This is a genomic window from Streptomyces sp. NPDC059355, assembly GCF_042752335.1.
Classification (GTDB): Bacteria; Actinomycetota; Actinomycetes; order Streptomycetales; family Streptomycetaceae; genus Streptomyces.
This window is the reverse complement of record NZ_JBHYXN010000060.1, coordinates 1-41,833: the sequence shown is the minus strand read 5'-3', so window position 1 is coordinate 41,833 and position 41,833 is coordinate 1. Positions and strand designations below refer to the sequence as shown.

26 protein-coding genes, 1 tRNA gene and 6 pseudogenes are annotated in these 41,833 nt (G+C 69.6%); 18 read left to right on the top strand and 15 right to left on the bottom strand.

The annotated features are described in order from the left end of the window. Positions 1–179 precede the first annotated feature (179 nt). Positions 180–455 carry a hypothetical protein gene (locus ACFXGI_RS35420; RefSeq protein WP_384716068.1) on the bottom strand — a complete coding sequence of 92 codons (276 nt, stop codon included), beginning with the start codon at positions 453–455 and terminating at the stop codon, positions 180–182. 1,183 nt (positions 456–1,638) lie between these two features. Here ACFXGI_RS35420 and ACFXGI_RS35415 point away from each other — a divergent pair. Genes ACFXGI_RS35415 through ACFXGI_RS35380 form a run of 8 tightly spaced genes read left to right on the top strand, consistent with a single transcriptional unit; the run spans position 1,639 to position 9,738 of the window. Next, positions 1,639–2,133, top strand: a complete 495-nt coding sequence (locus ACFXGI_RS35415; protein ID WP_384716065.1) for a hypothetical protein — start codon at positions 1,639–1,641, stop codon at positions 2,131–2,133. A gap of 56 nt (positions 2,134–2,189) precedes the next feature. Further along, complete coding sequence (locus tag ACFXGI_RS35410) at positions 2,190–2,612, top strand: phage tail protein (RefSeq protein ID WP_384716062.1); 423 nt, start codon at positions 2,190–2,192, stop codon at positions 2,610–2,612. A gap of 31 nt (positions 2,613–2,643) precedes the next feature. Further along, positions 2,644–3,366: a LysM peptidoglycan-binding domain-containing protein gene (locus ACFXGI_RS35405; RefSeq protein WP_384716059.1), complete on the top strand. Its 723-nt coding sequence runs from the start codon at positions 2,644–2,646 to the stop codon at positions 3,364–3,366. Continuing rightward, on the top strand, positions 3,366–5,282 hold the full coding sequence (locus ACFXGI_RS35400) for a VgrG-related protein (RefSeq protein ID WP_384716056.1): 1,917 nt from the start codon (positions 3,366–3,368) through the stop codon (positions 5,280–5,282). The genes ACFXGI_RS35405 and ACFXGI_RS35400 overlap by 1 nt, the downstream gene beginning before the upstream one ends. Before the next feature lie 22 nt (positions 5,283–5,304). Continuing rightward, positions 5,305–5,736 carry a GPW/gp25 family protein gene (locus ACFXGI_RS35395; protein WP_384716053.1) on the top strand — a complete coding sequence of 144 codons (432 nt, stop codon included), beginning with the start codon at positions 5,305–5,307 and terminating at the stop codon, positions 5,734–5,736. Further along, positions 5,736–7,694, top strand: a complete 1,959-nt coding sequence (locus ACFXGI_RS35390) for a putative baseplate assembly protein (RefSeq protein WP_384716051.1) — start codon at positions 5,736–5,738, stop codon at positions 7,692–7,694. Before ACFXGI_RS35395 ends, ACFXGI_RS35390 begins: the two co-directional genes overlap by 1 nt. Further along, positions 7,691–8,263 (top strand): phage tail protein, encoded by a 573-nt coding sequence (locus ACFXGI_RS35385; protein WP_384716048.1) that lies wholly within the window; start codon positions 7,691–7,693, stop codon positions 8,261–8,263. The genes ACFXGI_RS35390 and ACFXGI_RS35385 overlap by 4 nt, the downstream gene beginning before the upstream one ends. Continuing rightward, a complete protein-coding gene (locus ACFXGI_RS35380) occupies positions 8,260–9,738 on the top strand; it encodes an NADase-type glycan-binding domain-containing protein (protein ID WP_384716045.1) in 1,479 nt (492 codons plus the stop codon). The genes ACFXGI_RS35385 and ACFXGI_RS35380 overlap by 4 nt, the downstream gene beginning before the upstream one ends. Positions 9,739–10,223: 485 nt before the next feature. Here the strand turns inward: ACFXGI_RS35380 and ACFXGI_RS35375 are convergent, their stop codons facing one another. After that, positions 10,224–10,397: a hypothetical protein gene (locus ACFXGI_RS35375; RefSeq protein WP_384716042.1), complete on the bottom strand. Its 174-nt coding sequence runs from the start codon at positions 10,395–10,397 to the stop codon at positions 10,224–10,226. A 203-nt stretch (positions 10,398–10,600) separates the two neighbouring features. On the opposite strand from ACFXGI_RS35375, the gene ACFXGI_RS35370 reads away from it, so the two are divergent. Further along, on the top strand, positions 10,601–11,353 hold the full coding sequence (locus ACFXGI_RS35370; RefSeq protein WP_384716039.1) for a hypothetical protein: 753 nt from the start codon (positions 10,601–10,603) through the stop codon (positions 11,351–11,353). Here the strand turns inward: ACFXGI_RS35370 and ACFXGI_RS35365 are convergent. Continuing rightward, a complete protein-coding gene (locus tag ACFXGI_RS35365) occupies positions 11,292–13,784 on the bottom strand; it encodes an RHS repeat domain-containing protein (RefSeq protein ID WP_384716036.1) in 2,493 nt (830 codons plus the stop codon). The genes ACFXGI_RS35370 and ACFXGI_RS35365 overlap by 62 nt on opposite strands. 4,163 nt (positions 13,785–17,947) lie before the next feature. Here ACFXGI_RS35365 and ACFXGI_RS35360 point away from each other — a divergent pair. The 3 genes and pseudogenes from ACFXGI_RS35360 to ACFXGI_RS35350 all read left to right on the top strand — a co-directional run bounded on the left by ACFXGI_RS35360 (position 17,948) and on the right by ACFXGI_RS35350 (position 22,971). Then, the gene (locus ACFXGI_RS35360; protein ID WP_384716033.1) at positions 17,948–22,324 is read left to right on the top strand and encodes an FG-GAP-like repeat-containing protein; all 4,377 of its coding nucleotides are present in this window, start codon (positions 17,948–17,950) and stop codon (positions 22,322–22,324) included. 70 nt (positions 22,325–22,394) lie between these two features. Continuing rightward, positions 22,395–22,694, top strand: a pseudogene (locus tag ACFXGI_RS35355) (transposase); the annotation flags it as partial. Between the two features lie 142 nt (positions 22,695–22,836). Beyond that, positions 22,837–22,971, top strand: a complete 135-nt coding sequence (locus ACFXGI_RS35350; protein WP_384716030.1) for a hypothetical protein — start codon at positions 22,837–22,839, stop codon at positions 22,969–22,971. 13 nt (positions 22,972–22,984) lie between these two features. On the opposite strand, the gene ACFXGI_RS35345 is transcribed toward ACFXGI_RS35350, so the two are convergent. After that, positions 22,985–23,308, bottom strand: coding sequence for a hypothetical protein (locus ACFXGI_RS35345; RefSeq protein WP_384716027.1), 324 nt, complete (start codon positions 23,306–23,308; stop codon positions 22,985–22,987). A gap of 410 nt (positions 23,309–23,718) precedes the next feature. Here ACFXGI_RS35345 and ACFXGI_RS35340 point away from each other — a divergent pair. Then, positions 23,719–23,795 (top strand) — tRNA-Met (locus ACFXGI_RS35340). Between the two features lie 702 nt (positions 23,796–24,497). On the opposite strand, the gene ACFXGI_RS35335 is transcribed toward ACFXGI_RS35340, so the two are convergent. Further along, the gene (locus ACFXGI_RS35335; protein ID WP_384716025.1) at positions 24,498–25,442 is read right to left on the bottom strand and encodes an alpha/beta fold hydrolase; all 945 of its coding nucleotides are present in this window, start codon (positions 25,440–25,442) and stop codon (positions 24,498–24,500) included. Between the two features lie 90 nt (positions 25,443–25,532). Between ACFXGI_RS35335 and ACFXGI_RS35330 the strand changes: the two genes are divergently transcribed. Further along, positions 25,533–26,123 (top strand): TetR/AcrR family transcriptional regulator, encoded by a 591-nt coding sequence (locus ACFXGI_RS35330; protein WP_384716022.1) that lies wholly within the window; start codon positions 25,533–25,535, stop codon positions 26,121–26,123. A gap of 132 nt (positions 26,124–26,255) precedes the next feature. Next, positions 26,256–27,023, top strand: a pseudogene (locus ACFXGI_RS35325) (transposase); the annotation flags it as partial. A gap of 483 nt (positions 27,024–27,506) precedes the next feature. On the opposite strand, the gene ACFXGI_RS35320 reads toward ACFXGI_RS35325, so the two are convergent. The 3 genes from ACFXGI_RS35320 to ACFXGI_RS35310 form a co-directional block, all read right to left on the bottom strand. After that, positions 27,507–28,235, bottom strand: coding sequence for a DUF2625 domain-containing protein (locus tag ACFXGI_RS35320; protein ID WP_384716019.1), 729 nt, complete (start codon positions 28,233–28,235; stop codon positions 27,507–27,509). Between the two features lie 375 nt (positions 28,236–28,610). Continuing rightward, the gene (locus ACFXGI_RS35315; protein ID WP_384716016.1) at positions 28,611–29,054 is read right to left on the bottom strand and encodes a MarR family transcriptional regulator; all 444 of its coding nucleotides are present in this window, start codon (positions 29,052–29,054) and stop codon (positions 28,611–28,613) included. A gap of 265 nt (positions 29,055–29,319) precedes the next feature. After that, positions 29,320–30,498 carry an FAD-dependent monooxygenase gene (locus tag ACFXGI_RS35310; RefSeq protein ID WP_384716013.1) on the bottom strand — a complete coding sequence of 393 codons (1,179 nt, stop codon included), beginning with the start codon at positions 30,496–30,498 and terminating at the stop codon, positions 29,320–29,322. Positions 30,499–30,624: 126 nt separating this feature from the next. Between ACFXGI_RS35310 and ACFXGI_RS35305 the strand changes: the two genes are divergently transcribed. Together ACFXGI_RS35305 and ACFXGI_RS35300 are read left to right on the top strand one after the other, a co-directional pair. Next, a complete protein-coding gene (locus ACFXGI_RS35305) occupies positions 30,625–31,545 on the top strand; it encodes a GntR family transcriptional regulator (protein WP_384716010.1) in 921 nt (306 codons plus the stop codon). Positions 31,546–31,774: 229 nt separating this feature from the next. Beyond that, positions 31,775–32,306, top strand: a pseudogene (locus ACFXGI_RS35300) (hypothetical protein). Here ACFXGI_RS35300 and ACFXGI_RS35295 read toward each other — a convergent pair. The 7 genes and pseudogenes from ACFXGI_RS35295 to ACFXGI_RS35265 all read right to left on the bottom strand — a co-directional run bounded on the left by ACFXGI_RS35295 (position 32,278) and on the right by ACFXGI_RS35265 (position 39,782). After that, positions 32,278–33,069, bottom strand: coding sequence for an IS5 family transposase (locus ACFXGI_RS35295; RefSeq protein WP_384716007.1), 792 nt, complete (start codon positions 33,067–33,069; stop codon positions 32,278–32,280). The pseudogene ACFXGI_RS35300 and the gene ACFXGI_RS35295 overlap by 29 nt on opposite strands. Positions 33,070–33,502: 433 nt before the next feature. Further along, a complete protein-coding gene (locus ACFXGI_RS35290) occupies positions 33,503–34,303 on the bottom strand; it encodes a maleylpyruvate isomerase family mycothiol-dependent enzyme (protein WP_384716004.1) in 801 nt (266 codons plus the stop codon). Between the two features lie 276 nt (positions 34,304–34,579). Then, positions 34,580–35,689, bottom strand: a complete 1,110-nt coding sequence (locus tag ACFXGI_RS35285) for an NAD(P)-dependent alcohol dehydrogenase (RefSeq protein ID WP_384716001.1) — start codon at positions 35,687–35,689, stop codon at positions 34,580–34,582. Between the two features lie 689 nt (positions 35,690–36,378). Beyond that, positions 36,379–37,701, bottom strand: coding sequence for an aldehyde dehydrogenase family protein (locus ACFXGI_RS35280; protein ID WP_384716071.1), 1,323 nt, complete (start codon positions 37,699–37,701; stop codon positions 36,379–36,381). Between the two features lie 724 nt (positions 37,702–38,425). Further along, positions 38,426–38,981: pseudogene (locus ACFXGI_RS35275) on the bottom strand (IS5/IS1182 family transposase); the annotation flags it as partial. 90 nt (positions 38,982–39,071) lie between these two features. Further along, a pseudogene (locus ACFXGI_RS35270) lies at positions 39,072–39,374 on the bottom strand (DciA family protein); the annotation flags it as partial. Between the two features lie 222 nt (positions 39,375–39,596). Next, positions 39,597–39,782 carry a hypothetical protein gene (locus tag ACFXGI_RS35265; protein ID WP_384715998.1) on the bottom strand — a complete coding sequence of 62 codons (186 nt, stop codon included), beginning with the start codon at positions 39,780–39,782 and terminating at the stop codon, positions 39,597–39,599. Positions 39,783–40,126: 344 nt separating this feature from the next. Here ACFXGI_RS35265 and ACFXGI_RS35260 point away from each other — a divergent pair. Further along, positions 40,127–41,743: pseudogene (locus ACFXGI_RS35260) on the top strand (MFS transporter); the annotation flags it as partial. Positions 41,744–41,833 lie beyond the last annotated feature (90 nt).

The following is a 41,833-nucleotide window of genomic DNA, read 5'->3' as shown; positions in this document are numbered from 1 at the left end:
CGAGCGGTACCCACCGCGAGCGCGCCGCGCACGGACACACCCGGCAGCCCCCCGCAGCGCGACCTGGCGAAGCCCAAGGGGACGGACACGCACCCCTCCCGGTCGGGGTCACCCACGGCCAACACCCCGATCCCCACACGGGCGGTGACAGCAGCCACGTCCGGAATCGGTACGCCCGTTCAGCGAGCGGCACCCACCGCGAGCGCGCCGCGCACGGACACACCCGGCAGCCCCCCGCAGCGCGACCTGGCGAAGCCCAAGGGGACGGACACGCACCCGTCCCGGTCGGGGTCACCCTCGACCGACACCTCCATCCCCACACCGGCGGCGGCCGCTCCACCACCCGCGACCGGCGCACCCGTCCAGCGAGCGGTACCCGCCGCGAAGACGCCGCCCGCGCGGGCGCCCGGCAGCGTCCCGCAGCGCGACCAGGCGAAGTCCGCGGGGGCTGGCACGAACCCGTCCGACGCCGGGTCACCCACGACCAACACCCCGGTCCCCGCCCGGGCGGTGACAGCAGCCGCTCCCGGATTCGGTACGCCCGTTCAGCGAGCGGTGACCGCGCCCGGAGTGGCATCGTCCGCCCCTGGCGACGGCCGCCGCTCCTCTGCCGTACCCGACGGCACGGCTGCCAGGACTGCCGTCCAGCCCCACACGCACACCCAGCGCAGTGCCCCGGCGGCCGGCCACAGCGCGTCGGGCGACGCGCCGAGGCCGGGCGCCTCGGCGACACCCCGACCGACTCCGCACACCCCGCCGCGGTCGGACGCACCGGCTCCGATGCCCGTTCCGGAGATTGCGACCACCCAGCCCGTTCCCCCGTCTCCAGACTCTTCCGTTCGAACCCCCACGGCCGCAGCGTCGCCGGTCGCCGGTCTCCCTGTTGCCCGGCGCAGTACGGCGACGCCCCCGGTGCAACGCTCCACGACCCCGCCCGTGTCCGTCGTCGACCGCGGCCCCGGGGCCGTACCTCCGTCGACCCCGGGCCCCGCGGAGTCACAGCACGGACCGCTCGCCACCAGCTCCGGACCGCTCCGCCCGCCCGCGCCCGTCGTCCGCCGGGAATCCGCAGCCATGCCCCCGTCGGCCCCCGGCCGTACGGAGTCACAGAGCGGACCCCCCGCCACCAGCCCCGGAGCGCCCCGCCCGCCCGCGGCCGTACCCCCGTCGGCCCCCGGCCGCACGGAGTCACGGCGCGGATCTGTTGCCAAGGGCCCCGGACCGGCACCCCGACCCCGTGCCTCCACCGGCTCAACGCCCGCGGTCCCGGTGCAGCGCAGTGTCACGGCTCCCCGTGCGGGGCTCGGTGCGCCCCTGGCGGCCCCGGCCACTCCCGCCCCCGGAGCCGCGTCATCGCCGTCCCCGTCGCGCCCCACACCCGGTTCCATGTCGTCCCCGGTGCCCTCTGCCCCACCACGCTCCCCGCTGGGGGCGCCGCTCGGCGGCGCGCCCGCCCGGACGGCACCGGGCGCCGGGCGGGAGCACCGCAGTCCCCGTACCGGCGCTTCCGCGCCCGCGCCGGCACCTGCGCGTACGGCCGATGTTCTTCCCGTCCAACGGGCCTTCCCCGTAAGGGGTGTTCCACCGCGCCGGCGCCCCGCGGGCAACGCCGGCGCCACGGCGCGCGTTCCGCTGCCCGTGGCTCCGCTGAGGCCGCCGCCCGCGGCCGCGGCTCCGGCGTTGCCCGCGGGCGCGGCGGCCAGGGCACCGTCCGGGGGGTCTACGCCCGCCGGGCCCACGGTCCAGCGCTTCCCCTCCTTCGGCTCCGGCTCCGGCTCCGGCTCCGGTCGGGCCATCGGCGCGCTCGCCGCCGCCGCGTCGGCCGGCGTGGCCCAGACGCTGGGGCACCTCCGGCCGTCGTCGCAGTCCTCCCCGCCGGCTCCGTCGGCCGAACCGCCGCCACCGTACGAGCCGCCCGGCGGCAGCCCGGCCTCCGGGACGGCGGTCTCCGCCGAGGACCCGCCGCCCGAATACACCGCGATTCCCCCCGGCGCGTTCGATCCGCGCGATCTGACCGACTTCCAGCTGGACGAGCTGGTGCACCGGATCATCGGCCGGGTCACCCGCCTCGTCCGTACCGAACTGCGCATGGACCGCGAACGGATCGGCAGACTCCGCGATCCGCGCGCCTGACGGAACCCCCGTCACCGCGCGCCACCACCGCAGAACGACAGAAAGGCCCACCTCGGATGCCTCGCCAGGACCCCGGGTCCACCATCTGGTTCACCCTCACCATCGACGGCGAGAGCCTCGGCTTCTTCAACGGATGCGAAGGCCTGTCGTCCCAGGTGGAGGTCGAGCACCGCCAGGAAGGCGGTAACAACGGCTTCGTGTGGCACCTGCCCACCCGGGTCACCTTCCCCACCATCCGGCTCACCCGGCCGCTCACCCCGGACACCTCGAAGGTCGCCAAGTGGATCTCGTCGGTCCAGACGGGGATCAAGCGGCCCACCGCCCAGATCGCGGCGCTGCGGGCCGACGGGTCGCTGGTGGCCCGCTGGGGGCTCATCGACGTCCTGCCCGTGAGCTGGCAGGGCCCCATCCTCGATCCCGCGAGCCCCGCCGTGGCCACCGAGGTCCTGGAGATCGCCCACCACGGGTTCACGGACTGACGGCGCGACGGAGCGGAAGGGAGGCACACCCATGGCCACGAGCAGCAGGGGCGCCGGCAAGAGCCTGGTGCGCGCGACGCTGGCGATCCACGAACCGCCGGTCGGGACGAGCACGACGCCCGGGGCGCTGATGCGGACGTTCGGCTTCGAGTTCAATCCGGCGCAGTTGTCCCTGAGCCAGCGCGCTCAGTGGAAGGCAACGCCGACGATGGCCGTGCGCGACGGCTCCAAGCCGGAGTTCATGGGCGCCGAGCCGCGCGAGATGACCTTGGAGATCTTCCTGGACTCGTCGACCGCGCCGACCGCCAACACGGTGCTGAAGAAGGTCGAATCGCTGCTGGACTGCTGCGAGGTGACGGCGAAGAGCATCGCCGCCGACCAGCCGTCGCCGCCGTGGGTGGTGTTCGAGTGGGGGTCGTTCTCCACGGCCCGCTTCGTCGCGTACGTGAGCTCGGTCGAGGCGTCGTACAGCCTCTTCGGCACCACGGGCGTGCCGATCCGTGCCACCTGTCAGGTGCACCTGGTGGAGATCCCGGGGAAGACCAAGGGCCAGAACCCGACGTCCGGCGCGCTCACCGCGCAGCGCGTGCACCGCGTCGTGGCCGGCGACTCGCTCCAGTCGCTGGCGTGGCGAGAGTACGGCACGGCCACCGTCTGGCGGGCGATCGCCGAGATCAACGGCATCGACGACCCGTCCCGGCTGCCGACGGGCACCGAACTGGTGCTTCCCGCACCCGAGGAGGTGTCGCGCTGATGGTGCAGCCCGCGTTCTCCAGCATCATGCAGGTGCGGATCGGTTCCGTGAAACTCCCCGACGACATCGCCCCGCTGCTCGTCGAGGGTTGGGTCGACCAGGGCGTCGGCGTGCCCGCCGCGTTCCGGCTGACCTTCCGCGACCCGTACCGCCTGGTCCTCGGCAAGCTCGGCGTCACCTTCGGCACGAGGGTGGTCCTGACGCCGATCTCCGACGGCCAGGGCGGCGGCAAGCCCGTGCTGACCGGCGAGGTCACCGCCCTGGAGGCCGACTACGACGGCACGGGAAGCTTCACCGTGATCCGTGGCTACGACTTCGGGCACCGGATGATGCGCCGGCGCCGCGTCGCCGCCTACCGCAACCAGAAGGCCTCGGACATCGCCCGCAAGCTCGCCGCCCTGGACGGCGTGCCGATCGGCCGGATCCAGTCGACGAAGGGCGCGTACGGGTTCATCAGCCAGCCCAACGTCACCGACTGGGACTTCCTCTCCCGGCTCGCCGACGAGAACGGCATGGTGATGTCCCTGGACGCCAAGGGGAAGTTCCGGTTCGTCACGCCGACACCGTCGGCCGGCGCGCCGTCCCCGCGGACCGACGGCGACAAGAGCCCGTTCGTGCTCCAGGCCGGCCACGACATCCTCCGGCTGCGGGCGGCGGTCACCGCCGCGGACCAGGTCGGAACGGTCCAATCGCGCGGCTGGAACGTGACCACCAAGAAGAAGATCGTCGAGACAGCCTCGGCCACGACCGACCCTGGCATCTCCATCGGCCTCACCCCGGGCCAGGCGGCCGGGAAGTTCGCGCCCGCGCAGCTCGTCGAGACCGGCGTCCCCTACGACCGGCAGGACGAGGTCCAGCAGGCCGCCAGGGCCCTGGCCGCCGACGTCACCTCGTCGTTCGCCGAGCTGGAGGTCGCTGTGTATGGCAATCCCGAGCTCCGGCCGGGCGTGCCCGTGGCCCTCGGCGACGTGGGCAAGCCCTTCGAGGGCAAGTACACCGTCACTTCCGTGCGGCACGTCTTCGGCGACGGCAAACACTACGAGTCGTGGATCACGGTCAGCGGACGGCAGTGGCGCTCCCTCTACGGGCTGGCCGCGGGCGGGGGCGGCGGGGCGGACGCCGCCGGCGCCACCCGGCTGCCCGGCGTCGCGAACGCCATCGTCACCGACGTGCAGGACCCGCTGAAGCAGGGCCGGGTCAAGCTCCAGTTCCCGTGGCTGGACGACACGTACGTGAGCGACTGGGCCCGCAGCGTGCAGTCCGGCGGGGTGGGCGGCGGCGGCGTGTTCCCGATGGACGTCGGGGACGAGGTGCTGGTCGCCTTCGACCGGGGCGCGCTGGACCACCCGTACGTGATCGGCGGACTCTACAACGGCCGGGACCTGCCGACCCCGATCGACGATGTACCCCTGCACGACGGACTGAAGCGGAAGGCCGCCCGGCACACCCTGTCCGACCGGCAGGGCAACCGCGTCGACCTGCTCAGCCAGCGGACCGGCAGGCGCAAGCAGGGCGTGCGCATCGCCAGCGGTGACGACCGGCTGACCATCAACCTCGACCGCACCGAGACGGAGATCACCGTCGACAGCAAGGGGTCGGTGACCATCACGGGCGGCCGCTCGGTGTCGATCGAAGCCGGGACCGACCTGACGCTCAGCGCCCGGCGCCGGCTCACCATCAAGAGCGGCGGCCTCCTCGACATCCAGGGCCGCGGCATCGTCAACCTGAAGTCGCTCGCGGGCGCCGTCAGCATCGACGCGATGGGCGCGCTCAGCCTCAAGGCCGTGGGCGCCACCATGATCACCTCCGGCGGTACGGTCCAGGTCAACACCATCGCCAACGTCGGCATCCGCGCCATCAAGGTCGACCTCATGGGCCTCCTCTACGTCAACACCATCAAGTACCCCTTCGGATGACCAGAAGACAGGTGGCCCCCTGATGGCCCAACAGTTCGTCGGCTCCGGCTGGGCGTTCCCCCTGCGCATCGGACCCACCGGGGGCATCGCCCTGGTCAGCGGTGAGCGCGAGGTCGAGGAGGCCATCCGGCTCGTCCTGGCCACCGCCCCGGGCGAGCGGCCGATGCGCCCGGAGTTCGGCTGTGCCATCCACGACCTCGTCTTCGCCCCGGTCAACGAGCAGACCGCGGGACGAATCCAGCACGAGGTGTACGTGAGCCTGGACCGCTGGGAACCCCGGATCGAGGTCCACGACGTCGAAGTCTCCACCGGCGCCGACCAGAGCGTCCTGTTCATCGACATCCGGTACTCCATCCGCGGGACGAACAACCCGCGCAGCCTCGTCTTCCCCTTCTACGTCATCCCCTCCCACGACGAGCCGGGCTCGCCGGGCTCCTCGGAAAGCGACCACTGATGTCCCTGCCCTCCCCCAACCTCGACGACCGGCGCTTCCAGCAGTTCGTCGACGACGCCAAGCGCTACATCCGGCAGCGCGCCCCGGAGTGGACCGACCACAACGTCTCCGACCCCGGCGTCACGCTCGTCGAGACGGTCGCGCACATGGCGGACCAGATCGTGTACCGGCTCAACCGCGTCCCGGAGAAGAACCACCTCGCCTTCCTCGACCTGGTGGGCATCACCCTCTTCCCGCCCTCCGCGGCGCGCACGGACGTCACCTTCTGGCTGTCCGCGCCCCAAGAGGACGTGGTTCTGGTCCCGGCCGGTACCGAGGTCGCCACGCTGCGCACCGAGCGGGAGGAGGCCGTCGTCTTCGCCACCGAGCGCGACCTGGCCGTCGTCCCGTGCGCAATGTCCCACGTGGTGGTGCAGCACCGCGGGCAGCCCGTCACGGACCGCACCACGGAACTCGTCGAGGGCAAGGACGTACTGTGCTTCGCCGAGGCCCCGAACCCAGGCGACTGCATGCTCATCGGTCTGACCGCGGCCGCTCCGCACTGCGCGCTCGCCCTGGAGCTCGACAGCCGCGTCGACGGCGTCGGTGTCGATCCGCGCCAGCCGCCCCTGCTGTGGGAGGCGTGGACCGAGGACGGCTGGCAGCCCTGCGAGGTGGACCGGGACGGCACCGGCGGTCTCAATCGCCCCGGCGACGTCGTCCTGCACCTGCCCGGCGGCCATGTGCTCTCACGCAACGGCGGGCGGGAGGCAGGCTGGGTCCGCTGCCGCGTCACCGACCCACTGCCGGGCCAGCCCTTCTACACCGCCTCGCCGAGCATCCGCTCCGTCGATGCGTACACCATCGGTGGCACCACCCGTGCCGTGCATGCCGAGACGGTCCACGACGAGGCCCTCGGCGAAGCCACCGGACTGCCCGGCCAGCGGCTGCGGCTCACCCACGCCCCGGTCGTCGCCGACGACCCGCCGCTGCTCCTGCAGACCGCCGACGACGACGGCTGGCAAGACTGGCAGGTGGTCCCGCACTTCGCCGCGTCCCGGCCCGGCGACCGCCACGTCACCCTGGAAGGCGCCACCGGCGAGATCGCTTTCGGCCCGGCTGTCCGCGAACCGGACGGGACGCTGCGCCAGTACGGGGCGGTCGCCCCCAAGGGCTCCGTGGTCCGCGCGCACCGCTACCGCAGCGGCGGCGGACGCGGCGGCAACGTGGCGCGCGGCGCCGTCCAGGTGCTGCGCACCTCCATCCCGTACGTGGCCGAGGTCGTCAACCGCGAGGCGGCGCACGGTGGTGTCGACGGCGAGACGGTGAAGGAGGCCAAGCTGCGGGCGCCGATCACGCTCCGCGCCCAGGACCGCGCCGTCACCCTGCGCGACTACGAGGAGCTCGCCCGTCGCGCCGCGCCGGAAACCGCGCGCATCGCCTGCCTGGAGGGCGAGGAGGGCGAGCACGGCGCCTACGCGGTCCGCGTCCTCGTCGTCCCCCAGGCCGTCCCCGATCCGGGCGGGCGGCTGCGCTTCGAGCAGCTCGTGCCCGGCGACGACCTGCTGCGCCGGATCACCCGGCACCTCGACGAGCGCCGTCTCATCGGCACCCGGCTGGCCGTCGGCCCGCCGTACTACCAGGGCGTCACGGTCGTCGCCACGGTGCACGCGTTCCGTGGCGTCGACACCGACCGGGTGCGCCGCCAGGCGCACGACGCGCTCTACCGCCACCTCGACCCGCTGACCGGAGGCACGGACGGGCAGGGCTGGCCCTTCGGCAGGCCCGTCCAGACGGGCGAGGTGTTCGCGGTACTGCAGCGGGTCGGCGGGGTGGAACTCGTCGACCAGGTCGTCCTGCACCCCGCCGATCCCCTCACCGGCAAGCGCGGCAACCCGACCGACCGCATCGACCTGGAGCGGCCCTCGCTGGTCTTCTCCTTCGACCATCGCGTCCGGGTGATCGGGGACGACGCATGACAACCACTCCCTACCGGGGCTCCGTCGACGGCTTGGGCTCCTCACTCCCGCTGGGCGCGATGCTCCCCGCCGTCTTCGCCGACGACGACCTGGCACAGCGGTTCGTCGGCGGCCTGGACGAAGTCCTCGCGCCCATCCTCAACGTCCTGGACTGCCTGGACAGCTATTTCGACCCGGCGCTGGCCCCGGGCGACTTCGCACGGTGGCTCGGCACCTGGGTGGGTGCCGAGACCGACGGCAGCGAGCCCGAGCCCAGGTTGCGGGCCGCCGTCGCGGCCGCCGTCGCGCTGCACCGGGTCCGCGGCACCCGGCTTGGCCTCGCGGAGGCGGTACGACTCGCCTTCGGCGTCGCACCCGAAATCGCCGAGAGCGGCGGCGCCGACTGGAACGCCCGCCCGCTCGGCCCCTTACCCGGCGCCCCGCGCCCCCGTCTGCACGTCACCCTCCGGCTGCCCGACCCGACTCCGGCCGACACCCACCGCCTGGACTCCCTCGTCGCCGCCGCCCGCCCCGCCCACATGCCGTACACGGTCGAGGTGACCGCCACCGAAAGGATTCTGAAGACATGACCACGCAGAACTGCCCCGAGTGCGGAACACGCGCAGAACCGGGCCAGTCCTTCTGCGACGCGTGCGGCGCCGTGCTCGGCTGGGACCAGAGCGCCGCCCGCGCCGCGCGGCCCGCCGACTCGTCGTCGCACCTGCACGGACCCGCCGCCGACGGTGCGAGGCCGCCGCACGAGGCTGCACGGCCGGCCCGAACCGCGCCCGACGCCCGCAGGACGGGCGGCTCCGACACCGGTACGCCCGCGCACGCCGGCACGCCTGCGGGCCCGGCTGACGCCGCCCGTCCGGGCGGGGCGGCACCGGGATCCGGCGGTTCGCGGGGACTGACGTCGGTTCAGCAAGGGACGGTCAGCCCGGGGACTCCCGCGAGTCCGGAAGGCCCGGGAACGGCCGGCGGGCCGGGGCGCGCCGAGTCGGGGGGCGCGGGGTCTGCGGGTCCGGCGCGCCGGGACGTCCCGTCGCCGCAGGACAGCGCATCGCCGGAGGGCGCCGCACCGAGCGGGCCCGCGCCGACCGCCTCCGCGCCCGCCGGACACGCGCCCGCCGCACCGGCCCCGCACCCGCTGAGCGACACCATGTCCGACCGGGCCCGATCCCTCCTGGTGCCCGTGGCGGACACGGACGCGCCGAGCCCCTCTCCGGCCGCCGCCGCGCCCGTCCTGCCCGGCCGACCGGACACCGAGCGGCCCGCCGTACGAGCCCCCGGACAACAACCCGGCGTGGACGGCGGCCCGCCGTGCCCGTGGTGCTCGACGCCCAACCGTGCCGACCGCCACTACTGCGTGCGCTGCGCGATGCCGCTGGCCGAAACCGGCGAGGCCACCGCACCCGGACGGGCGCCCTGGTGGCGCCGTCTCTTCGACGGGCGGCACCGCGAGACGCCGTGGGCGGGCGACCGCCCCCGGCTGCGCCGTGTCTTCGACCGCATCGGCACCTGGATCGCCCTCGCCGTCGTCGTCACCCTGGCGATCCTCGGCTTCGTGTACCTGCCCGCCGGTATCCAGGCCACCCTGGACCACTTCGCCAAGCGGGCCCCGGTCGCCCCGGACCGGATCGCGGCCTCCCGCTCGTATCCCGGCCACCAGCCGGAGCTCGTCTTCGACAAGCGCAGCAACACCTGGTGGGGGCCCGGCGTCTCGCAGTCCGGCCAAGGCGAGTGGATCGAGGCCACCTTCAGCGAGCCGACCCGGTTGCTGGACCTGATCATCACCCCGGGCGTCTCCGCGCGGGCCGACAAGACGGGCGAGTCGGCCCTTCCGCATCGCGTCACGGCGACGATCACCGGGAAGGACGGCAAGGTCACCACGCGCCGACTGACCCTGGACCAGGGGGCGGGCGGCCAGCGGCGTCCGTTCCCCGTCGGCGAAGTCACGAAGGTCCGCTTCACCGTCGATTCGTCGCACACGACCTCCGCCGACAAGCAGGTCGCCATCGCGGAGATCGAGTTCTTCGGCCCGTCGAACGCCAACCGCTCCTGACCGCTCACACAGGAGCCCGTGCCGGAGCCCTGAGCATGCCCGCCCCGACCCGAGGCGGGCACAGGGCTACGGCATGCTGAGGCCCGGCTCCGAGGGCGACGCAGAAGGCGCTTCGGTTTCTCCAGCGCTGCTCCCGGGGCTTGCCCGGGTTCCATGTGGCCGTCCACATGGACGGCTTGCACGACGGAAGCCGCCACTGGTGACCAATGTGCAAGCCCGGCCGATAGCTGCGGTATTCCCCTCTTGTCCTCGCCGCTGCTCCGGCCGAGCGCACCGCGCAGCCGTCCGCGTGACCTGGCGTGCTGTGGCGAGGGCTCGGGTGCGTCCGACTGCTACAAACGCCCTTGGGCCGGATTGCGGATGATGCAGGCAAGGGCGATGTGCGGGCGGGGCGGCACTCCTGAACGACGACCGCGCGGTTGCAGAGGCGTGGGTCGGGGTGGCGACCGACGCTTCGCCACCCCTCGACGCGGAACCCGGCCGGTCTACCAGGCCCAAATCGAGATGTACGGCACCCTTCCCAAGCCGGCGTACTCTCCGAAGGTGCCGATCGTCACCGAGACCTTCATGGTCGAGCGGGCCGAGACGGACCCGGTGAACGGCGCCCTGACGCTCTCCTGGAAGGCCGCCGACACCGACGGCTTCCTGCTGCGGCTCATGGTCAACGGCACCGCGCCGGACCCGGACGCCCCGGTCGTCGGCGGATCGTTCGTCGTCAAGCAGCCACCGCCCACCCGAACTCATCGCCGTCGAGTTCGACGACGGCGCGTACCGCGTCGTCGTCCAAGGCGTCGACAAGGCGGGATCCGGACCGCCGTCGGCGCCGCTCCGGATCCGGCTCACGCCGCCGGGTGTCACATCGGTGACGTCGGACGGCGCGACGGTCTCGGTGGACGTGGTGGCGCCGGATTTCGCACCCACTGCGTACGACGCCGTTCTGATCCGCGACGGCGTGCCGGTCCGTCGCGAGACCCTGAGCCCTACCCCGACGCTCGCCGTACCCGAGGCGCTGCCGCGCGGCGCGGCGTACGTGGTGTCGGTCCGCCGACGTGCCGGGCGCTCGGTAGGCCCAGCCGTGACGGCCCCGGTCGTGAAGGCCACGCCGACCGTCGCGTCGGTGGTCTGCGACGAGTGCCTAGTCGTGGCCGCGACGGCCGGCGGGCTACCCGAAGGGGTGCCGATCGAGGCGGTGCTGTACGTCGACGGGGTTCCGGGAACTCCTCAGCAGGTGGGCCCGGACGGCACCGCCGTGTTCCCCGTGCCGGACGGCGAAGTCGCCGTCGCCGTCCGCGGGGTCGACGGGGTGGCGACCGGTCCCTGGTCCGTGCCGCTCGCGGCGCCCACGGAGCCCGCCGACCTCACCCTCGCCCGCGCCGACGGCGGACGGGTCGCCCTGGCCTGGTGCGGGCCGCCGGACGGGACGTTCCGGGTGGCCGCCGGCGACACCGCCCTGCTGGTGCGGGGGCGGGCCGCCGACTTGCCGCTCATCTCAGGCCCGGCCACGGTCCGCGCAACGGCCGACCGCTCCCCGGCGAAAGGGGAGCGGCCGGATGCTATTCGTGGAATCCCCTGGGCGAGGGATAGTCGGCATAGTACATCACGCTGCGCCACGTGATGATTTCCGTGGTGTTATTCGGCATCCACGGCGCGTGTAGATTGCCTCCGGTGTCAAAGCTATGCGCGACTCTTTCCCTGTCCGTACCGTAGCCCGTCGCGATATGGAGGAGAGAGGAGATACTCGTCGGATTCGTCACCGTGAACCTGACCTGCACTCCGGCTTTGCTGCTCGAGACGACTTGGTACTTGATGGTGAAGGACCCCAGGTACAGGTTCGCCTTGTTCGGGTCGTACATCCCCAGGAGTGACGCCGTGTCCAAGATTACCTGGTTGACCAACTCTTTCGCCGTCTTGTCGGATATTCTGTTCGGCGAAAGACTGCCGCTGTTCTTCCCTTTGAGGATCCAGAGCCGCATGGCCTCCGCCTGCGCCTGATGAGCGGTGCTCGTCATACTCGCGAGTTCGGCGATCTCGCTGTCGTCGCCGAAGGTTTGCTCCTTACCCGCCCGGCCCGTGACCCAGTCCGTCATGAAGCTTTCGAACGAGGGGCCCCGGCCCGTGTAGTTCGCCGCCTCAGGATTGCAGTCGAGGAGAATCGGATCGGCCGCACAGCGCCGGGCCAGATCTGCCGCGAGGCTGGCAGCGGTGAAATACTCCGGGTGATTCTTCTTGGCGTTCCGGATGTTGCAGCTTCTGCATTTTCCCGAACGTATGTCCCCGGAGGCCGTGAAGCTGTCGGCAGTCTTGCTGCTCTCCTCCGAGTAGAGAGTTTCGTCGGAGCAGGATTTCTGGTCGCACGAAAAACGGCTGGACAGCCCCGTGGGATCGGAATTGAGGACGGGGTTGCTTTCCCCGTATGCGTAGCCGCCGAGCGTCTGCGGTTTATCGGCCTCGAACAGCGGGTCAACGCTGATGAACCGCCCGGTGGCGGGGTCGTATTCACGTGCGCCGAGGTGAGTCAGGCCCGTGGAGGCGTCATTCACTCCCCCGACGAAACCCTTGTCGCCGATCCAGCTGGTGGGAGCGGTGCCCCGGGGGCCGCCGAAGACAGTGGTCTTGCGTCGGACGACGGCATGCGTGTCCGCATCGACCTGGGTGCTTACGGTGCCCTGCGGATCGGCGACCAGGAACGTGATCTTGCCCCCGGTGCGCATGGCGACGGTCTTGCCCCCGAACTCGTAGTGGCGCGTGCCGATCGCGGTGGTGCCGTCGGGCTTCAGCAGGACTTCGCTGCCTCCGGGGAGGTAGAGCGTGGTGCCGGTGGAGTCCTTCCGGGTGAGGCGCTGTCCGTCGGCGTCGTAGGTGTACCCGGTCACGTCGCCGCCCTGGGTGACGCTCGCGAGGCGGCCTTCGGCGTTCCACACCAGCGTCTGGTCGCGGTGCGCTCCGTCGGTGGTCTTGCGGGTCGTCATGTTGCCGGCCGGGTCGTACGTGTACGTGTCCACATCGGTGCCGGAGACGCTGACCGACGTCAGGGTGTGCTTGCCCGCGGGTGGAGCGGTGTAGGTGCGGCTGAGATCGTTCGCCGGCCCGGCCGCCGTGGTGTGCTGGGTCTCGGTCTTCCTGTTGCCGACAGGGTCGTAGGTGTACGACGTCCAGTAGGTGTCGGGGCCGCCGACCGTGTTCGCGGCGCCGCTGGTGGGCGTGGCCTTGCACCCGTCGGTCGCGGTCCAGGCCTCGGTGATCCGGCGCAGGGGGTCGGTCGCGAAGCACTGGGTGTCCGTCGTGCGGGTCGCGTCCTGGCCAGTGGAGGTGGAGATGGCGGTGATGTTGCCCGCGGGGTCGTACACGTAGTGGTCGTCCTCCACCCGCTTGGGCGCCACCTCCCGGTCGGTGATCTTGTCGGTGAGGGCGCCGGTGTGGTCGTCGTAGGCGTACGTGGATGTCAGCTTTGCCTCGAAGGTCCCGTACTCCTCGATGCTGCTCCGCCCGTAGTGGTCGGGGGTGACGCTGGCGACCAGGGAGTCAGTGCCCGCCGCGAGCCCGACGGGCATGGTGGATTTGTACTTGTACTTGGGTGTGACGTCCTCCTCGGGCAGTCCGGGGAGGGCGGGTTGGGTCGAAGACTTGACCTGGCCGGTGTGGAAGTAGGCCGTGCTCCACTTGTAGGTCCCTGCCAACGGCTGCCCGGCGGGAATGGTGAGCTCGGTGGTGGCGGGCTTGTAGAGCGAGCTGTACGACTTGACCGTGCTGACGGAGGTGACCTGGCCGTTGTCGTAGCGGGTGGAGGTGGCGGGCTGTCCGGCGCCGCCGGTGGCAGTGTCGAACGTCCACTCCGTGAGTTTGCGGGCCGCGTGCTCGCTGGTGGCGGCTTCGGTCACGGCGGTGCGGCGGCCCAGAACGTCGTAGTCGCTGTGCAGGGTGATGCCTCGCGCGTCCGTGGTGTCCGTGACCCGGTCGCCCGTGTCGTAGGTGACGGTCGCAGTTCCCTTGTCGGGGTCGCTGACCTGGATCTGACGACCCCGGGTGTCGTAGGTGTACTGCCACACCGCATTGGACGGGTCTTTGACCTGGGTCCTTTCACCGCGTAGTTGAAGGTGTAGGTCGTGGACTGCGAAGCGGTGTGGGCCGTGTTCGTGTACTCCTTCAGCTCGGTGGTGCGCCCCAGCGCGTCGGTGACCGTGGTGGTGGCCTTTCCTCCCGCCGGCGGAACGATGGTGGTCGTGTCGCCGGTGTAGCTGGTGCTGGTGCGTTTGGTCTCGGTGCCGAACCGGAGCGCGATATTCGCGGTGGGGCGGCCCGCCCCGTCGAAGACCGTCTCGGTGGAAGAGGGATACCGCAGGTCGGTTGCGGTCACCAGGACGCCTTCCGCCGCTCCGTCGGCGTAGTACGTGCCCGAGTTACGCCATTGCAAGCCACGCGAGTCGTAGAACGCCTCGGTGACCAGCCGCCCGGCGTCGTCCGGTGAGGCGGCTTGTGTCTGACGCGCCCGGAGCAGCCCGTCGAGCAGGGAGTAGGACGTCTGGTAGTCGCCGGAGAGGTTCAGCGCGCTGGTGGTGACGACGATGGGGCCGTCCCTGCGCACCAGGTAGGCGAACTTGTAGCTGGGCAGCGACGGGTAGGCCGTGGCCGACCGTGCGGGTGACCAGATCTGGGTGATCCGGCCGAGCGGGTCGAAGGCGGTGGTGGTGACACGGGAGTTGGCGTCGGTGACGGTGACGGGCTGGCCGCGCAGCGGTTCCAGAACCGTTCGTATCGTGTGGCCCAGTGGGTTGGTCACCACGGACTGCGTGGCGATCTCCCCGGCGACCGGGGTGTACCCGGTCGTGGAGGTCTTCCCGTAGGCGTCAGTGGCCGCGAGGGCCCGCCCGTAGGGGTCGTAGCACGGCTGGTTTTTGCCGGCCCCGCAGATGCTGGTGGTGGGCACGCTGGTGATGGTGTCGTATCCGTCGCCCTGGATGTTGACCCTCTCGATGCGGGTGACGTCGCCCTTGGAGGGTGCTGCGCCGAAGGCTCCGCCGTCGTAGGAGGTACGGGTGTCGCTGACGACGTCCTTGGGCCGGGAGACGGCCGCTCCGCACGGGACCGCCACGACCTCGACCCGGGAGACCTTCGCCAGCAGCCAGCTGCCAGGGTTGCGGGCGTAGCTGGTGGTGGTGCACTTCTCGTCACCGGACTTGGCGGTGTCGCCCGTCTCGGAGACGGATGTGACCAGGCCGTATCCGTCGAACTCGCGGTGCACCGAGGTATTGCGCGTTCCGGTGGAGACGGTGGTGCGGGACTGCTCGTCGGAGGTCCCGGTCACATATGCCGTCAGGTCGGAGAGACCGTGGCGGGCACGGCTGGCGGTCATCGCGGAGCGCCAGGGAGTGAAGGACGTGGCGGAGAGCAGTCTGCCGGTGTCGTCACCGTTGTAGGTGGCCGTCTCGCGGGGCATCCCGGCGAACTGTTCTCGGTCGGTGACCGTGACTCCGGCGGAGTTCTCCACTTCCGCGCCGTCGATACCCCGGAAGTATCTGCTCTCGGAGAGCGTTCTGGGGTCGCTGCCGGTGCCGGTGCGGGTCTGAACCCGTCCGTAGCCGCGGGACACCGAGTAGGTGCGGTCGTCCGCTTTGGTGAATTCGTCCGCGGACTTCACCCAGGTGGCGCCGTCGGGATAGGCATAGGAGGTGACGGTGTTGGGGCTGTCGGCGAGGTTGTCGTCCTCGACCACCTGTGTGACGACGTAGGAGTTGAACCAGTCCTGGTGTGCCGTCGTTCCTTCGAACGCCCACTTGACGGGGTAGCAGCGGGAGGTGTTCGATCCGTCGGCCGGTGGCAGGCTGGCGGCGGTACAGCCGGGGTCGGAGTAGGTGACGCCGATGCCGCCGCCGGTCTCCGAGATGATCTGCGACATCCGCAGCCGGATGAACGGGGCCAGACCGTCGCCGAGTTTGTCGACCCGGTTGGCCATCGGCTCGCCGGCAAACGTCACCGGCGGCAGCGCGGCCGTTCCGCCCGCCAGGCCGGTGCGCGTGACGGAGCTGAGCCACATCGGGGTGGAGATGCCGTCGCCGGAGGGCGGAAAGTCCTGGGCCAGAGCCCACGCATCCACGTCCTTGTACGCACCGCCGGTCAGCACCTTCGTGGTGATCGAGGTCAGCCGCTTGCGGGACCAGAAGGTGGGCGAGATCTGGTTCGCGCACTCCGTGTTGTCCTTGCACGACTGGTCGGCCGGGGTGTCCGGCCAGTTCTTGGCATGCGCCGCGTCGAAGGTGCCGCAGTCTTGCAGGCACCGTTCGGAGACGTCGAACTTCACCTGCCCCATCGCCTTGCCCGTGTACACGCTGTTGGAACGCAGGCCGTAGTCGATGTGGTCCAGTGTGCCGCCGCGTATGTACGGCGTGGCGGTGCCCTTGCCGGTGGTCGCGGAGACGTTGCGGGCGTAGTTGTTGGACTCGGTGTTCCAGTAGTACGCCATCGCGTTGTCGTGTGGGTCCACGACGTAGTCGAGCTGCCAGCGCCATGCCTGCTGGCACCAGGCAGAGGCGAAGGAGGCGTTGTAGCAGGGCTCTGCGGGGTGGTTTCCGTACACCGGAACCGTCCAGGTGGAGTTCGTCACCGGGGTGGTGGTGTCCTTCCAGCCCGGAAGCCGGTTCAGGCCGAAGAAGTACTGGGTGCCGTCGGTCGTGGTGACCTTCCAGTGCTCCCCGTTGTCGTCACCGTTGGCAGCACCGGTCAGCTGCTCGATCTTCTCGCCGGAGTCCGTGGCCGGATGCCAGCCCTTGCTCGCGTCGTGCACCAGTTCGGTGCTCTTGCCGCCCAGGGACAGCGTCGCATTGTCGTTGTACCAGCACTGGTCACCGACCTTGGCGGTGTTGGTGGCGCCGGTCATGTCGTCGTTGCACGGCTTGTACCGGCGTTCGATGAATCCGGGCTCGTAGGACCAGCCGTCACCCAGCCATCCCGGCTGATTGTTGGAGGCTGCCGTACGGCCGTCGACGCTTTGTGAGGAATAGCCCATGGCCACCGATGGGCGCAGCCCTCCGGGGACGGCTGGTACTCCGACGGGGTAAGACCAGTTGAAGGATCCGGAGGAACCGCCCGCGGTCCACGCCCCGGACGACTGCAGCGAGGTCGCCTTGTAGTCGCCCGAGCTGCTCGAGGTGCCCGCCGTGGCGGCCAGGACCGTCGCGCCGGCCGCGACCGTACCGCGCTGGGCGGGGGATGCGGTGCGCGGGGCGGCGTCGACCATCGCGGAAAGCGTGCCGGACGTGGTGTCGTTCGACGTCACCAGGGGCTGCCACAACCGGCATTCGGGCTTCGCCGGGGTGGTCAGCGCGCAGGCGGGCAGCTGCACCAGGCGCAGCCGGGAGGCCCAGTCCCCACCGTAGGCGCCCCGGAAGGAGGTGTAGTCGACGCGCACGGACACCGGTGCCGGTGTGGTGGCGTCGTCGGCGCGGGCTATCGACAGCAGCACGCCGTCCACTCCGGCCTTCTGCGCCGTCGCATGGTCGGTGACCGTCACTTTGGCCTTCGACAGCCCAGCGCCTGAAGGCCCCGGGCCGGCGGCGGAGGCGGCCAGACTCACCGGCAGGGATCCGGCCCGCCGGAGCGGGCCGGTCTCCGTGCTCCTCCTGGCTCCGTCCACGGCGGCGGACGGCAGAGTGACGTCGGCACTTCCCGCGGCCGGCCAGGTCACCTTCGGCGCGCCCCGCCACGGGTGCGCCGCCACGTAGTCCTCGTGCTTCGTGCCGCCGACGGCCACCGGCTTCACCGGCACCGCTCGTGGCTGCTTCACCTCTGGACGATGCGGGCCCGCTCCCGGGGCCGCTGCCGAGGAGGGAACCGGCGCCCCCACCAATGCGGCCGCGGTCACGGCGACCGCTAATCCGCGCAGGCGTAACAGTCTCATATTCAGCCCTTCATTGAGTTCGAGAATGACCGGCGCACAATAGCAGGGCACCAGATCGAAACTTTGAATGAGGCTCACATATTCCATTTATGTCGATTTGCGAATTCAACGCTCCGTCGACGCGAGGCGGAATATGCCACTCACACCCCCTCTTTCACCTGCGACACCCCCCTTACTTGTAAGCGGAATCCAACGTCCCTTTAGATTCACATATAGAGTCGCCGTGAATTCTCCCTGCTCGAGGAGGAGCACAAAGTGCACTTTTCTGTTTGCAGTAGACGACCAAGGCTGCGGCGGCCGGCCCGGGCCACGGCTCTGGTGGCCGCCGCAGGTATCGCCATATCGGCCCTGGTGGCACCGGCGACCGCAGCAGCGCACACCCCCCGGCTCACCCCGCCGATCGCCGACGATCCGGTGGATGACGGGTCGGTCAGCGAGGAGGACAAAGCGCTGGCGTCGGCGGCTTCCACGGGGCGGCCCGCCGAGGTGGTGTCGGCGCGGACTGAGTCCTCGGACGAGTGGGCCAACCCGGACGGCACGTTCTCCGTCAAGCGCTACGGAGCGCCGGTACGGATGTGGCGCGAAGGCGCCTGGGTGGCCACTGACCCCACACTGGTCTTAACCTCCGACGGACGCGTGGTGCCCAAGGCCGCGACCGTGGCGGTCACATTCTCCGGCGGCGGCACCGGGCCGCTCCTGTCCGGCGTCAAGGACGGTCGCACGCTGGCCCTGACCTGGCCGACCCCTCTCCCCCAACCAGCCCTGGCCGAGAACGTCGCCACCTACGCCGAGGTACTGCCGGGGGTGGACCTGCAACTCAAGGCTGAGATCGAGGGCTTCTCCCAGCTGCTGGTCGTCAAGACCGCCGCCGCGGCCCAGAACCCACGGCTCGCCACGCTGCAATACGCGATGGACACCGTCGGCCTGGCTGTGTCGACCGATACCGAGACCGGCAGCCTCACGGCCACCGATCCCGCGGGCCAGACCGTCTTCTCCTCCCCCACCCCGCTGATGTGGGACTCCACCACAGCCACCAGCGATACTCCCCAGGCACCTACGGCCAAGAAGGCATCGCCGTCGGTCAAGGCGGCGGACGCCGCTGCCCAGGGCGACGCCTTCGAGCCCGCCCCCGGGGCCAAGAACGCCCAGATGCCGACCACGGTGTCCGGCGACACGCTGTCCATCACCCCGGACCAGACACTGCTGACCGGATCCGGCACCCAGTACCCGGTGTTCATCGACCCGTCCTGGGCCTGGGGCCAGCGCGAGAACTGGACACGGGTCTACAAGAAATACCCCGACTCCTCTTTCTGGAACAGCAAGGAGGTCGCCCGCGTCGGCTACGAGAACGAAACCGGCGGCCTGTCCCGCTCCTTCTTCCAGCTCGACACCGACAACATCAAGGGTGCCGGCGTCATCTCGTCCACGTTCCGCATCAAGAACGTGTGGTCCTGGTCCTGCCAGAACCGGCCCGTCGAGCTGTGGCAGACCGGCCCCATCAGCGCCAAGACCACCTGGAACAAACAGCCCGACAAGCTCACCAAACTGGCGACCGTCGACGACGCCAAGGGCTGGAACAGCAGCAGCTGCCCCGGCGGCAATCTCGAGTTCGACGCCACCGCCAAGGTCAGGGACGCCGCTGCCAAGAACTGGCCCAGCATCACCCTCGGCCTCTACGCCGGCAACGAAGGTGACACCTACGGCTGGAAGAAGTTCGACGCCAAAACCGCTGTCCTGGAGACCAAGTACAACCATCCGCCCAAGACTCCCTCGGGTCTGGGCACCAACCCCAAGACCGGCTGCGCCACCGGCGGGCTGATAGGCAACACCACCATCAGCCTGCACGCCACCGTCGACGACCCCGACGCCGGAAACCTCACCGCTCAGTTCCAGCTCTTCAAGGCCGGCACCAGCGCCCCGGTCATCGACCAGTCGATCCCCGCGCTCAAGGGCCGCATCGCCACATTGGTGATCCCCGACGCCAAGACACCCGCCGGGGACTACACCTGGAAGGTCGTGGCGAAGGACAACCAAGGCGAATCCTCGCCGTGGAGCGCCACCTGCAAATTCTCCGTCGACCGCACCCGCCCAGCCAGCCCGCCGAAGATCAACTCGACGGTTTTCCCCAACGGTGACAACGGCTGGCCCGGCGGCACCGGCAAGGCACGCACCAAAGCCGACTTCACCCTCGCCGCCGGCGGCGTCGCCGACGTCGTCTCATACGGCTGGTACACGGATGACGACCCCGAGGTGAAGTACACCGGCGTCACCGCCGGAGCCACCGCCACGGTCCAGATCACGCCGCCCGGATACGGCCCGCACTTCGCCTACGCCTTCAGCCTCGACAAGGCCGGCAACCGCTCGGACACCGCCACCTACGTCTACTACGCCGCCCGTTCCGCCACCCGCGACACACCCGGCGACCTCAACGGCGACGGCAACAACGACATCTGGAACATCGACTCCAACGGCACCCTACTCACCTACGCGGGCCAGGGGAACAAACAGTTCTCCGCAGCCTCCAACGGCGGCCAGGCCTTCGACAACGCCCAGGTCACCTCCCGCGGCGACTGGGGCCAGGACGGATACAACGACCTCGTCACCCTCGAAGGCCCCACCGACAGCCGCACGCTGTGGTCCTACCCCAACAACGGCACCGGCATCGCCACCGTCGACTACAAAGAGGGCAAGCAGCAACTCACCGTCGCCTGCCCCCAAGTCGTCGATCCCACTGACGAGAATCCCGACGGCTGCGCCACCGGCAACGACCACTGGCACAACGCCGATCAGATCATCGCCCCCGGTGACATCAACGGCGACGACCAGCCCGATCTGCTGGTCAAACAGGGCAAGTTCCTGTGGGCCTACTACGGTGACCGCGCCTCCAAGTCCCTCGACAAGTCCGGCGCACCCGTCCTGGTCGGCGGCAACGAATGGGACAAGTACACCGTCATAGCCCCCGGTGATCTCAATGGCGACGGCTACGCCGACCTGTGGCTGCGTGACAACAGGTCCGGCGACGTCTTCCGCACTTATGGCAAGGAAGGCGAGAGGAAAGGCGTCCTCAACCCCGCCACCTGGGGCACTTCGGACCGCATCAAGGTCGGCTACGGCGTCAGCGCTGCCGACTACCCCGCCGTCGGCTCCGTGGGCGACGTCACCGGGGACGGCGTCCCGGACCTGTGGGCCCGGCGGAGCAACAACACCATGATCGGCTGGCCCGGCGCCAAGACGGGCACCGACTTCACCGGCTTCACCACCGACTTTCCCATCGACGGCGTCACCGGCGGATCGCGCATCCCGGCCGGCACCACCCTCACTCCCGGGACCTCCTTCACCTCCCGCTCCGCCAAGCTGACCCTGCAGGCCGACGGCAACCTCGTCATCACCTCCAACGCCGGCAAGACCCTCTGGTCGGCGGGCACCACGGGCACCGGCGCCAAAGCCGTCATGCAGAACGACGGCAACCTCGTGGTCTACAAGGCCGACGGCACGACCTCCGCATGGGCATCGGCGACCCACCAGCCCGGCTCCTACGCCCTGCTCCAGGACCGCGGAAACCTGATCGTCTACAACGTCAAGGGCCAGTCCCTGTGGTCCAGCGGCACCGCCGTCCGCCACGACTACAACGGCGACGGACGCAGCGACATGGCCGCCCTGTACAGCCACCCCGACGGCAGCTACGAGCAGTACTCCTTCAAAGCCAACTCCGACGGCACCTTCCCCGCCCCCTACAAGGGCTATGCCGCGCCGCCCGGCAGCGCCTACGCGGCCAACATGAAGTACGCCACCGGCGACTACAACGGCGACGGCCTCGCTGACACCGCCATGCTCTACGGCTACGACAATGGCAGCGTCCGCCTGTTCACCGCCCTCGGCAAACCGGACGGCGGCTTCGCCAACCCCTTCGCCTCCTGGTCCCGGCCCCCCGGCAACTGGGGCTTCGGCCAGATGTACCTGCAGTCCGGCGACTTCAACGGCGACGGACGCGACGACCTCGCGGTTTGGTACGACTACGGGGACGGCCACGACACCCTGTTCACCTTCACGGCCAACGTCCAGGGCGGCTTCAACGAACCCTTCGCCTCCTGGACCCGGCCCGCCGGCAACTGGGAGGTGAAGCAGGCCAAGTTCACCACCGGTGACTACAACGGCGACGGGCGCGACGACCTCGCGGTCTTCTACGGATACGGCGACATGACCACCATCAAGATCCACACGTTCCTGACGTCGCCCACCGGCGGATTCGACACGGTGCTCACGTCCTGGACCAGTAGTGTCTGGGGCTCGTGGAACCAGGCCCACGTCCAGTCCGGGGACTTCGACGGCGACGGACGCGACGACCTCGTCGCCTGGTACGACTACTCCAACGGCACCGACAGCCTCAACACCTTCCTCAGCAAGCCCGACGGCACGTTCAACGCCCCGTACTCCGCCTGGACCGCACCCGCCACCGGCTACTGGTACGCCAGCATGCCCCAGCTGGTCGCCGGCGACTACAACGGCGACGGACGCGACGACATCGGCGTCATGTACGGCTACGGCACCAACTACTCCCGGATGTTCACCTGGACCGCCAAGAACACAGCGAACACCGCTGACAACGGCCACTTCAACGACTCCGTAGCCAGCTGGTCATCCGCCACCAACACCTGGCTCAACAAGGACGTCCACTTCTACAACACCCATAGTTAGAGCCTGTGTTATGTCGTGATCAGGATTGGGTTCCGTCCTGTTCGAGGGGCGGAATCCGGGGAATGTGGTCGTGACACGCAGGGAACTCGCCCATGGGAAGTTCATCGGGCCGTACCTGCCGATCGGTAGGTACGGCCCGTACCCGGAGCGGGTGCGGGAGCAGTTCGAGGGTGCGATCCGGCGGTTCCGGTCCAGTGGCCAGTGCCCAGTGCCCAGTGGCGGGAGATGCCTGCCGAGTTCGGCCCCTGGGCCACCGTCTACGGACGCTTCCGCATCTGGCGAGACGCTTGGTGTCTTCACCGCCCTGCTGGAAGGCCCCATCGCGGAGGGGGCCCAGGTAGGCAGAACGGACTTGCCGCTGGCCTGCGTGGCGGACGGAGCGCGCGCGGAGCACCAGCGGCCGGACGGGCCTGTGTCGCCAAGGTGGCGTGCGGGCCCGTACAGCTTGTCCCCGGCATGGACGAGACTCCGGATCTACTGGACGCCCTGCTCGACGGCGTGACCGCACCCCGTTGAATCTCATCGGCGAGGACGAGGCCCGCGCGCTGATGGTGTTCCTCGGCCTGCTCGAGGACACCGACCAGGGCGAGAGCATCCGCCGGGCCGCGGGCGAGATGCGGTTCCGGATCGGCTCACGCCTCGCCTGACCCCCGACCCCGGCTACGACCGGCCGGGGGCATAGAGGGTGCGGGCCGCGCCTTCGGTCAAGCCCAGAGCGGTGACGATCGACTCCCAGGACAGCTCGTCGGCCTCAGCCATGAAGGCGGCGTCCCGCGCGACCCGCCGGGTCAGCTCCTCGGGCAGCGGTACCGTCCTCGCCTCGACCTCGTCGAGGTGGCGCTCCCAGTCGTCCTGCGGGCGTTCGATGACGGGCTCGTAGATGGCAGCCGGGTCCGCGACCTCGTAGTCGATCGGATACCGCGGGGTACCGCGCCAGCCACAGGCGCAGGCACCGCGCGAGGCCGGTTCAGAATGCCGCTGCAAGCCCACCACTCCCGCGTCTCATGGAAATCGGATCCGCTCCCCGGATCCAGATACAGCGGGCCGGGCTCGCTCCCGTCCGCGAGCAGGGCGCCCGCCCAGCCCTCATGCGACGGCCCGTACTCCTCGCTCTTCCACCCCATAACCACTCCCCCTGCACAACCGGCCCGACACAAGCTCACTCCGGCCGTCCGGTGACACCTGGCCCGCGGGCGCGCCCACCACCACGCCCTGAGTCAGCACGCCCACACCCGCGGGCAGGCGAGCGGCGAACACCCGAAAGCGTGTACCGCCCCCAAGCGCCAGACGCCCCGGGACGCCGCCCCCTCTCCCCGGAGGAGCCCGTGAACGGCGACTTGCCGAAAATCCGGTCGGAGCACGGCCGGGTAGTGGCGTAAGGTGGGGTTCACCGACGCGGGGTGGAGCAGCTCGGTAGCTCGCTGGGCTCATAACCCAGAGGTCGCAGGTTCAAATCCTGTCCCCGCTACCACACCGGAAGGGCCCGGATCCTGACATGGATCCGGGCCCTTCCGCCGTGCTGGAACGCCTCGGGCACAGGCCGGGTCGGCTGGTGCGGGTCCAGGAGCGCGGGGGCTGGCGGGTTCCGCCCGGGACGTCAACCTGATCGAGTGAACACGGGCACCACGCGGCATCGGGTGAACAGTTGCTCGGCCTGCCCGATCGCCGGGCCCGGCACTGCGGCACCTCGTTGAACGACCGGGCCGACACCATCTGTCGACGGTCAGGCATTTCCCCACGATCGACATGATCAGCGTCTCGCAATCCCTCACTCGCACGGTCACGTTTCCCATGGGAAACGCGGATGCGAGTGGTGGTCAACGGCAGGGAGAGGCCCAAGACCGCTTCTCCCTGCTGTTCACATGTGCAGCGGGTCGACCGGCGGCCACGGGTAGCCGAGTCGCTCGGCATCATGCGAGCCTCCCCAGACCTCGGCGGTGGCACGGGGATCGCCTGCGGTCAGCTGCCCTTCAAAGTGCTCGGCCTGGTCCGATGGGGCGTCCCCGGAGATCGGGAGAGTCAGGATGGAAGGCACTTTCTCCGTGCAGGAAGGGTATCGGTTCGCGTCCCTGGCTTCATGTCTCCGCCGACGGCGCAGGAGTGGTGGGTCATGCCGGTGCACGGCTGCTGGCTGATCTCGCCGACGTCGCCGGACTGACCCGCGCGTCGCGAACTACCCGACACGCTCGTGATCGATGAACGCGGTCAACACGTCCACAGTCGCGTCGGGCTGCTCGTCGGGAATGAAGTGTCCGGCTTGTGGGATCACGACGCCGGTCACGTTCACTGCCCACGGACTGACGGAGGCGGCCATGTCGGGGATCGAGCCGTGGGAGCCGGAGATTCCCAGGACCGGGACGGTCAAGTGCCCCCGTTCGAGGGCGTCATGATTCTTGCGCGCTGATTCCGCGGCGTCGCGGTAGTAGGCGAGAGACGCCGAAAGCCCTCCCTCGGCCGCGATGGCGGCGGCGTAATGATCGATCTCGGCGCCGTCGAAGGTGTTCGGGGACAGAGCTTTGACCTTCAAGAACCAGCCGACGTAGTCACGCTCGCGGCCGGTGAGCAGAGTCTCGGGCAGTTCGGGCACCAAGTGAAAGGCGAAGTGCCAGGTCTTCCAGGCCCGGTCGGGGTCCGTTGGGATGGAGCCCGGGAGGGTGATTCCGGGAATGCCGGCGTCAAGCAGAGCGACACCATGCAGGCGCTCTTCGTACTTCAGGGCCAGCGAGAAGGCAACCCAGGCCCCGATGTCGTGGGCGACGAGCCAGAACTTCGGCACGTTGAGCACGGTCAGCGCGGCCTGGACACGCGAAGCGACGGTGTGCGTGTCGTAGCCCCCTTGAGGGCGGTCGGAGTGGCCCTGCCCCGGCAGGTCGATCGCGATCACGTGGAATCGCTCGGCAAGGCCTGGCATCACCTTTCGCCAAGCCCACCAGGTCTGCGGGAATCCGGCGAGCAGGACGACGGTGGGACCGGCCGGCCGGCCGCCTTCCACGGCATGGAGTCGGATTCCTTCCGCGTCGACCCAGCGGTGAGTGAAACCCGCAAGGTCGTACAGCGGCAACCCGGGGACCGGGTTCTGGTCGCAGGAGCGGTTCGGGGCCATAGCGTCGTCGGTCATGTTTTTGAGCCTACTGCATCTTGAACTGATCAGTTCAAGATAGGATGGGTAGGGCCGCAACGGCTGGTACAAGAACGAGGTGCATGCGTGATGGCCGGGAAGAAGCAGTTCGACGTGGGCATCGCGCTCGACGCGGCGATGGTCCAGTTCTGGCGGGCCGGATACGCCGACACGTCTCTCGACGACCTCTCCAGGACGACCGGATTGAACCGCAGTTCCATCTACTCCTCGTTCGGCGACAAAGACTCGCTCTACCTGCGCTGCCTGGACCGCTACGCCGCGCGGTACGGAAACAGGTACGACCAGGCGCTTTCATGTGCGTCCGAGGAACCGCTCCAGGCGGTCCGGGCCTTCTTCGAGGTCACCCTGCAGCGCATCGCCGACCCTGACGTACCTGATGGATGTCTGATCGCCCAGACCGCGATGGCGGCACCGGCGCTCAGCCCCACCATCGCCGCACGCGCGATCGAGGCTCTGGACTTTCAGCATGCGCGGCTGCGGACCGCCTTGAACGCCGCGCAGTTGACCGAAGCCGATGCCGACGACTTCGCGGTTCACCTAACGGCGGTCAACCAGTCGCTGGCCGTGATGAGCAAGACCAGGGCGAGCCAGAAGCAGCTCCGCACGGTCATCGACATCAGCATGAGTGCGCTCTCACACGCCTTGCGTGCCCGGAGCTAGCCTCGCCGTTCGCCTGGGTACGGCGGCTGTTGGTGCGGAAACCCGAAAATGCCTTCCTGACCTGGGACGATGAACCTTGCTGAGGGGTTCTGTCAGTCCAGGGGGAGGGCACTTTCTACGTGCAGGTATCGGATGCGTCCCAGGGTCCATGTCACTGCTGATGGGGTGGGGGGCGTTGGTGGTGCCGGAGCACGGTTGCTGGCGGATCTTGCCGATGCCACGGGTCTGACCGCCGCGTACTCCGCCGCTCTCCGGCCGCTTCGACCACGCGGGACCGGACATGATCCGGGACGGAGCGCCACCGACCTGGCGGTGATGCTCGCCAACGGCGGCGAGACCATCTCGGACCTGGCCGCGCTGCGGGACCAGGCCGAGGTGTTCGGCCCGGTCGCCTCGACACCGACGGCCTGGCGGTTACTCGCCAACATCGACGAGCGGGCACTGGCTTCGCTGCAAGGGGCCCGTGCTTCGGCTCGGGAGGTCGCCTGAATGCAGGCCGCCGAGATCGGTGAGGGGATACCCGTCGCCCTGGCCGCAGGACGCGTGCTACCCGGCCTTGTCCTGGACCTCGACGCCACGTTGGTGACCTGCCACTCCGAGAAGGAGGCGGCCGTACCTTGCTGCAAGGGCGGATTCGGGTTCCACCCGCTGCTGTGCTTCCTGGCCAACACCGGCGAGGCACTGTCCGGCCGGCTGCGCCCCGGCAACGCCGGGGCCAATACCGCGAGAGATCACATCACGGTGCTCGAACAGGCACTCGCACAGATCCCCCACGCCCACCGCCATGCCAATGACCTGCGGAGACGAGGAATCCGGACCTGCTTCTCGGTCGGGTACGCCATCACCGAACCGGTCCACGGCGCCATCCGGGCCATGCCCGACCGCCTCTGGCATCCTGCAGGACGAGGGCCTGCGCCTCCAGGTGTTCCTCACCGACAGCTCGAACTCAGCCTCACGGCGATCGCCTGCCGGCCTGGATGCGCGTCCTGCTGCTGGACGGCGAACTCGCGGCGGCCGGCGTCTGCCCCTGCGCCTGCGAAATCGCCGACCTGGCCCTGGAGACACGAACTCGCCGCCGCATTCAACCGCCTCACCGCACTGCCCCGCCCGGCCGGCTGACCGGCAAACCCCTGACCACCCACGACCCGAAAGACCTTGAAGAAACCGGCCACCGCGCCGGGGACTCCGCCGTGCCCGAGCACCGGAACGGCATCGGCCCCTTCAGCGGCCGCCCCTCAGCGGCGCCTCATCGCCCCAAGCGAAACAGCGCGGTCAACGCGTCAAGCCGTGGGTGTTCGCCGCGCCATCGCCCCCACAGAACCTCGGCCCGGTCGCCCGACTCCAGACCTTCGCCGAACACAGCAGGAGCGACCACGAAGCCAGTCACACGTCGCCCAGGAACCCCGGATCGGACGGCCCCATCTGCCGAGCGAAGTCCGCTGCGACTCCTAGCACCTCGCGCATTGGCACAGGCTGCCGACTCGTGGCCGCGAGATCGGCGTGAGCTTGCTCGGACCACAGGAACGGATACACGGAAAGACCCTTCCCGAGAGCCAGGGCCGCGGTCTCCTCACGCCAGCCGGGCCAGCGCATTCCGTCGTAGAACGTGTCCAGCCTGCCCGAGAGCAGCCAGGAGACCCACCCGGAGTGGCCCATCTCCATCGCCTCCCACTCCAGAGTGTCGGGAGCGAAATACGTCATCTGGCCAGGCGCCCCGGGGCGGCCCGCTGCCGCAGGTCCAGCGTTCAACGCGAAGACCCCTCCGACAATGTCGTGGCCGACGACAAGACCTGTCACGGGATGCCAGCCAGGGTCGAAGTCCGTGGGGAAGCGGTTGACCTCCGCCAGACTCGGGAGCCGCCCATCCGCGACCGAACCAGAACCGCCGCCGAACACTCGCAGCCACCCGTTGTCCACGAGCAATCCGCCGGTGTGCAACGCCAGTGCACCCAGCACCGATCGCCCGGTGACCTGCATCTGTAGAAGGCATCGGCGGCCCTCGTTAGTGTCTCCGGGCAGCACGTGCACCGGCACGGAGCTCGCCATGAACATCCCCTGCAGCTCCGGCCACGCCGGATCGTCCACATTGACCAGCTCATCGATCCCTCGCATCCGACGATGGTCGCACCTGCCGGTATCGCCTCATCGTGTGGGCTGGACAGCGCTCACGCGGAGGACGGGGCGATGGGCCGGGCAGCGAACGTCTGCACTCACCACCACCGGCTCCGGTGCCGACACCGGAGCCCGAGTCGGATCGGGAGCAGGAGGGGCAGGGGCGGCCTCCGGCGCAGCGGCGGACGGTCCGGCGGCGCCGCCTACGGGTTGACGGGGCGGGCCGCGAGGTGTCCCCACGGACCACACACATCAGCCTGACCGGTACAAACCGAGCACCGCCCTATCAGGACAGCCGATGCACTCGCATCGACAACCAGGCGCGGCGCAGCACCCACCTCCTCATGTCGCACGTCGACCGACAACGACCGCAGGTCAGGCGGTCAGTGCTGCGAGTTCGGCGTTTGCCCGTTCTGTGACCAGGGCGAGGACGCGGCCGGCAGCGGCAAGGTCCTCGGCGGGTATCCCGCCCCAGACCCTGGCGGTGACGGGGGCGGTGTCAGCGGCCACGGCGGCGAGCAGTTCGCGCCCGGCCTCCGTGGGACGAAGGTGCGCGCCGTCCACCGTGAGCAGCTGCCCGGCCAGCAGCTCGTCGACAGCGGCGCGAATGTCGGCAGGATCAGCCTTGAGGGAGCCGTGGATCTGGGTGATGAGGTCATGCGGTGTCTGCGGGGCGTCGGCGGTGACGGCGGCGCGCAGGGCGACCTGCTGCGGGAAGGTGACGCCGTGCCGGGCCAGGATGTGCTCCAGGACGCCGCGGGCCGCGTAGTGGGCCAGGCCGAGGATGCGCGCGTCGGCGGCGGGGGCGGTGATGGTCATGGGTGGGGCCCTTTCGGTTCTGGTCGTTTGGTACGGGTGGAACGAGAGGTGTGTCGAGCAGGGTCGTCAGCTCGTCAATGAACTCGCATTGTGCACGAGTGCCGAGGGCACGGGTGGCCGTCTGGCCTTGTTCGGTAGAGGTGAGCTGCCTGCTGCCGCGTCCTGTGATGCGGTGTCAACATGTGCCGGGAGGACCGCTACGCGTCAGCTCCGGCGACAACGGCGGTCGGGTGGCCGGGTCCTGGTGTGGATGCTCCGTCGTCTTTCAGACGGCGGTGACAGGGATGTAGTCGGGGAGGCGGACCGGTTCGGTGCGGGTGTTCTCGGGGGCGTTCGCGGCCAGCATGTCGAGGATCTCCTGGGTGGGGGCGGGCAGGAAGAACCGCTCGGCGCCCTCGCAGCCCAGCACCTGGTGTTCGGCCACGTAGGGGCGCATCTGCTCCTCGTACGCGGCGAAAGCGGCCGTGTGGTCGCCTCCGCGGGCGGCGAGCTCCCCGGCCAGCAGGTACGCGCCGATCAGCGCCTGCGAGGTGCCACGGCCGGAGGTGGGGCCGGCGCAGTAGCCCGCATCACCGAGGAGGACGACCCGGCCGACGGACCAGGTGTCCATCTCGACCTGGGCGTTGGCGTCGAAGAAGAACTCCTGCGCGGCGTCCATCTCCTTCAGGAGACGCGGCACCTCCCAGCCCTCGCCCGCGAAGCGCTCGGCGACGATGCGCTTGTGTGCCGCCGTGTCGCGCCGGTCGTACTCCAGGTGCTCGGCGGCGAAGTGGAAGGCCGCCCGGGCCTCGGTGTTCGCGCGGGCCGTGAAGATGTTGGCGGCCTTGCCGGAGGCGGCGTAAAGGCGGCCGGTGTTCTCCAGGCCCAGGTAGTTGCCGAGGTTGAAGATCGCCGTGTAGATGCCGAGGTGGCGGACGAACTCCTCCTCCGGGCCGAAGGCGAGCGCGCGGGTCTTGGAGTGGAGGCCGTCGGCCCCGACCACCAGGTCGAAGCGGCGGGGCTCGGCGTGTTCGAAGGAGACGAGGGCGCCGTCGTCGTCCTGGTGCAGGCTGGTGATGGAGTCGCCGAAGACGTACTCGGTGTCCTCGCGGGTGGCCTCGTACAGCATGCGGGTCAGGTCGCCTTTGAGGACCTCCAGGTCCCCGGCGAACACTGCCGCCGGCAGGGTGGCGTACTGGCGGCCGTCGGCGTCCACCAGGGCCGCGTCGCCCATCTCGGTGTCCAGCGCCCGGATCTCCTCCAGCAGGCCCATGCGGTCCAGGACGTCCAGGGCTTCACCGCGGAAGTCGACCGCGTAGCCGCCGTCGCGCAACTGCGGTGCCCGCTCGACGATCGTGGGGGTGAAGCCGTGACGGTGCAGCCAGTACGCGAGGGCGGGGCCCGCGACGCTGCCGCCGGAGATCAGCACGGTCTGGTTCTTGGTCTGGGTCTTGTTCTCGTTCATTTTCCCTGTCCTCTCGGGGTGATGTGTACAACGTACAGACGGGAAATGCCTCGCGGAACAGGTGAGTTGAGCAAACCGAGCTAGTGCACTACGGTTCGTCCGTACTAGTGCACCAGGGAGGGTGGAATGACGGAGACGCAGGCGCCGTACGCGCGGATCGCGGCCGAGCTGCGCGGGCGCATCGAGCGCGGGGAACTGCGGCCCGGGGGCCGGGTGCCCTCGACACGGGCCATCACCCAGCGGTGGGGGGTCGCCATGGCGACCGCGAGCAAGGTCTTGGCCCTACTCGGACAGGAAGGGTTGGTGCGGGCGGTGCCGGGAGTCGGGACCGTGGTCGCAGCCCGGCCCGCGGCCGACGGACCGGGCCGGCGCCCCGCCGCCGAGGACAACAACGCGCAGCGCGGGCGGATCGTCCGCGCCGCAGTGGCGATCGCGGACGCCGAAGGGCTGACGGCCCTGACCATGCGCCGGCTCGCCGCTGAACTGGGAGTCGCGGCGATGTCCCTGTACCGGCACGTCAGCTCCAAGGAGCAGCTGGTGGTGCTGATGGCCGACGCCGTGTTCGGGGAACAGACTCTGCCCGAACGGCCGCCGCCGCACTGGCGGGAACGGCTGGAACTCTCGGCAGCCCTGCAATGGCGGCTCTACCGGACCCACCCCTGGCTGGCCGGCACCATGAACCTCAACCGGCCCCTGCTGATCCCCAACGGCATCCGCCACATCGACTGGGCCCTCGCCGCCCTGGACGAACTCGGCCTGGACAACGACACCCGGATGCACGCCGCCATCACCCTCTTCGGATACGTCCGCGGCCACGCCATCGACCTCGAACCGGAGTCCGACGCGGCCCGCACCAGCGGCGTCAGCGGGCAGGAGTGGATGCGCGCCCAGGAGACACGGCTGGCGGCGCTGGTGGACGGCGGAGCCTTCCCGGCATTCGCCGAGGCGAGAGCAGGCTCCGCCCTCTCCCCCGAATCCCTCCTCCACCACGGCCTCACAACCCTGCTCAACGGACTCGCCACCCGCATCACCACACCGCCGAACTGACCCTGTTGCTCAGCGGAATGACGAGTTGCCCAATGGGTCACTGGTCCGGCGGACGAAGCAAGGGGAAACCAGGCACCAAACACCGAAAAACCGCGAAATGGCACGACCGGTCCTTTGGAGGTTGTTGTCTTTCCGGGCTTGAGGACTGTGTTCTCGCTGGTCAGGCATAGGGTCGGCGGTCTCGTGGCAGTGGTGCCGTGTCGTGTCGTTGCTTTGGTGGAGGTCGAGGATGCCGTCAGTCGTGGGACTGCTGGAACAGCGTGAGCTCACCGCTCGCTGTCGTGTCGACGATCTACGGGAGGAGGCCGACCGCCTCCAGGCGGAGCTGGCCGTGGTTGAGGGGGAAGTGGAACGAGTGGGTCATCGCCAGCTCACGCGTTGGCGAGGTACTGGCCCCGGGCGACGACGCCGTCGTCGGCCCCGCCGCCTCCGAGGGTCTGCCGGCTCCCGGTGTGCAGCCGGCGCGGCCCGAACCGGCGGAGGCGGCGAAGCCGAAAACAGTGGTGCCGGTGTGGCGCGCGGGGCTGGCCTGGTCGGCGCTGTCGGTGGACTACCAGCGCATCCCGCAGGCCCTCAGCGACCGTAACCGACTCGGTCAAGGAGCTTTGACGTGCCGGGAGATGGCCGCCTGATTTGGCCTGGACCCCGTACCGGGAAAGGTGGAGGCACTGCGATCGTAGGCCAAGCGGCTGACGGCGCGCGGCTGGCTGATCGAGCCGGCACCTGGCCGATTCACGCTCGCGGAGGACGTGGCCGGGTAACGCGGCGGGTCATGAGCATCGTCATCGACCAGTAGACCATCGCCTCCGCGCTGGCGATGGAACGCTCGAAGTCGCGCACGAGACGGCGACTTCGCATCAGGTGGGCGAAGAACCGCTCGACGATCCAACGCTTGGGCAGCACGACGAAACCGCGCATGTCGTCGCTGCGTTTGACGATGGCGAGGACCAGGGCGAGGGCCGCGAGGCAGTAATCGGCGAGGCTGCCGGTGTATCCGCCGTCGGCCCAGACCAGGGCCGGCAGGTGGTGCGCGGCCATGACCTGGGTGAGCAGGACCTGGGCCGCGGCGCGGTCGCCCACATCCGCTGCGGTGACCATCACCGCGAGCAGCAGGCCAAGGGTGTCGACCACGACGTGCCGCTTGCGCCCGTTGATCAGCTTGCCGCCGTCGAAGCCGCGGCTGTCAGAGCCGACGACCGCGTCCGCTTTGACCGACTGCGAGTCGATCACACCCGCGCCCGGCTCCGAGTCCCGCCCGGCCCGCTCGCGGACCAGGCGGCGGAGCCGGTCGTGGAACTCGCGGACCAGATCGTGGTTGCGCCAGCGCCGGAAGAACGCGTAGACCCGGTCCCAGGGTGGGTAGTCGGCAGGCATGGCCCGCCACTTCGTGCCGTTGTCGACCAGGTAGCGGATCGCGTCCAGCATCGCGCGGTGGCAATAAGCCTCCGGTTGCCCGCCCCGGCCCCGCAGCCGGCCCGGCACCGGCAGCAGTGGCCGGACCACCGCCCACTCGGCGTCCGACATGTCGGTGGGATACCGACGCTCGCGCGCCCCGTGGTCTCTGGCGTTCCCGAATCCTGTGAGCCAGACAGTCACACGCGAGAGTGGCTGAAGTGGACCCCACTCCCGCGTTGCCGTAGAAATGCGACAACGGGGCCCCCTGGACCGCACGTTGGATTCGACACCCTTCGAGCTACCAAGAGGCCCTGCTCTCATGCACGGCAGCCGCCGCAGTCACCCGATCGACTGACTTCTCGACGAGATCGGGACGACGGCAGTCGCGTCGCTTCTCGTGATCGCTGGGACGGACAAATTCGCACTGCCATCCAGGTAGACGGTCGGCTTGGTGACGCCCCGAGGCCGCCTCGCGGGTTTGAGCCCGGTGCCGCGACTGACGAACCTGGCGAAGAGTCGTGTCCTACCGGCTCAAGGCGCGGCCAACCGCCCCCGCTACGTCCTACTTCTCCTCCGGCTCCCAGGCGCGGAGCAGGTCGAGCAGCCCCGCGTCTCCGTCAACGTGCAAGGAGTCGGCCTGGATCCGGTCGTACAGGTAGAGGACCAGCTCACTGGCCGTGCCGTGGACGGAGGCGCCGGCTGCGTCCGAGTCTTCGCCGGTCGCGGCGGTGGGCGCGGGGATGCGGGTGACGCGTGCGCCGTCGCCGTCGACGGTGAGGCGCCAGGAGCGGCCCTCGGCGGCGTGGAAGTCGAAGGCCGTGGGCTTGTGCGGCCAGGCACTCGGCGTTGCGCAGACGGTGAACAGGAACTCCTCCACACCGTCGAGTGCCAGCTCGACCGGCAGCGGCTGCGGGGAGCCTCCGGCGAGCTGGGCGTCGTAAGTGTGCACCGCGGTCTCCTGGACCCGGTGCCGGGCGGTACCGCCGGCGGTCTGCGGTGACTGCGACGCGGGCCACCACGTCCAGCAACCGCTCTCCGGTCCCGCCGCGCGCAGGGCGCCCAGCAGAAGCTGCGTCGACGCGTCCAGCCAGGCCAGCAGGGCCTCACGCTCCTGCGGCACTTCCAGCGCGGCGCGCGCGGCGACGGCCTCGGCCGGGGGAGCGTCGGCAGACCCCGCGCCGACGATGGCGGCCCAGAAACGGTCTCCCCCACCCAGGTGCTTCACCAGATCGAACAGCGTCCACCCGGGGCAGGTCGGCACCTGCGCGTCGAGACCGGGCGCGGCGGCGACCACGGCGCGGAAGGCGGTCGACCGTTCATCGATCAGTCGCAACAGGTCAGGGAACTCAAGATTCTTTTCCACGCCGGATGTCTATCACCGTGCTCCGGTGATCGGACAGCGATTTTCACAGTCGCCGCCGGTTGGCCATTGCGGACGTCCTCGCCTCCCACCGCTCGGGTGCCAAGCTGCGCACCGCTGCGAGGACGCCGGTCGTGGCGGTACGCCGGGCGTCGTGCCTGTGGGCGCTCTGGCCTCGCCGTGCGGCCGGGCACCTCGGCGACGTGACGCGCCGCGCCGGCCACCGGGGAGTGGCCAGACGCGGATGTATTTCATGGTGTGTTGCTCTTGCCGCCCAGCTCAGCTGCCCGGCAACAACACGGGCTTGATGGTCGTGCCTGCCACCGAGTCCCGTTCGGCGTCGTTGATCGCGCTGAGCGGATAGGTCCGCACGAGCCGGTCGAAGGGGAAGCGGCCCTGCTGCCACAGCTCCAGCAGTTGCGGTATGAAGAGCTGGGGCACGGCGTCACCCTCAAGAATTCCCCTCACGTTCTTGCCCTGTGTCAGGGCGGAGGGGGGAAGGGTCAGAGGCCGTGATGGGGCGCCGACCAAGCCGACGGTACCCGTGGGTCTCAGGGCGTCGATGGCCGTGTTGATGACGCCGGGGATCCCGGTGGTGTCCAGGGCGTACTGGGTTCCTCCCCGGGTGAGTTTGCGCAGCTGCGCCACGATGTCGTCGTCTCCGCCGTGCACCGTGGCGGTGGCGCCGAGTTCACGGGCCAGAGACAGCCGGCTCTCGTGCAGGTCCACTGCCACGATCGTGGTGGCTCCGGCGACCCGGGCAGCCATGATCGCGGACAGGCCCACCCCACCCGCTCCGAAGACGACGACGCTGGAGCCTGCCCCGGCCTGCAGGGCGAGGAGGATCGAACCGGCGCCCGTTTGGACTCCGCAGCCCAGCGGGCCGAGCAGCTCCAGCGGCAGGTCTTTGTCCACCTCGACGATGCTGCGTGCGGTGGCCAGCGCATAGGTCGCGAACGACGACTGACCGAACCAGCGGGCAGCCACGGGTTGCCCGTGGCGGTCGGTGGCCGGGCCTGCTCCGTCGAGGCCGAGGCCGAGGCCGGAGCCGGTGAGGTTGAGGCGGAAGAAGTCCTCGCAGTACGCCGGGTGTCCACCAAGGCAGTTCTGGCACGCTCCGCAGGAGTCGAAGGAGAGCACGACGTGAGCACCTGGGGAGATGCCGGTGACGCCGGGGCCTACCTCCTCCACTATCCCGGCGCCTTCATGTCCGGTGATGATGGGCGGCTGGGCCATGAACCCTGGCGTCCTCGGCAGCATGTCGGTGTGGCAGAACCCCGCTCCCACGATCCGTACCAGCACCTGGCCGGGGCCGGGAGGCGCCAGCTCGACCGGCTCGATCGCGTAGGGGGCGCTCGCCCCGCGCAACACCGCAGCCTCAATCTTCATCCCATTCTCCTTCATCTGATGTCATGCGCGGTGCGGGATACGTGGCAGTGCACGGCCCGCCTCGATGACACGCATGTCCTTCTTCTCGCCGCCTCCGGCGTGTCCCGCGCGCGAGCGCCTCGGGGGCTGTGTGCGGGCCCGGAGAACCGTGTGAACAAGCAGGCCGTCAGTCCGCCGGCCTCTGGCGTGGGCGCACGGACACGCGTGCAGCGGTGTCTGTGCGCCCGTTTACTGCGCCTGTGGTCAGAGCGGTCATTCGCGCTCCGTACCTCAGAAATCCAACGTGGGCATCTGGCTGAAGACCCAGCGGGCCGCCGCCCGCAAGGCGCAGGAGATCGAGCAGCAGCCTGGCGATGTCAGCGCCTGAGTACGGACCCGATCGCCGCCCGGTGGGTGATAGCTGAGTCACCCCCACCGGGCTCCGTGGTCAGCCGTCGTGGGGCAGGTAGCACCACTGACAGCCCGGCCGGTTCTGGTATTAGGTCGCGTCCACGACCTCCCTCAGACCGCAGTCCCCGGGATCCCCGGTCGCCGGCCGTGCCTCCTGTCCTGCTTCCAGGCTGTGATCATCTGCTCGGTCAACGCCCGATGCCCATCCGACAGGTCGCTCGGATACGGTCTTCGCGTACGGCGATCAGTACTGCGATCGAGCGATCACGAACAGGGAAGAGATCGGACCTGACGCCCTCTCAGACCAGTGGTTTTGCGAGTATGGCCTTGCGGTGGCTGAAGGTCTCGATGGAGTGGTGGCCGTGGTAGCTGCCCATGCCGCTCTCCCCGACGCCGCCGAAAGGCAGGCCCAAGACCATGACGTGGGCCACGGGCAGGCCGTAGCCGAGTCCGCCGGAGGAGGTCTCGGCGGCGATGCGGTGCTGGGTGTCGTCGGACTCGGTGAACACGTACAGGGCGAGCGGCTTGTCGCGGTCGTTGACGAAGTCGATCGCCTCGTCGAGGCCGGTCACGGTGACTATCGGCAGGATGGGGCCGAAGATCTCCTCCTGCATGACCGGGGAGGTGGGGTCGACGTCGGCCAGGACGGTCGGGGCGATGAACTTGCTCGTCCGGTCACTGTCTCCTCCCACAACCACACGGCCGGAGCCGAGCAGGCCGGTGAGCCGGTCGAAGTGCCGCTCGTTGACGATCCGTCCGTACTCCCCGGACGTCGCTGGATCGGTGCCGTAGAGATTCTCGATGGCTCGGGTGAGGGCGGGTTCGAGGGCGGCGGCGGTCTGCGGGTCGGTCAGCACGTAGTCGGGAGCGATGCAGGTCTGCCCGGCGTTCAGGAACTTGCCGCGGGCCAGCCGTTCTGCGACCACGTCGAGATCGGTGCCGCGGTCGACGAAGACCGGGGACTTGCCGCCCAGTTCCAGGGTGACGGGGGTGAGGTGTTCGGCGGCGGCCCGCATGACGATTCGGCCGACCATACCGTTGCCGGTGTAGAAGATGTGGTCGAAGTGCTCGGCCAGGAGTGTCGTGGTCTCGGGGATTCCACCCTCGATGACTGCCACCGCTTCGGTGTCAAGGTATGCCGGCAGCAGCCTGGCCAGCGCTGAGGAAGTGGCCGGAGCCAGCTCGCTCGGTTTGGCCACGACCGCGTTCCCGGAAGCCAGCGCGCCGACCATCGGAGCGAGCAGCAGCCCGGCCGGATAATTCCACGGGGCGATGATCAGTACGATCCCCAGCGGGTCGTACTGCGTCCAGGCCGATGCATCCGGCCCCAGCAGCGGCGGGACCGCTACGGCCTCGGGAGCCAGCCACGCCTGAAGGTGGTCGAGCGTGTGGTCGATCTCCCGAATCGTGAAATCGATCTCCGTGCGGTACGCCTCGCCGGAAGGCTTGCCGAGGTCGGCGTGAAGAGCCGCAGCCAGATCTGCGCCGCCCTCGGTGAGCATTTCCCGCAGCCCGCGCAACTGTGCCGTGCGCCATTCAAGGGACTTGGTACGGCCGGTACGGAAGGCAGCACGCAGCCGCGCCACGATTTCGGCCGGCGACTCGGAGCAGGAGTAATTCACGGGGAGACCTTCTGATAGTGCGGCGCGACCAAAGCGGGTCACGCACGGGGGGCGGGTTCGTTCGGTGTTCACCGCTGCAGAGCAGTACTCACCTGGAAAGCGGTGTTCATTGAGCAATCATCCGAAGCGTTTATGCCTCTTCGGCCATGTCGGCCATGCTCGCGTATTCCTTCGATCGACCCATTCACAGTGCGTCGTTCGATGGGCCAACACTCGGACAGGGAGCTGCTCATTTTCCAGAGCCAACTGGGACGAGGACCGTCCACTCCTGTCCACTCGCGCCCGCTGCCGATGTCGCCACGCCGTGTCTCGGAGACCAATGCAGCCACCCACCACCGTCCACCAGGCAAAGCTCGGATCCGCGGAGTCCAAGGTCATCTAGGTCCTGTCCCGTACGGGAGTGTCGGTTGCCGGTCGACTGCACTCGCATGTTCGTGCGGGACTCGGGGCGGGAGCTGGATGTCCGCGACCTTCCCCCGGTCGGGCAGCATTCCTCGGTGCGTTCGAGGGCGGCGTCAACACGTACTGGCTGCCGATCGGCAGTGGCGAAGTGTGGATGGTCCGCGGTCATGAAGGCGACGGGGACCGTCAGTGCGGGCTGGTCAACTCCTCAATTGCGGGTCTTCAGAAGGTCCTGGAGGTGTGGGAGGCGTTCACGTGCTCGTCCCGCAAGACGAGTAGGCGAGGACGCGATGGTCATGGGCAGAGCCGCAAACGGAGCGCCCGCGACGGTAGCCGTCCCGTGGAAGACGTATGCCCTCTTCTCATAGCGGGTGGCAACCGCGCGGAACGCCTTGCGCCGGTTGATGGTGCGCTCGGCCTCATTGCGACGCCGGTAGGCCGTTGTATCGAATCCGGTCGGCCGACCGGCCTTGCTGCCCGGCGTGGTCTGGTCGGGTCCGTGGACGTCCACTACCCGGTCTGGGGACCCTTGCCTGTTCAAGGGCGGAGACTAACGGGGGGTGTCACCCCACTGTCCGGGCGTGATCGCGGAGGCCAATGGGCGACGACCGCCCACACTGGCCAGGTGGATCTTGCAATCCAGCTTTCCGCGGGAGCGGCTCAGCCCCTCGTCAGAACGGTGTTTGGCCGGGCGACTACGCCGGGCCGGAATCCGCGGCATGCTGGTGAAGGGCGCCGGCTGCGTGTTGGTGCGCTCCGCAGAACGTCGAGTCGACGCTCACCATGCTCCAGTCGATTCGGCCCTCTGCACCGGCGCCGGCCTGGACGTCCCTCAGGACCTTCTCCCACGTACCGTCAGCCGACCATCTGCGATGGCGGGACAGAGGACGACCCGCCCGGCAGGCGAAAGTGGAGCGCGGGGTCGGACAGATGGCCCGGAGGTCCTGTCAGCGCCGGGCGCCATGAATCTACGAGACGCCCAGCCCGTACGCCTGTCGTACAAGCTGAGCGGGTGGCTGCGGAGTTGACTGTCCGACACCAGGGGACGCTGCTCGATGGCCTCTCGGCAGCGCGGGTGAGTCTTCGGCGCCTGGCTTCACGACGACTTCGCTGATCTCAGCTTGCAGGAGAGCCCGGTCAATACGCTTGGCCAGCACTGCGCCAAGCAGCCGGATCCACGTGCGCCAGGCAGGACTTGCGCACCGCACGTGCAAGCGTCCGCTGTCGTCCACGCCCACGGGTTCGACGTGTCGGGCGATGTCTTCGCCCGCTGCGGGGCACCATCACGCGCCAAGATTGCTGAACCATTCCGGCTATGTCGATGGCATGCCGCGCGCCTTTCTCTCGCCCTCCCGCGCCCCGAACAGCAACGCCCCCGCCGTGGGCGGCCACTCGACTTGCCGCGCTGGCGTAACTCACCCGCGCGGCCGGCGCCTCAGCATGCGATGCCACGGATCGCGACGGGCTCGCGCTGACCGGCCCGGCTGGTGGCATCAGCCCTGACTCCCAGGCAGCGTTTCCCCTCGATGGCCCGGGACGATCCGCACGCCGGTACTGCCAGCGGCTTCGAGATCCCTCTTACGCCGCCCGGCACTTGCCTCGTCGTCACCGACCGCCGAAGCCCGCGGCATGCCGTCGGCGGTCCAGGTCAGGGCGTAGTCCTGGATGGTGGTCGTCATGCGCTCATCACCGCTGTCGGCGCTGACATCGCCTGCTCAGGGGCGTTGCCACCCGGTGCAGGGGCGAGCGGGAGGGTGGGCTGCTTCCCTCCAGACCATGACCGCCACAAGCCGTTCTTGTGGCAGAGCGGGAATGGCGGGACCGGAATGAACACGAGCGGACATGAGTGAACGGCAGTCGTTCTCATTTGCTCTGGAAAGTGGACGGTGTCCCGTCGGAGTCTCGGTCATGCCGAACGACGCACCGTAGTGGCGGTCGATCGGAGGGCCGGGCGAGCACGCCCTGCACGAAGAAGCGCGGATGTGTGCTTCAGGTGAATCCGAGACGTTAGAGAAGGAAGACCATGGCAACGATCACACCGATCGGTATACGGGCCCACGCGAAGCCGAAGGGCGCCCCCGAGCACGGAGGCGACCACGGGCAGGCGCCCATGACGCATCGGCAGATCATGAAGGCGCTCTCGGGCCTGCTGCTGGGCCTGTTCGCCGCGCTCCTCTCTTCGACGATCGTGACCAACGCGCTGCCGGCGGTCATCAAGGACCTCGGCGGCGGCCAGTCCGCATTCACCTGGGTCGTCACGGCGGCGCTGCTCTCCCTGACCGCCTCCGTCCCGATCTGGGGCAAGCTCGCCGACCTGGTGAACAAGAAGGCACTCGTCCAGATATCGCTGGTCATCTACATCATCGGCTCCGTCATCGCCGGTCTTGCGCAGAACCCGGCCACGCTGATCAGCGCCCGTGTGGTGCAGGGCCTGGGCGCGGGCGGTCTCACCGCCCTGGTCCAGGTGATCACGGCCGCGATGATCTCCCCGCGTGAGCGCGGCCGCTACTCCGGCTACACCGGTGCCACCGTCGCCGTCGCCACCGCCGCCGGCCCGCTCCTCGGCGGCGTCATCACCGACGCCGACTGGCTCGGCTGGCGCTACTGCCTCTTCGTCGGCATCCCCTTCGCGCTGATCGCACTGGCCGTCCTACAGAAGACACTCCACCTGCCCGTCGCCAAGCGGAAGGTCAAGGTCGACTGGACCGGCGCGTTCCTCATCACCGCTGCCGCCTCGCTGCTGCTGATCTGGGTGACCTTCGCCGACGACAAGTACCAGTGGCTGTCCTGGCAGACCTACACCATGGTCGGCGGCACCGTCCTGCTCGCCCTGCTGTTCGTCCTCACCGAGACCCGGGCCGCCGAACCGGTCATCCCGCTCCGCTTGTTCCGCAACCGCACCATCACCCTCGCCTCGCTCGCCTCGCTGTTCGTCGGCGTCGGCTTGTTCTGCGGCACGGTCTTCTTCTCCCAGTACTTCCAGCTCGCCCGCAACGAGTCTCCGACCATGTCGGGCGTCATGACCATCCCGATGATCGCCGGTACGTTCGTGTCCTCCACGGTCTCCGGCCGGTTCATCACCGCCACCGGACGCTGGAAGGGCTGGCTGGTCTCCGGCGGCGTCTTCCTCACCGCGGGCCTGACCCTGCTCGGCCTGATGCGCTACGACACCCCCTACTGGGAGCTGGCCATCTACATGGCGCTCCTGGGGATCGGCGTCGGCATGATGATGCAGAACCTCGTCCTGTCCGCCCAGAACCAGGTCAGCCCCGCCGACCTCGGCGCCGCCTCCTCCGTGATCACCTTCTTCCGCTCCCTCGGCGGCGCGGTCGGCGTCGGCGTCCTCGGCTCCCTGATGGCCGGTCGCATCGCCCACTACGCCACCGACACCCTCGGCGGCCTGGCCCCCGAGGCACAGGCCGCAGCCGCCCAGGCGACCGGCAGCGGCTCACTGCCCGACATGCACGTGCTCCCCGCCCCGGTCCGCACCTGGCTGGAGAGCGCCTACGGCCACGGCATCGCCGACGTCTTCCTCTACGCCGCCCCCTCCGCACTCCTCGCCTTCCTGCTCTGCCTCTTCATCGAGGAGGCCCCGCTGCAGACGTCCGTCGGGCCGGCCCAGACCGACGAGAAGCAGGCCGCGTAACTTGCGCCACCCGGTCATGTTGCAGACGGGTGCACGCCCGGGTCCTCGCAGGCCACCCTGCCCCTCAGCGTCCGACGGCCACCG

Excerpts from the sequence above, each read along its gene's own strand:
- ACFXGI_RS35295 (WP_384716007.1), bottom strand. The coding sequence starts at position 33,069 with ATGTCGGACGCCGAGTGGGCGGTGGTCCGGCCACTGCTGCCGGTGCCG.
- ACFXGI_RS35310 (WP_384716013.1), bottom strand. The coding sequence starts at position 30,498 with ATGAACGAGAACAAGACCCAGACCAAGAACCAGACCGTGCTGATCTCC.
- ACFXGI_RS35305 (WP_384716010.1), top strand. The coding sequence starts at position 30,625 with ATGACGGAGACGCAGGCGCCGTACGCGCGGATCGCGGCCGAGCTGCGC.
- ACFXGI_RS35380 (WP_384716045.1), top strand. The coding sequence starts at position 8,260 with ATGACCACGCAGAACTGCCCCGAGTGCGGAACACGCGCAGAACCGGGC.
- ACFXGI_RS35405 (WP_384716059.1), top strand. The coding sequence starts at position 2,644 with ATGGCCACGAGCAGCAGGGGCGCCGGCAAGAGCCTGGTGCGCGCGACG.
- ACFXGI_RS35410 (WP_384716062.1), top strand. The coding sequence starts at position 2,190 with ATGCCTCGCCAGGACCCCGGGTCCACCATCTGGTTCACCCTCACCATC.
- ACFXGI_RS35390 (WP_384716051.1), top strand. The coding sequence starts at position 5,736 with ATGTCCCTGCCCTCCCCCAACCTCGACGACCGGCGCTTCCAGCAGTTC.
- ACFXGI_RS35320 (WP_384716019.1), bottom strand. The coding sequence starts at position 28,235 with ATGCGAGGGATCGATGAGCTGGTCAATGTGGACGATCCGGCGTGGCCG.
- ACFXGI_RS35335 (WP_384716025.1), bottom strand. The coding sequence starts at position 25,442 with ATGACCGACGACGCTATGGCCCCGAACCGCTCCTGCGACCAGAACCCG.
- ACFXGI_RS35330 (WP_384716022.1), top strand. The coding sequence starts at position 25,533 with ATGGCCGGGAAGAAGCAGTTCGACGTGGGCATCGCGCTCGACGCGGCG.
- ACFXGI_RS35265 (WP_384715998.1), bottom strand. The coding sequence starts at position 39,782 with ATGACGACCACCATCCAGGACTACGCCCTGACCTGGACCGCCGACGGC.
- ACFXGI_RS35375 (WP_384716042.1), bottom strand. The coding sequence starts at position 10,397 with ATGAGCCGCAGCAGGAAGCCGTCGGTGTCGGCGGCCTTCCAGGAGAGC.
- ACFXGI_RS35315 (WP_384716016.1), bottom strand. The coding sequence starts at position 29,054 with ATGACCATCACCGCCCCCGCCGCCGACGCGCGCATCCTCGGCCTGGCC.
- ACFXGI_RS35285 (WP_384716001.1), bottom strand. The coding sequence starts at position 35,689 with ATGAAGATTGAGGCTGCGGTGTTGCGCGGGGCGAGCGCCCCCTACGCG.
- ACFXGI_RS35395 (WP_384716053.1), top strand. The coding sequence starts at position 5,305 with ATGGCCCAACAGTTCGTCGGCTCCGGCTGGGCGTTCCCCCTGCGCATC.
- ACFXGI_RS35400 (WP_384716056.1), top strand. The coding sequence starts at position 3,366 with ATGGTGCAGCCCGCGTTCTCCAGCATCATGCAGGTGCGGATCGGTTCC.
- ACFXGI_RS35385 (WP_384716048.1), top strand. The coding sequence starts at position 7,691 with ATGACAACCACTCCCTACCGGGGCTCCGTCGACGGCTTGGGCTCCTCA.